We start from the raw sequence: 56,631 nt of genomic DNA, 5'->3' as shown, positions 1-56,631 counted from the left end.
AACTGGAACTGAACCAGACCGACAGCCATGTCACGCGCTTGCGGGCGCGCACTCTTTTGCGGCGCAAGGGTTGGTGCGGCCTGCGCTTTTCCGGGCAGATCACGGTTGCGGAAAGCGGTGCCCTATGGCTGGAATCGCGCCCTTCAAAGGCCTTGCGCGGCGCGGATCAGGCCGAAAGCAAACGCTATGCCGCCTTGCAGATACAACTTCTATCCGCCACGATCCGGCCATTGCGTTTGAAAGCAGGCTGATGGCGTTTCGCAAGCCAACCATCCAGACAGGCAGCATTCTGTGCGAAGACAGAATTGTGCCGCCGACAGGGGTGGAGCTTGTGGTGGCCGACCATTGCAACATCACCTGTCGTCAGTGCAACCACGGCTCACCCGTCATGGCCAAATGGAACGTCAGTGCGACCGATGTTGCAAGAGATCTGGGTCTTTTGGCGCGCCACTACCGGCCGGCCTTCGTGAAATATATCGGTGGCGAGCCTTTGCTTCATCCTGATCTGCCCTCCATCCTGCGCGCAGGTCATGCCGCCGGGATTACGGACCACCATCTGCTGGTTACCAACGGCACCCTTCTGGACCGGATGAGCGAGGACATCTGGTCGCTTCTCGATGAGATCGAGGTATCGGTTTATCCCGACAGCGGTGTCACGGACGACAACCTGGCCCGCCACCGTGAAACGGCGGAGCGGCATGGGGTGACCTTTACGATCAACCATTTCCCCCAGTTCCGGCGCACATTTACCCGCCAGCGGAACGAGGATGACGAACTGGTCAATCAGATCTTCCGGGCCTGCAAAACGGCAAATGTCTGGGGGTGCCACACGATTTACAAGGGGGCCCTTTATCGCTGCCCGCAGTCTGTCTATGCGCTGCGCCTGGCAGATGCGCCCGGCTTTGATGGTTTTGTGCTGGAAGACCGTGCAGATCTGACGATGCGCCTCTTGGCATTTCTGAACGGCCCGCAGCCCTTGGCTTCCTGTCGCTATTGTGTCGGAACAGCAGGTCGCAAAGAGCCGCATGCGATGCTGACCCGCACCGGCTGGCGCGATGATCTCGATGAACCGGTCGAGGCGATGCTGGACCGCGCCCTGTTGTCAGAGAATCTTCGCGACACCATCACCCTTGATGATTGCAAGACACCTGATCATCGCCGCGCAAGGGCCATGTTGAAACTGTGGCTGGCGCGATTGGGGTATCGCCCAAAGCGGATGCGCCGCGCCCGGTTTCGCAAAGATGCAGGCTGACGTTTCGGGGCTTGCTACCGGCGTGCGGGCCAAGCACTAGTGCGGCTGTCAAAATCCTGAAGGCCGGGTCCGAATGCGCCAGAAATCAGCCGTAACGTCAGGAGAGGCCCCTGGCTTTGCTCGCGTCACTGGCCATTTTGGAGAGCTGTTGCAAGGCCGTCTGGGGCCAAACGGGCCAGTCGCTTTGGTGACGCTGCCGTGTCCGGTGCTGTCTGCGACCGCACAACTGGTGCCGGGCGTGCCCGGACTGCATCAGCCGGATGGGCGCGTTCTGGCCTGGCCACAGGCCCGGCGCTTCCTTCGCATGTTGGGCGTTGATGGCGCGGCGCGGGCCGTTTTGCGTGTGAACATGCCGCCGGGAGGCGGGGCAGGGGCCTCGACCGCCGGTCTGGTGGCATTGGCAAGGGCCTTTGGTGCAGCCGAAGGGCAGATTGCAGCGGCTTGTCTGGCCGCCGAAGGGGCAAGCGATCCGTTGATGTTGCCCGACCCCGGCGGGGTTCTGTGGGCCTCTCGTCGGGGGCAAGTGGTGCAGCGATTTTTCGCCTTGCCGCGACTGGAGGTTTTGGGCGGGTTTTGTGGCACCCCGCAGCGAACCGATCCCTCTGACAGCAACTTTCCTGATATTGGCGCGCTTGTGCAGGATTGGCGGGCGGCCTCGGGCGATCTGCCGCGATTGGCGGCGCTGGCCAGCCAGTCGGCGCGCATGACGCTGGCGCTGCGTGGCCCGGTGAATGATGGCACCGAGGCGATGGCCAACAGGCTTGGCGCGCTGGGCTTTTCAATTGCGCATACCGGGTCGGCGCGCGCCTTGCTGTTTGCGCCGGGTACCGTGCCGCCGGGTGCCGAAAGTCTTTTGCGGGAGGCAGGATGGCGGCAGGTGATGCGGTTCAGAACAGGGGGACGCGATGCTTGATCACGGCGGCAATATGGATGCGGCGATGGCGCGCTTTGGGGGCGGGGCGCAAGACTGGATTGATCTGTCTACAGGCATCAACCGCGTGCCCTATCCCTTGCCAAACCTGCCCGCCCGCGCCTGGACAGACCTGCCGACCCGCGCTGACATGGCCCGCCTTGTCGCCGCCGCGCGCGATGCGTGGGGTGTCAGCGGGGCAATTCTGCCCCTGTCGGGCGCGCAGCAGGCGATTCAGCTGATCCCCCGGCTTGGGGTGCCCGGTCGTGCCCGCGTGCTTTCGCCGACCTATAACGAACATGCCGCCTCGTTGCGGGCGGCGGGATGGCAGGTGGAGGCGGTGGCCACACTGGCCGATCTGGCCGGGGCCGATCTGGCAGTGGTGGTTAACCCTAACAACCCCGACGGTCAGCATCACGCCTCCGCCCGCCTGTTGGAGCTGTTGCCTCAGGTGGGCCAGCTTGTCGTCGATGAAAGTTTTGTCGACCCCTATCCCCAGCAATCTTTGGCGGCGAAGACCGGCTTGCCCGGCCTGTGGGTGTTGCGGTCCTTTGGCAAGTTCTACGGGCTGGCCGGCTTGCGTCTGGGCTTTGCCCTGGGTCCTGAGGCCGATGTAGAGCGGCTGTCGACGCTGGCCGGACCCTGGCCGGTCAGCGGTGCGGCAATCGAGGTCGGGTGTCGGGCGCTGGGCGACCGCGTCTGGCAGGTGCAAACGGCAACGCGACTGGCCGAGGATGCCGCCCGGCTGGATATGCTTTGCCCTTTACTGGTTGCCGGCGGAACCATGTTGTTCCGGCTTTATGACAGCCCAGATGCCGCCCGCGTGCAAGACCACCTTGCCAGCCACCGAATCTGGAGCCGCATTTTCCCATGGTCGCCCCGCCTTGTGCGCCTTGGCCTGCCCGCGCCCCATGAATGGCCGCGCGTGGCGATGGCCTTGGACCAGATGCGCGCGGTAGGGCTTGCCTTGCAGCCGGGCTGAAGGCTCTATCAGGAAGAAACCGGGGGGCTGCGACATGAACATCAGAACACTGGGTGAGATTGCGGGCGCAAGTGTTGAAGAAATTACGCTGACCGGTCCCGGCGGCCTGTCGGCCCGTATCCTGACCTTTGGCGCCCGCCTCGCCACGCTGCATGTGCCGGACAGCACGGGCCAGTTGGCCGATATCATCGTCGGCCATGACCGGCTGGAGGATTGGGCGGCATGCACCACATTTGCCGGGGCCACCTGCGGGCGGTATTCCAACCGGATCGGGCAGGGCCGGTTTGTGCTGGATGGCCGGGTGATAGACCTGACCCGCAACGAAGGGGCCAACCAGCTACATGGCGGCCCACAAGGCTTTGATCGCAAGGTCTGGCGCATCAGCGCCGCGTCTGATCACGCGGTTACGCTGGCTCACACGTCGCCCGACGGCGATATGGGTTACCCCGGTCAGCTAGAGGTACGCGTGACCTATCGCTTTGACTCGGAAGGGGTGTTCTGCATCGTGATGGAGGCGGAAACCACCGCTCCGACCGTGGTGAACATGGTCAACCACGCCTATTTCAACATGGCTGGACACGGGTCGGTGATGGCGCAACACCTGCGGATCGCGGGCGCGCATTACACCGCTGTCGATGATGCGCTGATCCCGACCGGAGAGGTGATTTCGGTCGCAGGTGGCCCGTTTGATTTTCGCACCCTGCGCCCGATCGGGCAAAGCCTGCCGGGGCCGATGGGGTTTGACCACAACTTTTGTCTGTCGGAACCCTTGCAGTCGTTTGCCGGAGAAATGCTGCGCCCTGCCGCCGAAGCGGTCGATCCGGTCTCGGGCCGACGCATCGCAATCTGGACGTCAAACCCAGGCGTTCAGTTCTATTCTGGTGGCTACCTGGACGAGAGCCTGCCCGGCAAGGGGGGCCAGCCAATCGGGCAGTTTGGCGGCTTTGCGCTGGAGACGCAGTTCTTCCCCGACAGCCCGAACAAGCCGCAATTCCCCTCTGCCCGGCTTGATCCTGGGCAGAGGTATCGCCACGTCATGGCGCTGGATCTGGCGCCCGTTACGTCGTGATGAAATCGCGCACGAACTGGCTGGCTGGCCGGGCGCGGATGTCGGCGGGTTTGCCGATCTGCTCGATCCGGCCCATGGACATCACAACCACCAGATCGGCCAGCTCCATCGCCTCTTCCTGATCATGGGTCACGAAAACCGTGGTCAGGCCGGTTTCGTCATGGATGTCGCGCAGGCCCTGCCGCAGCTCTTTACGAACTTTGGCATCCAGCGCGCCAAAGGGTTCGTCAAGCAGCAGCATCCGGGGTTCGATGGCCAGCGCGCGTGCCAAGGCCACACGTTGCCGCTGCCCGCCGGAAAGCTGGCTGGGATAGCGCGCACCGATGTCTGGCAACTGGATCAAATCCAGCAGCTTTTGCACGCGGCGCGCAATTTCCGCCTTGGGCGGGCGGCTGGCGCGGGGCCGGGCGTTCAGGCCATAGGCGATGTTTTCAAACACCGTCATATGGCGGAACAGGGCATAGGATTGAAACACAAACCCGGCGCGCCGGTCTTGCACCGTCAGGCCCGTGGCGTCCTGCCCGTCAAACAGCACCCGGCCCGAGGATGGAAACTCCAGCCCCCCCAGAATGCGCAGCAGCGTGGTCTTGCCGGAACCAGATGGCCCCAGCAGCGCCACGAGTGCACCCGAGGGGATGGCCAGCGATACCGGCATAAGGGCGGCGGTGGTGCCGAACTGCTTGGAAATCTCGTCGATCTCGATCCGCATGGTCGGTCCTTTCAATGACGGTGATTGGCGGCCAACGCATCGGCGTGGGCAATTTCAAGCGCGGTTTTCAGCGCCAGAGTAACAAGCGCCAGCAGCGCCAGCACCCCGGCCAGCGAAAAGGCCGCGACCGAGAGGTATTCATTGTACATCATCTCGATGGTGATCGGCATGGTGGCGGTCACACCCCGGATCTTGCCCGAGACAACGGCTACAGCTCCGAATTCGCCCATCGCGCGGGCATTGGCCAAAAGCACACCGTACAGCAGCGCCCAGCGGACATTGGGCAGCGTCACGGTCAGGAACACCCGCCAACCGCTGGCCCCCAGGGTCAGCGCCGCCTCTTCCTCGGCGCGGCCCTGTTCGATCATCACAGGAATCAGTTCCCGCGCAACAAAGGGAAAGGTGACGAACAACGAGGCGAGGACGATTCCCGGCAAGGCGAAAACGATGGGGTAGCCCATGCCCACCAGCCAGCCGCCAAAGGCCGTGTTGGCGCCAAAGGTCAGCACGATGCACAGGCCCGCCACCACCGGGCTGACCGAAAACGGCAGGTCGATCAGCGTGATCAGAAACGCCTTGCCGCGGAAATCATACTTGGTGATGAACCAGGCGGCGGCGATACCAAAGACGGCGTTCAGCGGCACAGCCAGAGCGGCCACCAGCAGCGTCAGCTTGATCGCTGACAGCGCCTCGGGGTTGGCAAGCGAGGTTATGGCCGCAAACCAGCCCTTGCGCAGCGCCTCATAAAACACGGTGATCAGCGGCGCGAACAAAAGCACGGCCAGAATGCCCAGAACCACCGCGATCAGCGCGGTGCGAAACAGCGGGGCCTCGGTAGTGACGGGGCGCCAAGTGCGCAGCGGCATATCAGACATAGCCAATTCTCCGGCGGCTCCAGACTTGAACCACATTGATGACGAACAGCATGGCGAAAGAGATCACCAGCATGGCCAGACCAATGGCCGTGGCGCCGACATAGTTGAACTCTTCCAGCTTGATCACGATCAGCAGGGGCGCGATTTCGGTCTTCATCGGCAGGTTGCCCGCGATGAAGATGACGCTGCCGTATTCACCCACCGCGCGGGCCAGCGACAGGGCGAAGCCGGTCAGCGCGGCCGGGGCCAGCATGGGCAATATCACATGGCGGATCGTGTGGGCGCGGCTTGCGCCAAGCGTGGCCGAAGCCTCCTCGACCTCTCGGTCGATCTCTTCGATCACTGGCTGGACGGTGCGGGTGACGAAGGGCAGACCGACAAAGACCAGCGCGATAAAGATGCCAAGGGGGGTATAGGCGATCTTGAAACCCAGATCCTTGACCAAGGCACCAAAGGCCCCGTTCGGGGCATAAAGGGCGGTCAGCGCAATGCCCGCAACGGCCGTGGGCAGGGCAAAGGGCAGGTCAACCGCGGCGTCGATCAGCCGCCGCCCCCAAAACCGATAGCGCACCAGAATCCAGGCCAGAGCGACCCCGAACACCAGATTGAACAGCGCCGCATAGAACGACAGCCGGAACGACAGGAACAGCGCACCCCAGACGCGGCGGGTGTTCACCTCGTGCCAAAGGGCCGGAAAACCGGCCGTGGCGCCCTTCAACAGAAGGGCGCCGATGGGCAGAAGCACGACGAGGGTTAGCATCGTCAGGGTGATCCCCGCACTGACACCAAGGCCAGGGATGGGGGAGCGGTGGATCAGCGGTCTGCCCATCAGTCTGCTCACGGTGCGGTATAGATCTGGTCGAACACGCCGCCATCGGCAAAGTGCTTTTTCTGCGCGTCACCCCAGCCTCCAAAGTCGGCAATCGTCACCAGATCAAGCTTGGGGAACCGCGCGACATCCGCTGGATCGGCCTTCGACGTATCCCAGCCGCGATAGTAATCCTTGAAGATGATCGCCTGCGCTTCGGGGGTGTAAAGGAAGTTCAGATAGGCCTCGGCCAGCTTGCGCTGTTCATCCGAATGAATGTTGCCCTCCACCAAGGCAACCGGCGGTTCGGCCAGAATGGAAACCGAGGGCACAACGATGTCGAACTGGTCTTCGCCAAGTTCTTTCTGAGCAAGATAGGCCTCGTTTTCCCACGCCAGCAGCACATCGCCAATACCGCGCTGGGCGAAGGTGGTGGTTGCATCACGCGCGCCCTTGTCCAGAACCGGAACATGGGTGAACAGCGATTTCACAAACTCTTGCGGGTCTTTGCCGTTCTTTTCCGCCCAGGCCCAGGCCGCCAGATAGTTCCAGCGCGCACCGCCCGAAGTTTTCGGGTTGGGGGTGATCACCTCGACTCCGTCACCGATCAGATCGCCCCAGTCCTTGATTCCCTTGGGATTTCCCTCGCGCACCAAAAACACGATGGTCGAGGTATAGGGAGAGGAGTTGTGCGGCAGCTTTGACTGCCAATCCTTGGGCAGCTTGCCCTCTTTGGCAATCTTGTCGATGTCGGCCGCCAGCGCCAGCGTGACAACCTGTGCATCCAGCCCCTCAATCACGGCACGGGCCTGTGCGCCCGATCCGCCGTGGCTGGCCTCGATCGTGGCGGCAGGATTGCCCTGTGCCACCCACCAGTCGGAAAAGGCGGCATTCAGATCGCGGTACAGTTCCCGTGTCGGGTCATAGCTGACGTTCAGCAGTGTTTCGGCTTTTGCAGCAGGGGGCGTGGCCAGCGAACTGGCCACAAGGGCAAATGCCACCAGCGCGGTGCGGGTAAAAGTCAGGCGTTTTGGCGAAAGGATATTCAACATGGAAGTCTCCGATATCGGGGCCCTAGCGGGCGGGAAAAGGGGCGATGCGTTGGCGGGCTAGTTGCTCGATGGCCTCGGTGCGGGTTTCCCAGATGGCGGGGTCACGCCCGGACATCAGCTCTGCCGCCGCATCCAGAGGCTTTCGCGTCAGCATCAGCAGCGGGCGACCGTTCACGCGATGAAGGCTGCCAGTGCGCCGGTCGATCAGTTGGACCGCACAAAGCGCCTGATGCGAGGCGGCGGCATCGGCGGCATCCGTTGCAGCACGGGCGTTGGAACGCGGGGCGAAGGGCATGGCTTTTCTCCTGTCCGGGCTTGGCCGTTGTCTTGTCATTAATATCGACAGATAAGGTCGAGTATTGCAAAGGAGAATCTTTGGCATTTTTAAGGGCAGTTTTGGAATAATTTTCTCCGGGCTGGAGGCGGTAAAAGAAGAGATGGGAGGGCGCGCTGCGCCATCTGCCACGACACGGGCAGATCCTTTGGCCCATGGGTGTCGTGACTATACCATCAGCCACTTGGCCGGATCGGCGGCTTATTTTGGGTATGATGCAGGTTGGAAGATCAGGTTTTCTGGCGCTAGATGACGTGAACCTTGTCCGATCCAAGGTTCATCTGATCACTTGCAATGGTTTATGATTATCTGATTGCTTCCCGGATCGCCTCTGCTGCTTCTGCAATGTCAGCCCGCACAGATTTTTCCAGCGCATCGGCGTCACGTTTTCTCAAAGCATCAATGATCTCCGAGTGGCGAAGCTGACCGCTTTTCGACAGGCCGCCGGTGCGGACGATGTTCATCAGCGGGCCGTAGCGCATCCACAAGAGCTCGATGAGATCGACAAGATCCTCATTGTCGCAGGCGCGATACAGCGTGAAATGGAACTTCTGATTGAGGCGCAGGTAGGTTTTCGTATCCGCCAGCGGCACGAAACTCCGCATCTCTTCATCAATGAGGGTCAGTTCGTCTGCCATTCCAACATCGGCGCGCGTTGCTGCCAGCCGCGCGGCCTCGCCCTCCAGATGCAGGCGCAGGGGCAAGAGGGATTCGAGCCGTTCGACGGTGGCTTCTGGAACCCTAAGCGAACGGCGGGGAAGGGCCTCGATGGCCCGCGCGACCACCAGACGACTCGTCGCCTCACGAACGGGCATCTGGCTGGTTCCGAACGCCGCAGCAATCTCTGGCAACGTCAGGCGCTGACCCGGTTCGAACTCGCCGATCATGAAGCCTTGCTTCATCTCGCTATACACATGATCGGGGTCGGAAATGACGTTTCGAGGCTGAAAGGTAGGAAGGGTACCGGAACGCGCTTTCACTTCTATTTCTCCTTGCTTTCAATCGATTGGGGTGCTTTCACGGCGGCCTTCGTTGCCTGTTTCGGCTCGCCGCACGCCGCCAGATGCTGCTTCAGTACAGCAGTTTAGCCAAGCGGTACTGGTTGCCGACGCTCGACCACAAATCATTTCGATCACCCCTCTCTGAGATTCTTAGCATGCTTTTGGGCTGAGCAAACGGTCAAAATAAAATATCTGATCAGATATCATTTATTGTTGACGGCTGGCCGAAACTGCCCCTAGGCTGACTGAACACGAACCGTGACCGAACACGGCGCAGCCAAAATCAATAGGGATTTACAGCGATGACCAAACAGAATGGGCTTGCCCAAACGAGGCGGCATTTCTTGCGGATGGCTGGGGCGGCAGGGCTTGCCGCGCCGACGCTTATCGGATCACGCGGCTTTGCCGCCGAGCCGGAACGTATCAAGATGGGTATGGTGACGCCGCAAGAGGGTGAATGCGCCCAGTGGGGCATTCCGATCACCCGCGCCGGCCAGATCTGGGCCGATGAGCACAATGCCCTGGGGGGCATCCTGTGTGGCGATGGCGAGCGTCACATGATCGACTATTCCGCCTATACCAACGTCTGCTTTTACCCGAACGAAGAGCTGACCGCCTTTCGCAGCGCTGTGCTGCAAGATGGCTGCAAATACATGTTCCAGACGTATACGCCCGCCTCTCGCAAGGCGATTGCCCGCTTTGCCACGCAAAACGGGGTGCTGACCAACTCCTACGGCGGCGGTTTCATGAGCGCCGATTTCCCCTATCTGATGGGGGGGATCACCGGCTCTCCGACCGCGTTTCTGGGCCTTGTTTCGCATGTGCTGGAGCAGCACCCCGAGATCAAGCGCGTTGCCCTGATGTTCACCGATAACTCTTTCGGCTTGGCCGGGCGGGGCTATACGGCTGCGGGCTGTGCGCCCGCTGTCGCCAGCGGGAATATCGAGATCGTCTATAACGAGCTGTTCGACCCGAACATGACCGATTACTTCCCGCTGCTGGGCGCTGTGATGAAGACCAAGCCGGATGCGATTTTCTATTCCGACCTGCCGCCCGGCAAACAGGCGATCCTGCTGGAAACCGCGCAGTCGCTGGGGTTCAACGGGGTGTGGATGTCGCACTCCTGGGATCTGCCGCAGATTGCGCAGCGGGTTGACCTTACAGCTCTGGAAGGCCGGGTTTACGGTGGTTTTGGCGTCGATGCGATGGAGCCGACCTTCTCGGACAAGGCGCATCAGATGTACAAGACCTATGTGGACAAGTTTGGCGCGGCGGACTGGATCGGCTTTGCCGGCCTGACCTATTCGGCCATGGCAACGCTGGACGCCGCCTTTGCGCAAAGCCCCACGGTCGCGCCTGAGGACGTGATGAACACGCTGTATGGCATGACCGAGATCGACCACCCGATCTATGGAAAATCGGCCTGGTCCGGTGCCGATATCTTTGGCGTGAACCATCACCTGCTTACGCCCACGCCGAAATATGTGATCAAGGACAAAGGCTTGTCCCTGTCGGGTGTGGTCAACGACTATGACTGGTGGGCCGAGCACAAGGATGCCGCCCTTCCCGTGCTGAAGCAGCACGAAATGACGGAAATCTGACACCACAGGTCAAGTGACCAGTGATGAAACGTCCAAGGCGCGCCCAGACCGGGCGCGTCACCAACGAACTTTATCCAACTGACGGAGGCAACCTTGGCCAGAGACGACATTCTCATTCCGCCCTACAAGACCGAACTTTTTGCAGATCCGATCCGTCCGGACGAGATTGCCGGTCTGCCCGGTGCGCTGGATACCGGGCTGGATCAGGTTGATCCGGTGACCTTCTCGGTCGTCCATGCCCGGATTGAGGGCATCATGACCGAGATGACCGAAACCATTCTGGCGACGGCGCGCAACCCTATCCTGCATGGCGCCAAGGATTTCACCTGCTGCCTGCTGGACACCTATGGCGCCTCGATCCTGTCGATGGTGGACTGTATCCCCGTCCATGTCGGCACGATGAGCCCGCCCTTGCGTTTTGTCATCCGCGCCTTTGGCGATGACATCAAGGAAGGCGATGTTTTCCTGAACAACGCCTCCTATGCCGGCAACAGCCATGTCGGCGATTTCACCATGTTCGCGCCCATTTTCTATGAGGGCAAGATCGTCGCCTGGGCCTGTTCCAAGTGCCACCTTCTGGACATTGGCGCGCATCTGCCCACCAGCATGGACCCCTTTGCCAAGGACATCTACGAGGAAGGCTTCCACTTCCCCGGCGTGCGCCTGTGCCGTGACCACAAGCCGATCACCGATCTGGTGCGCTTCATCGCCTATAACTTCCGCTATCCCCAGCAGTGGCACGGCGACTTTCTCGCACAGCTTTCCTCGCTCTGGGTCGCGGAGTCGCGGGTGCAGGATCTGTGCAAGCGGTTCGGCTATGACACGTTCAAGGGTTGCCTGACGGAATCGCTGCGCTATGGCGAGCGCGCGATGCGCGAGGAAATCGCCAAGCTACCCAAGATCACCGTCACCGAGACGCTGAAGACCGAATGTTTCAAGGGATACATCGACGAACCGCTGGACTTCAAGATGACCCTGACCATCGACCCGGACGAAGGCTATATCGACTTTGACTATTCGGAAATGCCCGACCAGATCGATTTCAGCTATAACCTGTCCTACGCGACCTGCCGCTGTTCGGCCATTCAGGGCACCTTGCCCGTCCTGTCGCCGGACCTGCCCTATAACAGCGGCGCGCTGGACCGGATTCGCGTGAAACAGCGCGAAGGGGCGCTGGCCGGCATTCCGCGCTGGCCTGTCGGCACCGAGGTGGCGACCGTCGGTCTGAATGATGAGGTTACCAACCTTGTGTTCAAGACCTGGGCCAAGGTGCTGCCGCATCGCGCGCTTGCTGGCATGGGCGAACACCCGGCCGCCAACCACACCGGGGCAGGGGTGGACCCGCGCAAGGGTAACCAACCCTATGGCCACCTGCATTATCTGGCCGCCAGTGCCGCCGGTGCAACCGAAGGGTTTGACGGTCTGCCCCATATGTTCGGCCATTGCATCATGGGCAACATGGGTTACGAATCCCTTGAAATTCATGAACAATCCCTTCCCCGCATCATCTGGGAGGTGAAGGCTGAACAGGATTCGGGTGGCGCGGGCAAATGGCGCGGCGGCATCGCCATGTCACACCGCCTGCAACCCATCGACCATGATATGCAGCTGATCTACTGCGGTGTGGGTCACACCTGGCCCGCCTTTGGCCTTTATGGTGGCGAAGGTGGCACGGTTGCCGACCACTGGTTGTTGGATGCCGAGACGCAGAATGTGGAAGCCCGTCTGGAAAACATGGGCGAGACGATCTGCCACCGCGATCAGCACTGGTACGCCAAGACCGGCGGCGGTGGCGGCTTCGGCAACCCGCTGGAGCGTGATCCGGCGCAAGTGCGCGACGATGCCCGCGACGGCTTCATTTCCCTGAAAGCAGCAAGCGACCTTTACGGCGTCGTTCTGGATACCAAGTCCGAACTTTATGCGGTGGACGAAGCCGCGACGAAGGCCCTGCGCGCCCAACTCGCCGCCGCAGTCTGAGCAAACGGAAGGATACGACCATGAAATACCGCATCAGCGTCGATGTCGGCGGCACGTTCACCGACCTGACCATCGCAGAATCCGAAACCTTTACCCAGCTTGGCAGCCACAAGTCGCCCACCACACCAGAGGACCGTTCGGTTGGCATCCTCAACGCGATGACGCTGGCGGCCGAAGGGCTGAACCTGACCTTGCAGGAATTGCTGTCGCAAACGGCGGTGTTCTGCCATGGGTCAACCACGGCAACCAACACCATCATCGAGATGAGCGGCGCCAAGACCGGGCTGATCTGCACCCGTGGCACCAAATACATCCTGTGGCGCGGCGAAGGGCGCCGCCAGACGATGTTCGACTACAAGATGGAGCCGAACAAACCCCTGATCCGCCCCTATCTGTGCCGCGAGGTGACGGAACGGATCGACTCTCAAGGCAACATTCTGGTTCCCTTGAACGAAGACGAAGTGCGCGCCGAGGTGCGTCAGCTTAAGGAATGGGGCGTCGAGGCCATCGCCGTCTGCACCATGTGGTCCATCGTCAATGATACCCATGAACGCCGCATCGCCGAGATCATCGAAGAGGAATGGCCGGGCGTCGATTACTGCATCAGCTCGGACATCCAGCCGATCATCCGCGAATATTATCGCACCAGCTGCGTAGTGCTGAACGCGATGTTGCAGCCCAAGGTGTCACGCTATCTGCGCAACCTGCAAGGCAAGCTGGAAGATCGCGGCTTTCGGGGTGAAACCCTGATCGTCGTGTCGAATGGCGGCGTTGTTCCCATCTCTGAAGTGGCGAAAAAGCCGGTGTTCATGCTGTTCTCTGGCCCGTCGATGGCGCCCGAGGCGGGGTATTACTTCAGCGAGATCGAGGGCATCCCGAACTGTATTACCGTCGATATGGGCGGCACCAGTTTCGACGTTTCGACCGTGCTGGAAGGTCAGATCACCACCACCAAGGACGGCCGCATCTTGAACCACCCAACGGGTGTTGCCTCCATCGAGATTGCCACGCTTGGCGCGGGCGGCGGCTCGATCGCCACAATCGACAAGGGCCTGATCAAGGTCGGCCCCCGCAGCGCCGAGGCGGTTCCCGGCCCGGCCTGCTACATGCGCGGCGGGGTCGAGCCGACCGTGACCGACGCCTATGTGGTTCTGGGCTATATCAGCCCCGAGCATTTCCTGAACGGGCGGATGAAGATCGACCGTGAACTGGCTGTGAAAGCGGTCAAGGACTACATCGCCGATCCCTTGGGCATCAGCGTTGAGGATGCCGCGCTGGGCATCACCCAGGTGGTGAATGAAAACATGCTGGGCGGCATTCTGGACATGACCATCCGCCGGGGTGTCGATCCGCGCGAATTCGCGCTGGTCACCGGCGGCGGTGCCACGGCGGTTCCGGTAGCCTTCCTTGCCCGCGAGATGGGTATCAAGAAAATCGTCCTGCCGCGCGAAACCTCGGTCCTTTGCGCCTTTGGTGCGAACAACGCGGCCATCGCCATGAGCGAGGTGGTCTCGAAATACTCAGACACCGGGGCCTTTGACTTTGACGGCGTTAATACCGCCGTTTCCAGCATCACGGGCAAGGGGTCTGATTTCCTGACCCGCATGGGTATCAAGCCCGAAGACCAGAAGTTCGAACTGTTCGTATCGGCACGCTACCCGATGCAGACCACCGAACTTGAAATCCCGATCACGCTGGACAACGGCAAGATTACGCAGGCGATCCTTGACCAGATCACCCAGGCGTTCCACGCAGCCTATCTTGCACGCTACAAGACAAACGACCCCGCGTCGGATGTCGAATTCCTGATGTGGCGCAACATGGCGACGTTCCAGCGGCCAAAGATCGTGCTGGCCGAGCGTCCGAAATCGACCGAGGCCACCCCGATTTCGGCCATGCTGACCACCAGCAAGGCCTATTTCGGCGGCGGCGAGGTGGTCGATATGCCGATCTATGATGGCGACAAGCTGCAATATGGCATGACGGTTCCCGGCCCTGCGCTGGTTGTTCTGCCCGACACCACGATTGTCGTGCCGCCCTTTGCGACGCTGAGCATGCGCAAGCATGGCTACTTCGTGATGGATGTCGACGTGGATACGCAGCAAACCGCCGCCAAATCGCGCAAACGCGCGCTGGCTCCGGCACACTGATCCTTCGCTTCAGCCCCGCCCGTCCATTGCCGGGCGGGGCAACCCCCGAAGCCGCCAGCACCCCGAGGTGGATATGTTCGACATCAATCTCATGCAGATTTTGATAAATTTCCTGTCGCTCAGCGCGTTCTACGGGCTGTTCGCGGTGGGGCTTGCGCTGGTGTTCGGCGTGATGAAGGTCGTCAATTTTGCTCATGGCGAGTTCTTCATGGTCGGCGGCTACGTGCTGTGGATGCTGGTCGCCCTGTTGCCGGGTGTGCCGCTATGGCTGGTTTTCGCGGGCGCGCTGGTTCTGGGGCCGCTGGTGGGCGCCGTTATGGGTATTCTGGTGGAACGGGCGATCTTTGAGCCAACGTCAAAGGACGCCTTCGGCGGCTTCATCGCTTCGCTTGGCCTGTCCTATGTGCTTCAGGCGCTGGTTGTCCTGTGCTTTGGCGTGGTTTCAAAAAGCCTGCCGGTTATGATCCCTGGCCAGATAGAGATTTTCGGCGGCACCCTGACATGGCAGCGGCTGGTGGTGATCCTGTGTGGCCTCGTGATGATGGTGGCGCTTTGGTATTTCCTTGCCCGAACTTCCGGGGGCCGCGCCGTGCGCGCCGCCTCGCAAGACCGCAATGCGGCGCTGCTTCAGGGTATCAACCTGCGCCGAGTGCGCATGGTGACAATGGCCATTGGCGCGGCCATGGCCGCACTGTCCGGTGTTCTGATGGCCAGCGTGATCAACGTCAGCCCCTATATGGGACTGGAGGCGATCTGGAAGGCCTTCATCGTGGTTATCGTGGGTGGCCTGGGCAGCATTCCCGGTGCCATTCTGGCGGCCACGCTGTTCGGGCTGATCGACAGCATCGTCACGACCCTTGGCTTTGGCCAGTATGTGATCATCATCGATACCGTGATCATGCTGGGCGTGCTGACGTTCTTTCCGCGCGGCCTGCTGGGGCGCGAGGCACCGCCGCTGGATCAGGGACAAGTGCAGAGAGATCCGTCGGTGGGGAGCCGGATATCGGGGCGTGTCAGCCTGCTGCTGACGCTTGCCTTTCTTGCGGCTTTGGCGGCTTTCCCGTTCGCAGCATCGGCCTATTACACCGGCATCGGCGTTCTGTTCCTGATCAACCTGATCCTGGTGATGAGCTATCGTACCGTGACCAGCATGGGGGGATGGTCCTTTGCCCACATCACCATGCTGGCGATTGGCGGCTATACCATGGCGCTGCTGCAATCGCATCTGGGCCTGTCGTTCTGGGCGATCCTGCCCCTGTCGGGCATCGTGGCGGCGGGTCTGGCCCTGATCATCGCTGTCCCGGTGATGCGGACACGGCAGTTTTACTTCTTCCTCAGCACCTTCGCTGCCGGTGAGGCGATACGGCAATGCTTCATCCAGTTTCGCGGTACCTTCGGCGGGATCGAGGGCATCCCCTTTCTGGCCCCGCCCGAGGATCTGTTCGGGCTCAGTTTTTACGATCCGGTGAACTTCTACCTTCTGGTTCTGGCGATCTGCGTGATCAGTGGGGGGCTGCTCTATGTCTTTGACATCAGCAGGACCGGCCGCACGATCAAGGCGATGGCGTCGAATGAAAACCTGTCTGCGGCGGTTGGGATCAACGGCTTTGCGCTGAAGATGCTGGCCTTCTGTGTCGGGTCGTTCTTTGCCGGATGTGCCGGGTCGCTGTTTGCCGCCTACAACGGGTTCGTTGCCCCCACCGATTTCACCGCGCAGTTCATGTTCAAGATCATCGCGGCGGTGATCATCGGCGGTAACCGCACCTTCTGGGGGCCAGTCATCGGCCTGTTGGTTCTGACCGTGATCGAAGAGGCGCTGACGGGTGCGAACCAGCTGGTTCCGTTGTTCTGGGGACTGATCATCATCTTCACCGTGCTGTTCATCCCTTCGGGGCTGGAGGGGCTGGCGCGCCGCGTTCTGACGCGGCTCGTCAACGGCAAATCATTGGGTGCAACCTATCGGAGGGGTGACGATGCTTCGCGTGCATGATCTGACACGGCGTTTCGGGCGCCTGACTGCACTGGACCGCGTATCCTTCGAGGTGGCCGAGGCCACGATCCACGGGCTGATCGGTCCGAACGGGTCGGGCAAGACCACGTTCTTCAATCTGGCCACCGGCTTTTTACAGCCGAATGCGGGCAAGGTTTTCTGGGGTGACCGCGAAGTGACCGGCCTGGCTCCACACCATATCTCGCGGTTGGGGATTGCGCGGACCTTTCAGAACACCAGCAATTTCGCCAATCTGACGCTGCGCGACAATCTGGTGGTGGCCAGCCGCAACCGCGTTCAAACCAGCGTGCTGCACCGGATGCTGCATCTTGGGTCCGCGCGCAGCGAAGAGGCCGACCATGGCCGCACCGCCGATGCAATACTTGAACGGTTCGGTATCGGCCATCTGGCCCATACCATTGCCGCCGATCTGCCGGGTGGCACGCAAAAGATCCTTGGGGTCGCCATCGCCTTGGCAACCGGGCCAAGGCTTTTGATGCTGGATGAACCCTTGGCCGGGTTGAACCCCGCCGAGAAGGTGCAGCTGATGGATATTCTGCGCAGCATCCGGGCTGAAGGGCTGACGCTGCTGCTGATCGAACACGACATGAAGGCCATCATGCAGGCCTGCGACCGGATCACGGTGCTGAGTTACGGCACTCTTCTGGCCGAAGGCAGCCCCGCCGAGATCAGCCGCGACCCGGCCACGATCAAGGCCTATCTTGGAACGGAGGCGGCCTGATGCTGACAGTCTCGAACCTGACCCTCGACTACTCTGGCGTCATCGCGCTGGAAGATGTGTCTCTGACCGCGCGTGGCGATATCATCACCACCATCGTCGGGGCAAATGGGGCCGGTAAGTCCAGCCTTCTGAAAGCTGTTTCTGGGCTTGTGCGTCCTGCGTGTGGCGATATCCGCTTTGATGGCGTCAGCATCATTGGCAAGCCGCCCGAAGAGATCGTCGGCATGGGGCTTTGCCATGTGCCCGAAGGCCGGGGCCTTTTCCCCTACATGTCCGTGCTGGATAACCTGCTGACCGGCGCAAACCTGCGCCGCGACGCCGCCGGTATCCGGGACGATCTGGACAAGGTGTTCCATTACTTCCCGGTTCTGAAGGGCAACCGCCACCGCATCGCGCGGAACTTCAGTGGTGGTCAGCAACAGATGATCGCAATCGGGCGCGGGATCATGTCGCGGCCAAAGTTCTACCTGTTCGATGAGCCGTCGATCGGTCTGGCACCGCTGATCGTGCGTGAGGTCATAGATACCATCACGAAGATTTCCCAAGAAAACAAATGCGGTGTCCTGTTGGTCGAGCAGAACGCCAACCTGGCCCTGGATGCCGCCCTGGATGCCTATGTGATGGAACTTGGCCATATCACCATGTCTGGCGAAGCCAAGACTTTGAAAGCCGACGAAAGCATCCGGCGCGCCTACCTAGGACTGTAACGGGCGCCCATGGCGCATGAAGACCTCAATCCTGATCACTGCACCAAGTGCAAAATCTGATCAGATATCAATGGAGACTGCATTGGCACGAGATGACATCAGACACGGGGGCCAACTCCCCAATATTGCAATCATCGGAACGGGCCTTATCGGATGCAGCTGGGCCGCCATGATGGCCGCAACCGGACGCAAGGTTGCGATCTTTGATACTCGCCCGGAAGCCGGCGAAGCGTTTCAGGACTTCTGGACCAGCGTGAAGCCCGCGCTGGTCGAGCTTGGCCTTGCCGACCCGGACTGCCAGCCGGACTATCGCATCTGCACATCGCTATCCGACGCTTTGCGGGATGCCGATTTCGTCTTTGAATGCATCCCCGAACGTCTGGACATGAAGCGAGCCCTTTACGGAGAGATGGAGCCGCTTCTGAAGCCTACGGCCATCGTGGCGACAAGCTCGTCAGGGCTGAAACTGTCCGACCTTCAGGCTGGCTGGAGCAATCCGGGCCGGGTGATCATCGGACATCCGTTCAACCCGCCGCATCTGGTGCCGTTGGTAGAGCTATATGCGAATGACCAGACAGATGCGGATGTGTTGCCAACGGCCCGCCGACTCTATGAAAGCTGCGGCAAGGTGGTGATCATCCTCAAGCGCGAGGTGATGGGCCATGTGGCGAACCGTCTGCAAGCCGCCATCTGGCGCGAGGCGATCCATCTGGTCGAAAGCGACGTTGCCTCGGTCGAGGATGTAAATGCTGCCGTCTGGGCCGGGCCGGGCCTGCGCTGGGCGATCATGGGGCCGCATATGCTGTTGCATCTGGGGGGCGGTGCGGGTGGTCTGCGCGCCTACTGCGAACAGTTTACCCAAAGCTATACCGAATGGTGGGACGATCTGGGCAAGCCGCAGTTGACGCCCGAAACCATCGACCGGCTGGTCAGTGGCCTGTCCGAAGAAATCGACGGCCGAGACTATGCGACCCTGCGCCAACAGCGCGACAGCCAGTTGATTGCCGTGCTGAAGGCCCTGTCAGAAACACGGCGCAGCTTTGGCACCGTGCCGGAACTGGCCTGAAGATCATCTGCAAAACAGGAGACTACCCATGAAACGCAAGGTCGTTCTGACATGCGCCGTAACTGGCGACGGGCCAATCCACCCGCGCTATCCCGACTATCCCGTGACGCCCGAGCAGATCGCGAAGTCGAGCCTTGAGGCCGCTGCGGCGGGCGCCTCGGTTGTTCATATCCACGGGCGCAACCCCGCCACGGGCGAGAGCGACCGCTCGCCCGCCGTCTTTCGCGAGATTGTTGAGCGTATCCGTGCCGAGAACACGAATGTCGTCATCAACCTGACCACCGGCATGGGGGCCACCTTTGTTCCCGATCCGGCAGACGAAGCGGTGGCCCATCCAACCACCGACGTTGCCAGCGCCGAGGACCGGGTGCGCCATGTGGCCCAGATGCGGCCCGAAATCTGCACGCTGGACACAACAACGATGAACCTGGAGGGCGGCATCGCCGGTGCCCCGGACTGCATTTTCATGAACACACCCGGCAAGCTGCGCGACATGGCAGAGTTGATCCGCAAGGCTGGCACCAAGCCCGAGATCGAGGCGTTCAACCCCGGTGACATCCTGCTGGCCCGTCGCCTGATGGAAAACGGCCACATTGATGCACCGCCGCTGTTCCAGATCTGCCTTGGCGTGAAATGGTCAGCCCCTGCCGATGCGCAAAGCCTGCTTTACATGAAAAGCCTGCTGCCAGAGGGCGCGATCTGGAGTGCCTTTGGCATCTCGCGCTGGCAGATGGAAATTGTGGCACTCTCGACCATTCTTGGCGGGCATTGCCGCGTCGGGTTGGAGGACAACATCTATCTGGAACGCGGCGTCTTCGCCACCAATGCCCAGCTGGTCGAACGGGCCGCACGGATCATCCGCGATCTTGGATGCGACGTGGCAACACCCGATGAGGCGCGCCAGATCCTTGGCCTTCGTGGTGCGGTATGACGGAAACGCGCGTCGTCAGTTCCTTCGTCGCCCATACCTGGCTTTGCGATCATTTCGGCCATCTGAACGTCCGCCACTACGCCGGGGCCTTTGACGACGCGACCTTTATCTTCTGGGACGGCATCGGGTTTCGCCCCGGCGATGGCAGGCCCATGCCCGTCACGCTGGAGGTGAAAACGGCCTTCAAGCACGAGGCGTTGGCAGGAACAGTCGGGCGGATCACGGCCGTGGTGACAAAGGTTGGCCAGAAATCTGTCGGCTTGCGGTTCGACATGCACGATGCCGAAGGTACGCTTTTGGCAAGCTGTGATGTGATCGAGGTTTTCATGGATGCGACAAGCCGGCAAAGCTGCGCGATCCCTGATGCCCTGCGCAATAGGTTGGAAGCGTACATGACTCAGCCACTGGTTTGACCCGATGAGGCACGAACACTTTGGTGCAACTCGCACGGCTGGGTAAGCAAACGGCTCACTGCGCGAGGCGCTAGAAGCCTGTGTCTCAGGTTTGGTTCGGCCATCGCTACGCCCGCGTCATGTAGGGCAAACAAAACCTGAACTCCGCGCCTCATACACTCCCTGTGTCCGCGCGGCGACTGGTGTCCGGGACCCTCTCTCCCGGGCACATCTTTAATGTGTCCGGCGATGCAGTTTCGCTGATCAGAGCGAGGCCAGTTCTCAGACGCTGAACAAGGCCAAATGGCCGAACTGGTGGCAGGTGAAAGGCTGAGCGAGCGGGGAGGGTAGGGGGACCGGTGCAGATGCGCTGGCATGTGGCTGCGCAGTAGCATCGACAGGCTGCCTAGGTCTGAAGCCGGACGATCCGAGCTTCGCCGCCCCGATCTGCTCCAACACCCGCTGCGGCGGCGGGCCGACACGGCAATGGGTGGAAACCTAACCCAAATCGAGTCTATGGTGGCCTTCATAAAACAATAGTTGGCGGCGGAGCGGCACGCATGGATATTTTCGGCGCTATTGAGGCAGAGGCTGCCAAAATAGGCGAGATCGCCCCTTCCGGCTACTTTCTTGCGCTGAGGATACGCGGAACGTCACCGCTCCTCGCGCTCAAGACCTATCCGCAGGCTTGGCTCGATCGTTATATGGAAAACGGCTATCTGCTCCGCGATCCGATCACGACCTGGGCAATGACGATCGGTGGCGCCATCAGGTGGAGCTCACCCTTGTTGATTGATCCTTTCAGAGTGCTTCGCCAGGCGGCTGAATTTGGCCTGACCTATGGTGCCTCAGTCGCGCATGGCCCAATCAACGCATTGTCGATCTGCTCATTCGGACGGTCTGATAGGGAATTGACGAACGCAGAGATCGCACAGGTTCGGCGGATCGTGGTCAATTTGCACGAGAGGACCGCATTGCCAAAGAGCCTCGACGAAAATCAAAAAGAAGTTCTGTCCGCGATGTCGCAGGGACTCACAGCCGACGCGCTGGCAGCAAGGTTGGGAGTGTCCCGAGACGTGACTCGCGGTCGATTTGACGAGATTTATGAAATACTTCTCGCAAAGAGCCCTGATGAGGCGCTGCGGCGCGCTAAAGACTACAAACTGTTCTAGAAACGGGGAGTCATAAATCGGTTGGGACAGGTGTCCCCATATGTCCATGCGGCGCTTTTGCGCAAATGCTTTGAAGGATTCACTTTGCGAATCTGACCGAACCAGATCTGCGCGCTGGAATATTGGGATCTGGAGCAAGCCAAGCCGAAGGCGCAAGGCCCCCCCTGCCGCCGCTTGCGGGCAAGATTGCCGTTGACATGACCGACGAGGCCGCTGTTGCTGCGGCGCTGGCGCGGGTGGTTGGCGGCTATGGTGGGCTGGATATTCTGGTCTCGAACGTCGGTATCTTTCGCACCGGGGCCGCGATCGAGCATCTGATGGATGACGTCTGGGATGCCACACTGGCCGTCAGCCTGACCTCTCATCGCAAGCTGTTGAAGCAGGCGGTTCCGTTCCTGCGCCATGGCGTCGACCCGGCGGTTGTCTTTATCGGGTCGCGCAATGTGGCCGCACCGGGGGCGGGGGCCTATTCGGTATCAAAGGCGGGGCTGACGCAATTGATGCGCGTTGCGGCGCTGGAACTGGCGCCGATGGGCATCCCCGTCAATGCGGTGCATCCGGATGCAGTTTTTGACACCCGGCTTTGGACGGAAGAGGCGCTGAACACCTCGGCCATGCGGTATGGGTTGACGGTGGCGGAATACAAGACCCGCAACCTGATGCGGGCCGAAGTGCGGTCGGTCGATGTGGCGCGGGCTGTCGTTGCCCTGTGCGACGGCACATTCGCGCGCACCACGGGGGCGCAGATTCCGGTAGATGGCGGCAATGACCGGGTGATCTGACACGCCCGGCCCGCAGCATCAGGCCAGATGGGCAAGGTTGGCCCCTTCCAGCCGGGCCACCGCCTTGCGGATGGCGTCTTCGGTGGTCATCAGGCAGGCCGATGTGGAAAGGGCGTCAGCAAGGCCTGCGCTTGGTGCCGTCATCGTCACCAGCCGCCAATGCGCGGTTGCGGGCAGGCCGGTTTGCGGATGCAGGATGTGGCCCACCTTGCCCGCCGTATCGAATGTGGTGCCAAGGGCAGACGAACTGGCCAGACCTCCCTCGCGCAGGGCAAGCGTGCCGCCGCTGGTCAGATGCACCGGCCAACCGGCCCCATCGGGCATCGGGCCCAAGGCCTGCAACTCTCCGGTGTCGATCATCACATGGCTCAGGCCCTGCGCGCGCAGCAGGGCCGCGATCTTGTCGGCGATGAAGCCCTGCGCCACGCCATTCAAGGTCAGCGCCATACCGGGGCGCAGCCGCACGGCATCGGCATCAAACCTGACATCGGACCAGCCGGTGCGCGACAGCGCCGCCGTGATCTGCGCTGCCACGGGCGCGCGTCCGGCGCTATAGCTTTCGGCGTAAAGCGCCCAGAGCGGTTGAACCGTGGGGTCGAAGAGACCCCCGGTCGCGCCGTGGACGGCATCGCACAGGGCAAGGCATTCCAGCAGTTCGAACGGCGGGGCGTCCAATGTGCCCGTGGCGTTCAGGCGGGACAGCGCGCTGTCGGCGCGGTAAAGCGAAAAGATACCTTCCAGCCGGTCGATCTCTGCCGCGGCCTCTGCGGTGATCCGGGCGGCCTGCGGATGGTCGATCAGAATGCGGGCACGGGCCCCAAGGGCCATGCCGCGCCATTCGGTCAGGGCGTGTACCGGCGTGGCGGCAAGGGCGGCGGCGATGGTCAGAAAGCGGCGTCTGGTCAGGGTCATGTCAGTTGCTTTCCTTGGCGCGCGACAAGCGTGCGGCGAAATCGGCGTCGTCATCCGGCGCGGCGGCGTCTTGGGTTTTGGTGGGGGCGGTGGCGAGGATCTGATCCAGCGTCTGCACCATGCCGCCATGCTGCGCAGCAAAGGTGCTGGCCTTGGCAGGGTCGGCAAAGGGGATGAGTTCGGGCTGGTCCATACCGCCAAGACGGTCGGAACCGACGACATAGGTGGCCTTCGACGCCTCGACCCAAGGCGCGCGGTCCGGTGCGTTCCAGTCCGCCGCGCCCATGTCGGTGACATAGGTCGCCACAATCTGCCCATCGCGTTCGGGCATCCGCAGATAGGCCGCCGCATCGCTGATCTGGCTGAAGAACAACGGACGACCGGGGAAGGTATCCAGATGCACCTGCGCCTTGGGGCCGCCGTGATCAAGGATGTTCATTTGGCAGAAATAGCCTACCGACTCTGGCGTCAGCGCAACGGGGTCGGGGATGGCCGCCTCTTGCCGACAGGCGGCCAGCAGCAGAAGGGCGAGGAAAAGCCGTTTCATGGCACCACCTTGCGGAAGGTCAGAAGAGCCGCACCAAAGGCCAGCGCGGGCCAGATCAGGATGGAGGTCAGCGATTGCCAGACCGGCACCGACTGCGCCGCTGCGGCAACGCCCGCCGCCGCCGCCGTGGCTTGCGAGGCGGCAAGGTTATATAGGCGAAAGGCATCGGCCGGGTTACCTAGCAGCGTCAGCGGAAAGACCTGCGTGGTAAAGGTGCCGCCATTGTCGGCCACCACCACCGCCAGCAACGCCAGATCATACAGCACCACCGCCACCAGCCACAGGCCGACCGCCAGCCCCGCCGCCCCCGACGGCCTGCGTGACAGGGCCGACAGGGCATAACCAAGGCCAAGGAATGTCGCCCCCAGCGCGACCGAGGACAAGATCAGCCGCACCAGCGCGGGCAGGCCCTGCGCCGCCTGCGGATCGACCAAGATCGCCACCAGTCCCGCCGCGCCATAGCCCGCCGTCAGGGCCAGCGTCAGAATGACCAGATGGGCCAGCGCCTTGCCTGCCAGAATCTGCGCCCGCGCCACTGGATAGGTCAAGATCAGGGGCAGGGTACCGCGTTCAACCTCACCCGCAATGGCATCAAAGGACATCAGCAGCGCCATCAGCGGCACAAGGTAAACCGACAGGCTGGTCAGGCTGGCCACGGTGACCGACAGTCGGTCGGCGCCCAAGGTGCCGGTTGCGCCGGACCCAGCGGCGGACAAGACCAGCGAGAACAACACCATCAGCCCCACGGCGATGGCCAGCCAGCGGTTGCGCAGGCCAATGCGGAATTCGGCAAGAGACAGGGCAAGGATGCGGGTCATTGTCCGTCCCTCCGGCTGAAGTGGCTATAGATGTCTTCCAGCGACGGCGGGACCAGATCGACATCGGCGATGATTGTGCCAAGGGCGGTGATGCGGGCAAGCTCGGACAGCTTGTCATCGGGCGGCACAGTCAGCACCACTTTGTCCCCCGCAATGCGACTGCCCGGCAGGCCCGCCGCCACGGCCATAGCTTGCCCCGAAACCGGAGTGACCAGCAGCACGACCGGTAGCCCGGCCTGCCGCCGCAGCGTCTCCAGCGCGCCGGTGGCCACCAGATGCCCGCCCGACAGGATCACGATGCGGTCGGTCCGCGCCTCGACCTCGGTCAGCGCGTGCGACGATAGCAGGATCGCCGCGCCTTCCGCCGCAAGCCCATCCAGCAAAGCATAGAAATCGCGCCGCGATACGGGATCAAGGCCAGAGGTCGGTTCGTCCAGCACCAGCAGGCGCGGATGGCCGATCAGGGCCTGCGCCAGCCCGACGCGCTGCCGCATCCCCTTGGAATAGCTGCCGATCCGCCGACCTGCGGCTTCGTGCAGGCCAACCCGCTCCAGCAGGGCGCGGGCCTGACCGGGGTTTTCCCCGCGCAAGGACAGGAACAGGCGGATCTGTTCCTCGCCCGTCAGAGCGGGGTGAAAGGCCACGTTCTCGGGCAGATAGGCCACGCCCGTCCGCGCCACCGCTGAGCCGGGGGTCACCCCCAGAACTGACACCTCGCCCCCGTCGAACGGGATCAGGCCCAGCACGATCTTCATAAGCGTCGATTTGCCCGCGCCATTATGGCCAAGCAGCGCTACCCGTTCCCCGGCAGAAACCGAGAACGACACGCCGCTCAGCGCCGTGGCCGCGCCATAGCGCTTAGTCAGAGAGGTCAGCTTCAGCGTCACGTTCAGTCTCTTTCTGCCAGCGGTCGCCGACCTCGGCTTGCGCGGCCAGCCATTCGGCGGGAATGTCGATCTGGATCGGGGCCATCAGCGGATGGCTGTCAATGATCCCGCCGGGCAGCGTCGCAGGAAAACTTTGCTGGCTCCACCGGATCAGTTGCACCGCAGGAGAGCCGATCAGCAGCCCGGCTGCGGGTTGCGACCACAGGATGTGGTCCATCATGTCATTGGGGCGAAAGGCCTGATCGGCAAACCCGTCGCCGTTTAGGTCAAAGGCGGCAAGGTCGGACCAATGGTTGCCCCGCCCCTCAAGGCTCCATTCCAGATCACGGGTGCCGACGTATTTCACCTGATTGCGGTTGGCGATGAAGGCATTTCCCGTCACCGCATTGCGCGCCGAACCCGCAGTGTAATGAATGCCGATGTCGCAGCCCTCAAAGCGGTTGCCCGCGATCAGGTTCTTGTTGGCGTCGTAAAGGAAGGTGCATTTCGCCGCCCCCACCACCAGATTGCCGGTCACGTCAGATTCGTTGGTTGAATTCAGCATCACCCCATGGTCGCGGTCCGAAAGCGAGATATTGCCCCGCACCTCGACCCGCCGCGAATACATCATCGCAAATCCAAGGTGATTGCCGACCGATATGTTGTCGATAACCGAACTGTCATTCGTATACATGTAGTGGATGGCAAAACGCAGGTCGCGAAAGGTATTGCGGCGGAAGGTGTCCTTCCTTGACGCGTTCGAAAAGATGCCGTCGCGGCCATAGCGCACCGAGTTATCCTCGATCACCACGCCGGGCGCGTTCCAGACGTAAAAGCCATTGCCGCGCGCCACCATATGATGGTCTTGCCGCCCGGTGATCACATTGCGCCGCGCAATCGCATCCACGGCACCATGGAAATCCACGCCGTGCATGTTGTCAGTCAGGATGTTGTCTTCCACCACGGTGCGGGCCACGCCCTTGATCACCTTGATGCCGGAATCAATGTCTTCATCCCGCGCGCCAGACCCCTTAACGGTCAGGCGCCGCAGCGTCACGTCATCTGCAGTGACCAGCAGAACGGTGCCCTTATGGCCACCGTCCACCACCGCCTTGCCCTGCCCGTCGATGGTCAGCGGTTTGTCGATGACGGCGGGGCCATAAGACCCCGCCGTCAGCATCAGCACATCGCCAGGACGCGCCGCCGCAATGGCAACGCGCAAGGCATCCGCACCGGGCGGCACCTGAACGACCTCGGCCCGCAAAGGCAGGGCAAGAAGGCTGAAAAGGATGGCCCGGAACAGCATGGATCAGGCCTTTGGTTTCACGAACATGCGGCCGCGCATTTCCATGTGCAGCGCGTGGCAGAACCACTGGCAATAATACCAGTAAACCCCCGGATTGGCCGCAACGAAGGTCACGGAACTGGTGGCTTGCGGCCCGATCTCCATCGCCACGCCATGCCCGCCCATGGTGAAGCCGTGGGTCAGATCGTCGATGTCATCAAGGTTGGTGATGATCACCGTAACCTCGTCGCCCTCGTTCACCTCGAACTGCTCCAGCGCGAAAGACGGAGCCTGCGACGAGATATAGACGCGCACCTTGGTTGCATCGTCCTTGTCGCGGATCACCATGTCCTGCCAGTCGTCCAGGTTCACGCCGTCCGCTTCGGCCTGCTTGCGGGTTTCGGCCCACATGCGGTCCTTGCGGTCCCAGACCGACTTGATGTTGCCCATCTTGCTGGCATGAACCGCGATGGCGTCATGCGGTTCGGCAAAGTTCGGGCCATCATGGATGACCTTCATCTTGTCGCCCGAAATGTCGATCAGCTGGTCGTTCTCGGGTTTCAAGGGGCCGACGTTCAGGAAGCGGTCTTTCGAGAATTTGCACAGGCAAACCAGCCATTTGCCATCAGCCTCCAGCGTCTCGCCCATCGAGGTTTTCAGATGGCCGGGCTGATACTGCACGTCGCACTTGTCAAGGATAGGATCGACTTTCTCGCCCTTGTACAGCGCTTTGGCCTTTTCGATGTTCCACTTGACCACCTGGCTGTCGAGGAACAGCGAGGTATAGACGTTGCCTTGCCCGTCAAAGGCGTTGTGCAACGGGCCAAGGCCCAGTTCCGGCTCTGCCACGATGACCGAACGCGGATCGGCGTCGGAGTTGAACAGGGTGTCCAGCTTGGTCACGTCGATCACCGTCACCGTGGGTGACAGCTTGCCGCCGATGCACAGGTGAACCTTGTCGGGCGCCATGTTGCAGCCATGCGGGTTGTTGGCGACCGGGATATATCGGGTGAACTGGCTTTTCGCCTCTTTCCGCCCATCCACGACCTTTGCGCCATTCAGCTCCTGATACTGGCCCGCAGCGATGGCCTTTTCGATCTCGGCGATGTTGAAGACGACCACATGGTCCATGTCGGCCGAGGTCATCTCGGCGGTGTTCATGCCCATTTCGCTGTTATAGCTGGTCGAGAACGCCCATTTGCCTTCGTAATCGGCATCGGTGTTATCAAGGTTGCCCGACACGATCACCTGCCATGCCACATCCCACTTGTCGGCATCGACGGCGGTGAAAATATTCACATAGGTTGAAACGTCGGTCATGGTGGAACCATCGTTCACCAGCGGCGTTTCATCTTCGCCGTTGCAGAACACATAGTTCGAGCGCGGCCATTTCTGCGGACGCAGGCCGTGGATGGCATGGGCGTTCGGCACCTCTAGGATGGCATCGCATTTCATCACGTCACAACGTACGCGGGCCACGCGGGTGTTGGCCTTGTCGTTCATGAACAGGAACTGGCCGTCATACTTGCCTTCGGTAAAAGACATGTGGACGTGGTGCAGGTCGCCGTTGTCATGCACCTTCTGGCCATTCGCCGCGAGGAACTTCTTGGTGTGTTCGCTCATCGTGCGCTGATGGATGCGGATCGACTCGTTGGTGCGACCCCAGCCGGTGGCAGAGCAACGGTTGAACACCGGCACGCGCATCAGCTCGCGCATCGACGGAACGCCAAGGATACGCATCTCGCCAGTCTGGCCCGAGGACCAGAAGCCGTAGTATTCGTCAAGCTGGCCGGGTGCCACCTCAAAGCTGCCGGCTTCTGCTGCCGCCGATGCCGGGCTTGCGCCTAGCGCGGCAAGGCCCGCAGCACCGCCGCCGGTCAGGGCAATGCGCCCGCCCAGCGTTCCGGCGATGGCCGCCGTGCCTGCCGACGCGCCAAGCAACATGCGGCGGCTGATTCCGGGTTTAGGTTCCTGTGTCATTGTGGAACTCCTTTCACTGTTGGGAGGATTGGGGTTTGACGTTGGGGTGGTTGCGCAGATCGCGCGGAACCGCGCTTGCGCTGGGGGCCAGACTGGCGCGCCGCTTGTCCTTGCGGATGACGACGGGGCATTTGGCGTGGCTTTGGTACAGAACCTGGCAATGCAGGCAGTTGACGCATTCGTTCGGGTTGATCTCTCCCGTCGGATGGATCGCCTGCACCGGGCATTCATTGGCGCAGGTCTGGCAGGGGTTTCCGCATTCGTGATAGCGCTTCAGCCAGTCGAACATCCGCAGCCGCGCCGGAATGGCCAGCGCCGCACCCAGCGGGCACAGATAGCGGCAGTAGAAGCGTTCAACGAACAAGCCTGCGATCAGCAGCGCCGACGCATAGGCCACAAAGGGCCAGGCGCGCAGGAATTTCAGAATGATGGCGGTCTTGAAGGGTTCAACCTCGGCCAGATGCTCGGCCTGTTCGATCGACATCAGCGAGACGCCGAACAGGCCAAGGAAGATCATGTATTTGATCGGCCACAGCCGTTCGTGCAGGCCCCAGGGCAGCGTCCATTGCGGGATGTGCAGGGCGCGGGCGATGCGGTTCGTGATCTCTTGCAGCGCGCCAAAGGGGCAAAGCCAGCCGCAATAGGCCCCCCGGCCCCAGAACAAGAGCGCCGTGGCAACCGCAAACCACAGGATGAAGGTCAGGGGATCAAGCAGGAATGCCTGCCAGGAAAAATGCGTGGTCAAAGCCCCGAACAGAGCCAGCAGGTTCACCACCGATAGCTGGGCATTGGCGTAAAAGCCCAGAAACACCAGCGTCACGGTCAGAAACCCCATGCGGAACCACAGGAACCCCTTGGCATTGCGCGTGGCGAAGGTCTGGAAGAAGAACACCAGCGTCAGCACCGCCAGCATGACGGCAAGGCCCGCGATCTCGACCTTTTTGCTTTCCCAGATCTTTTTCCAAAGATCGCTTTGCGCGGCGGTTTCGTCCTCGACAGGGGCGACGGCAGGCTCTGCTGCTTTGGTGGCCACGACCGGCTTCAGATAGCGGGCGGGTAGCTGATAGGCCAGATCGAAGGTGGTAAAGACCTTTTCGGTCGCCGCCACCGGGCGCTGGACCAAGAGTTGCAGGCGGAACGGCTTGGCCGGGTCAAACCCCAGATCGGCGGGAATGCGGAACAGGTCGCTTTCGGTAAAACCCGGGGCGCCGGGGGCGGGGATCGAGACCAGGCGCTTGTGGTCGCGGTCATGGAAGCGCACGGTCACATCGTCTTGCACCAGAACAATGCGGTCAAAGATGCCGCCGCGCACATAGCCCGACCCTTTGAAGGAATAGATGCCGTTTGCGGCAATCGCCACTGCCTGATCGCCCGGTTTCAGCCAGCCCGCCAGATTGGCGGCCTCTGCCTCGCCCAGAACGGCCTTGGCGATGGCTGGAGGCGAGACCAGCGCCATTTCCATATCGATAAAGGTGGTGGTGGGCGGGTCGGTCATGGCACGCTGTGCCGCGCGCGGATCGGGCAGGGCCGCAAAGGCCGCGTTGACCTGCCCCACGTCCAGCGACAGCCGCCGCACCGTGCCATCCCCCTCCAGCGCCAGCCAGTCGGCGGGGGCCACGACGGCGGGGTCAATCTCGGCCTTGGGGCCTTTCGCCTCGGCAGGCATCAAGCCGCCCAGGCCAAGGGCGCGGGCCACCTTGATGCCCGACCGCACGATGGAATCGTCGATCACCATCACCGTGACGGTCGCGCCGGAAATGATGTCGAGCTTGTGGCCCGACCCATTGTCAGAGGCTTCGGCCACCAGATCCATGCCGATATAACTGGCCGCCAGCGCCTTGACCTTGGCTTCGGGAATGCCGATCAGGACGATGGGTTCGGAATGCTTGATCAGCTTGACGCCGATCACCTTGCCATCGGTCGCCAGCGCGACCATGACGTGGATGGGCTTGCCCGAATAACCTGTGGTGCCGACGAAATCAGAGGTGATGTAGGCCCAGCCCAGTTGCTCGGCCCCTTTCATCACAGGGGCAACCGCCACATCCGCGCTGATCGGGCCAAAACTGTCGGCACCCGCGACAAGATCGGCGGCCTGCGTCTGCGGCAGGTATTTCGACAGAACGCTTTCGGCCATGGCCGCCGGGGCAAGGCAGGCCAGAAACAGCGCAAAAACGAGGCGGATTGTCAGGATCATCGGAAATTCCATGCTCAGGACGTGCGCGGCGGGCCGCGGGCCAGAAACGAGGGGGATTTGGCGGAAAGGTGGAACGCTGGTGCGGGCGTGGCAGACAGCGCTGTTGCGTCGCGGGCGATGAAAGCGGGCACAACCTGCGGGTCGGCAAGGGTTGCGGCGGGCGTTCCAAGGCAATCTGGGCAGTGCCCCTTGGCCTTGGGCACCGGCTGACCCTGTGCATCCAGCCAGATCGTCTCGGCACCAGCATGACCGCAGATCACCAGCGCGGTTACCGGAACCCGCCCGCCACAGGCAAGCGCGCCCTGCACGCCGGCCACAGCCATCAGAAGGCTGAGGCACAGACACAGGATCATTCTGGGCAGGATATGGTTCATGGGACCGAACTAATCGGTCGAACGATGGCCTGCCTTGATTTGGGTCAAACAAAATATCCTTTTTATATGCCATGCGCCGGGCAGCAATGCCGCCGCCCCATTTGCTTGACGGCTGGTCAGAATCTCCGAATGCTGGCCACCCACCCCGGAGGTTTTCGTGCGCCTGACCAGTTTTACCGATTATGCCATTCGGCTGTTGATCTATGCCGCCGCCCATCCCCAAGGCCGCGTGACCATTTCAGAGGCCGCCGATTATTTCGCCATTTCGCACGGCCATCTGAAAAAGGTGGTGATGACCCTGGCGCATGGCGGCTTCATCGCCTCGATGAAGGGGCGGAACGGTGGTCTTGCGTTGGCTGTGCCCGCCGATCAGATCAACATGGCCGATGTCGTGCTGACGACAGAACCTGACTTTGGCCTGTTCGAATGCTTTCTGACCGGCAATGCCTGCCGCATCTCGCGGCCCTGCCAGTTGCCAAATTTCGCCAATGAGGCATTGGAGGCCTTTGTTGCGGTGCTGCGCAAATATACCCTGGCGGATGTGCTGGTTCGACCGGAGTATTTCACCAAACCTGTCGCTGCCAGTCAGCCCCTGCGCGGCCCCCGGTTGAAGGGTGTCCGGTTGGCCGGGCCCCAAGCTGGGCTGTGACGCAGGTATAGGGGCCTTCCGCGCTGCTACATCCCGGCAGCCAGTTCGATGGCCGTATCGCCGTCGATGATCAGCCCGCGCGCCACGCCGCTGGCCAGAAAGCCCTTTGACGCCTGTAACTTGGACCGACCGGCCACCAACGCCACGGTGCAGGTCTTGCGCAGATCCTCGAACCCCAGCGCGATGGTGCGCTGGTTCAGCGGGTGGTCCACGGCCAGACCTGCGGCATCAAAGAACAGCCCGTTGGTATCGCCCACCGCCCCAAGTTCGCGCAGTTCTTCCATCTCTCGGGCCGAGATCATGCCTTGCGACCGCAGCAACGACCCCTCGCGCAATTCACCGATCGAGATATAGGCCACGGTTGTCGAACGGGCCAGCACAAGGGCCTGTTGCACCGATTGCTGCGAAAGCAGGATCTGGCGCACCTCTGGCGTGTCGGCGATGAAGGGTACCGGCAGAAAGAACCCTTCGGCCCCGGTGGCGCGGGCAAAGGCGTGCACCACTTCGAACGGGTTATAGGCAAGGTTCGAGGTCAGAGACCCCATCAGGCTGATGAACCGCGCCTTGGGTGCCGAAACCCCGGCCAGTTGCAGCGTCATCTGTTCCAGTGTGCGGCCCCATCCGGTGCCGATGATGGCCAAGGGGGTTTCGGCCAGATGCCGCCGCAAATGGGTGGCCGCAGCGGTGCCGACCGCACGAAAGGCAAAGCGCGACAGAAGGGATTCGCTTTCGCTGCGGTCAGCGTCATGGCCAAGCGCGGGGGTGCAGATGCAGAAATCCAAGCCATAGCGCAGGCGAATCGCCTCCTCCACGGGCAGCAATCCGACATTGGCGGGATTGATTGAAATGCTGACCAACCCGCTGTCACGCGCATCTGACAGCAGCTTGTTCACCCGGGCGCGCGTCAGGCCCAGACGCTTTGCCGCCGCCTCCTGGTTCAGCCCGCCAACGTAATACAGCCAGGCCGCACGGGCCATAAGAACCTGATCTTCCTGATTTTCTCCGGCCATCTTTACCAACGCTCCTCGCCCTCGTCCCACCCATAATATTACAAATGTCATCACACTTGACAACTGTAACGGCTCACTGCACCCTTACCGCGTCGGCAGAGGACCGGCACGGGGTTATTGCCAGTTAACTGGCTCAGGGAGGAAATAGCAGATGAAAAACCGGTTTGCCGGAATGGTTGCGGCTTGCTCGTTGCTGGCTTTGTCGGCGGGGGCAGCCAATGCGCTGGAACTGGCCTGGGTTCATGCCAATGCAGCGGCACAATCTGAATCGCGGGTGAAGGCGGGCTTTGACGCTTGGCTTGCCGAAACCGGCAAGACCGACTGGAACGTCAGCCTGCTGGACAGCGGTGGTTCGGGCGAGGCGACCGCCTCGAATATTCAGGACGCCGCCAGCCGGGGCGTCGATGCCATCGTGATCACCATGGCCGACCTGCGCGCCAGCCGTGCCGCCCTTGATGCCGCCAAGGCCGCGAACATTCCGGTTTTCGCCGTGGATTCGGGTTACACCGAAGGCGTTCTGGTCGATATCACCACCAACAACTGGGCGATGTCGTCCGACGTGTCGGTTTATCTGCTGGACCAGCTGGGCGGCAAAGGGAACATCATCTTCCTGCGTATGGCCGAACACCACGGCACCCGCAAGCGCGGTGACGTGATGGAAACCGTGCTGAAGGAATACCCCGATGTGAAGGTTCTGGCAGAACACAATATCGACTATACCGCCTTCTTCGAAGACACCAACAAGACGATGGAAGATTACGTTGCCCGCTTCGGCACCGAAATCAACGCCGTCTGGGCACCCTGGGATGAACCGGCGCAGGCCGCCGTCAACGTGCTGAATGCCGCCGGTCTGAAAGATGTGAAGGTCATCGGCATCGACGGCCATCCGCAGGCGATTGCCGAGGTCTGCAAGCCCGATAGCCAGATGATCGCCACCGTCAGCCAGCCGTTCGAAAAGATGGGTGCGCAGGTGGGTGAGTGGATTCAGGAAATCGTCGTGGACAAGAAGAACCCCGATGACGTTCTGCCCGCCAAGACCGTTTATATGGATGCGCCGCTGGTCACCAAGAAGAACTGCAAAGACTTCATGTGATCAACCTGCCGGGGCGGCTTGGCTGCCCCGGCCCTGCTTTCGACAAGAAGGGGTGGCGCATGGAAATCGTGCTTTCCGACATCACGATGCAATTCCCCGGCACCCGCGCGCTGGACGGGGTGACGGCGGGCTTTCGCACCGATGAGGTGCATGGCCTGATCGGCGAGAACGGCGCGGGCAAATCCACGCTGGTCAACATTCTGGGCGGCAGCCTGCAACCCAGCGCGGGAATGGTGCAGATTGACGGGCGGGCGGTGCGCCTGACCTCGCCGCATGACGCCCTGGTGCAGGGCATCGCCCATGTCAGCCAAGAGGGCAGTCTGGTGCCCGGCCTGACCGGGGCCGAGAATATCCTGCTGGGGGCCGAACCGAAACGGGCGGGGGCGGTGATCCGCACCGGTGCCTTGCGGGCCGAGGCGGCGGCGCTGGTCGCTAAATGGTTCCCGCAGGTAAGAATTGACCTTGGCCGACCGGTTGGCGAATTGCCGATGGCCGACCGCAAGGTGATTGAAATTGTACGCGCCCTGCGTGGCGCGGCGCGGATCGTCATTCTGGATGAACCGACCGCCACTTTGCCCGCGCGCGAAAAGGAACAGCTTTGGGGCATCATACGCCGCCTGCCGCAACAGGGCGTCGGTGTGGTTCTGATCAGCCACTTCCTGTCTGAAATCAAGGCACTGTCCGACCGGATCACCGTGCTGCGGGACGGCCGCCACATCCGCACCGACAGCGCCGACACCATGACCGAGCATGATCTGGTGGATATGATGCTGCGCCGGTCTGGCGGGGCGAACCTGCGCGGGGCCGATGCCGGTCTCCGCAAGGATGAGGTGGTTCTGGATCTGGCCGATTGGCAGGTTGGCGGCGTGCATGTGCCGCAATTCAGCCTGCACGCGGGCGAGATCGTCGGCCTGATCGGGCTGACCGGGGCGGGGCATTTCGGCTTTGCCCGGTCGCTGCACAACCCGGCAGGCGCGCGCTGTGCGCGGATGAATGTTGCGGGCAAGACGGTGCAACCCGGCCCGGTTGGCCAGATGCAGGCGGCGGGCATCGCGCTGGTTCCCGATCACCGCATGGAATATGCGCTGATCGGCGAATGGACGGTGCGCGAGAACCTGGCGATGGTTCACCCCACCCATGGCGCGCTTGGCGCGGGCGTTTTGTCGATCCGCCGCGAAGAGGCCGAGGCGCAGCGCGTGATGAAGCTGTTGAACGTCAAGGCGCATGGGTCGGGGCAGCTGCTGAAGACCCTGTCGGGCGGCAACAAGCAAAAGATCTCGATCGGCAAATGGCTGTATGGGGCCGAGGGCCGATACCGGGTGATGATCTTCATCGAGCCCACCGAAGGCGTCGATATCGGTGCCAAGGCCGAGATTTACGCCGAGATGCGCCGACTGGCCGCTGAAGGCGTGGGCATCATCATCGCCTCTTCCGACCTGCTGGAAATCGAATCCGTGGCGCATCGCGTCATCCCCTTTGCCAATCAGCGACCCGGTCCCGAAATTGCCCAAAGCGGGTTTTCGGAAAGCACCTTCATCGCCGCCATTTCAGGAACCGCAGCATGAGCGATCTGACCAAGACTGGCCCGGCCAGCAACCCCGACATCCTGTTTGGCCCGATCCGCAAGGATCATGTGCAACGCTACAGCACGCTGGTGGTGCTGGTCGTGATGTTTCTGGTCTTTGCGCTGGTGGTGGACAAGTTCCTGACACCGCAGAACATTCTGAATATCGCGCAGCAGATTTCCATGCTGACCATAGTTGGCGCGGGCCTGACCTTTGGCTTTGCTGCGCGGGAGATGGACCTGTCGGTCGGCTTTGCCGTCGGGCTGGCAGGGGTGCTGGTGCCCTTGCTGCTGGTCAAGGGGGTGGCGCTGCCGCTCGCGTTGCTGGCGGGGTTGGGCGCGGGGCTGGTGGTGGGCGCGGTGAATGCCGGGCTGGTCACGCTGGTCGGCATCCCCTCGCTGATCGCCACGCTGGCCACCGGGTCGATCCTGTTCGGCGTCAACTTCCTGATGACCGGGGGCCGCGCGATCTATGGCGGCCTGCCAGATGGCTACTTGTGGCTGGGGCAGGGCAAGGTGGCCGGTATTCCGGTGTTGGCCTTCTTCATGCTGGCGGCAGTGGCCCTTGCCTGGTTCGTGATGGAGCGGACGATCTTTGGCCGCTATATCTATGCCGTCGGTGGCAACCAGAAGGCGGCAGAGCTGTCGGGCGTCAAGGTGCGCCGGTATCGCGCCGCCTCGCTGATCGTCTGTTCGCTGTTTGCCGTAGTGGCGGGCACGCTGCTGGCCGCGCGGCTGGGATCGGGCCAGCCCAATGCAGGCGAGCGCTATCTGCTGGATGGTCTGGCCACGGTGTTCATCGGCATGACCATGCTGCGGCCCGGCACGGCCACGGTTCTGGGCACCTTTTTCGGCGCTTTGTTCATCGGGGTCATCAACAATGGCCTGAACCTGATGGGTATGGACACGTACATCCAGTCCATCGTGAAGGGTGTGATCATCCTTGTCGCCGTCGCGGTCGTGTCGCGCAGCACCAAATTGAACCTTCTTTGAAAGATCGGAGACGATGATGAACCAGCCACAGGCTGTTCACCGGGCCGACGCAGCGTCCAACACCGACCTGCCGCAGCTTTACCGCATGATGCGCCGCATCCGCACCTTTGAGGAACGCGTGGGCGAGTTGTTCGTGCGCGGGCAATCCGCAGGCTCAATGTTGCACCTGTCGATTGGCGAGGAAAGTGCGGCGGCGGGCGTTTGCGCCGCGATGCGTGAGGGCGATACCTTCACCACCCATCACCGTGGCCATGGCATCTTTCTGGCGCGCGGGGCTGACCCAAACCGGATGATGGCCGAAATCGGCGGCAAAGAGGCGGGCTATTGCCACGGCAAGGGCGGCTCGATGCACATCGCCGATATGGGGCTGGGCCATCTGGGCGCCAATGCCATCGTGGGCGGCGGTATTCCGGCGGTTGTCGGGGCGGGCCTTGCGGCACGGCACAAGAAATCCGGCGCGATTTCGGCAGCGTTCTTCGGCGATGGCGCGACCGGGCAGGGTATCCTCTATGAAAGCATGAACATGGCGGCGCTTTGGCAACTGCCTTGCCTCTTCGTCTGCATCAACAACCAATACGGCATGGGGACGCGGATCGATCAGGCCACCGCCAACCCCCGCCTGCACGAACGCGCGCAGGCCTTCGGTCTGGCCGCTGAAACCGTAGATGGTCTGGATGTCGAGGCTGTGGCCGAGGCAGGCCGCCGTCTGGTCGATGGCGTGCGCGCGGGCAAGCCTGCGTTTCTGGTGGTGGATTGCTACCGCTTTTACGGCCATGCCCGCAAAGACAAATCGCCCTACCGCGATCCGGTCGAGGAAGAACAGGGCCGCAACAAGGACCCGGTGGCCTTCGCCCGCAACGCGCTGATCAGCCGCAAACTGGCCGAGGAAAGCGCGCTGGATGCTTTGGACGCCGAAGTGGCCGCCGAAATGGATGCAACCATCGACTTCACCGTGGCCCAGCACGAGCCGCCGCTGTCGTCGATGTTCCGCGATGTCTACGCGCCCACGGAACCTGAACCCGAGCCGGTGCGCAGCCGCATCGATCGGATTCTGGCGCGCGCATAAGGGGATAGGGATGGCACTTCAGGAACTGACTTACCGCGACGCTTTGCGCAAGGCGCTGGCCGATGCGATGACCGAAAACCCCGATGTGGTGATCATCGGCGAAGAGGTCGGTCGTTACGGCGGCGCCTATGCCGTGACCAAGGATTTGATCAAGGAATTTGGTGGCGAACGGGTGATCGACACGCCGATTTCCGAACCCGCCATCGTCGGGGCGGCAGTGGGGGCGGCCCTCGCAGGGCTGCGCCCGGTGGCCGAGCTGATGTATGTCGATTTCATCGGCATGACGATGGATCAGCTGGCCAATCAGGCCGCCAAGATCCGCTATATGTTCGGCGGCCAGATCGGCGTGCCGATGGTCCTGCGCACCCAGGGCGGCACCGGGCGTTCCGCTGGCGCGCAGCACAGCCAAAGCCTTGAGGCCTATGTGATGCACACCCCCGGCCTGCGGCTGGCGATGCCCGCGACGGTGGCCGACGCCTATCACCTGCTGCGCCAAGCTCTGACCAAGCCCGATCCGGTCGTGTTCATCGAGCATAAGGCTTTGTATACGCTGAAAGAAACCGTCGATCTGGACGCGCCCGTGCCGGATTGGGGCAAGGTGGCGATCCGCCGTCAAGGCCGCGATCTGGTGATCGTCACCTATTCCCGTCAGGTGCATTACGCGATGGAGGCCGCGAAAAAGCTGGCCGCCCAAGGCATCGAGGCGACGGTGATCGACCTGCGCACGCTGAATCCCTTGGACTTCGATACGATCCGCGCCGAAGTCGAAAAGACCGGCCGCGCGATGGTGGTCTCGGAAGGTGTCATGACGGCGGGCGTCGCAGCGGAGCTGTCGGCGCGGATTTCCGAGGAATGTTTCGACTTCCTCGAAGACCCGGTGATCCGTGTGGCGGGCGAGGATATTCCGATCTCGGTTTCCACGGTTCTGGAAACCGGCTCGGTTCCCGGCCCGCAACTGATTGTCGATACCGCGCTGAAACTTCTGACCGGGCGGGTGGCGGCATGACAGCGCAAACCCTCACCATGCCCCGGCTTGGCGAGACGATGGAGGAAGGCACTGTCGTCGGCTGGCTGGTGGAGCCGGGCAAGCCCTTCAAACGCGGCGATCCAATACTGGAGCTGGAAACCGACAAGACGGTGGTGGAATTTCCCGCCCTTGGCGACGGCGTTCTGGATGCTGTTCTGGTCGGCCCCGGCGATGTGGTTCCCGTGGGCGCGCCGATTGCCAGTGCCACCGTGACCAACGCCGCCGACTGGTCGGATGGCGAAGAGCCTGCGGCCCCGCCGGTTTCTGGCACCAACATCTTGTCGATGCCCCGTTTGGGGGAAACGATGGAAGAAGGTGTCATCGTGCAATGGCTGGTGGCGGAAGGTGCCGCCTATGGTCGGGGCGATGCCATTCTGGAGATTGAAACCGATAAGACCGTGGCCGAGGTTCCGGCGCTGTATGAGGGCCGTTTGATCCGCATTCTGGCCCAGCCGGGCGAACGGATCACCGTTGGCCACCCGATTGCCGAGGTGGAGGGGCAGGTGGAGGCGGTTGAGGCTCCGCCCGCCGCTGTCGCCACCGCGCCTGCGGTTGCTGCGGTGGTGCCTGCCGCGCATGTGCCCAAGACTGATGGCCGCCTGCGTGCCACCCCCCTGGCCCGCCGGATCGCGCGGCAAAAGGGTGTGGCGCTGGAAACGCTGCAAGGCACCGGGCGGCGCGGGCGGATTGAGCGCGCCGATGTGGAGCGCGCGGGCAGCCCGGCCCCCGGAGTGGAGGTTGAGGGCACCGGCGGGCGGCTGCATCTGCTGATCCACGGCTTTGCGGGCGACCGCACGGCTTGGGCGGTTACGGCGGCGGCGCTGCGCCGGGCCGGGCACCGCACGGCGGTGTTTGACCTGCCGGGGCATGGCGGCAATGATGCCCCTGCGCCCGATCTGGCCGCGCTGACCGAGGCGGCGATGGCCGTGGCAACCGGCCTGCCCGGCCCGCTGGTGCTGGTCGGCCATTCGATGGGCGCTGCGGTGGCCGTGGCGCTGGCGGCGCGGCTGGGGGCCAAGGTGTCCGGCCTTGTGCTGCTGACCCCTGCCGGTTGTGGCCCGCAGATCGGCGCGGAATTCGTGTATGGCATGGCGGGTGCTACCACGGCGGGCGAAGTCGGGCATCTGCTGCGCCTTTTGGGGCCAAAGGGCGGGGCTTTGTCCGACACCGTGCTTGCCCAGATGGCGGCGCAGATGGCGCGGGGGCGGCTGAAACCGCTGGCCGGTGCGCTGGCCTCGCCCGAGGGGCGGCAACGGGTGGATCTGATCCGCAGTCTGGAAACCCTGCCCGAAGCCCTGCCGATCCGGGCGCTGTTCGGCACCGGCGACCGGGTTGTCAGCCCGACCGACGCGCTGAACCTGCCGCCGCGCGTGGCGGTGCATTTCCTGCCCACCGGCCATATGCCGCAATGGGATGCCCCGCGTGAGGTGGTCGAGCTGATCCTGAAAGGACCCCGTGATGAGTGACGCGAAATCCGGCCTTTCGGCTGCGAAAACCCGGTTGGGGGCCTTTGCCAAATCCGCGCCCGGTCTGATGCAATCCTTTGCCGGGATCTGCAAAACCGCCACCACGGCGGGGCAGTTTTCGGCGGCGCAAAAAGAACTGATGGCGGTTGCCATCGCGGTTGCCAAGGGCTGCGAGGATTGCATCCTTTACCACCTTGACGGCGCGCGCAAACACGGGGCCGATGAGGTCGCGCTGATCGAGGCGCTGGAGGTGGCCGTGGAAATGGGCGGTGGCCCGGCGGTGATGTATGGGGCCAAGGCGCTGGACGCCTGGCGCAACCTTGGCTGACAGCCGGGGCGAGGGAGGGGAAGTATGGCCTATTATCTGACCGCCGATGGCGGCACCGAAAGTCTGCGGGCGCGCATCTACGACCTGTCGGGCACCTGCCTTGGGCAAAAGGCCGTGGCCTATGAGACGAAATTCGCCCCCGGCGCGCGGGCCGAACAGAACCCCGAGGATTGGTGGAACGCCCTTGTCGCCGCAACCGCGGGGGCCGTGGCCGAGGCGGGGGTGGATGCGGGCCAGATCGAGGCGATGTGCTTTGCCACCACCTGTTGCACCGTGGTCGCGCTGGATGAACATGGCCGCGCGCTGCGGCCCGCCCTTCTTTGGATGGACGTGCGCGCCAATGCCGAGGCCGACGCCGTTCTGGCAACCGGCGATGCCGCCCTTGCCATCAATGGCGCGGGGCAGGGGCCGGTTTCGGCGGAATGGATGATCCCCAAGGCGCTGTGGCTGAAACGGAATGAGCCCGCCACCTTCGACGCCGCCCATACGATCTGTGAGTATCAGGATTTCCTGACGCTGCGGCTGACCGGGGAACGCTGCGCGAGCTTGGATAACGCCGGTTTGCGGTGGCATTACAGCAGCCGCAACGGCGGTTGGGCGCGCGGCATTCTGCAAAAGCTGGCGCTGGAGGCGCTGGAGGCGAAATGGCCCGCCCGTGTCGTGCCGCCGGGTGAGGTGGTGGGCACGCTGACGCCGCATGCCGCCCATGCGCTGGGGCTAAGGCAAAGCGTCAAGGTGGTGCAGGGCGGGGCCGATGCGCTGATCGGCATGATCGGCCTTGGCGTGGCGCAGCCGGGGCAACTGGCGCTGATCACCGGGTCATCGCATCTGCAATTCGGCGTGACCGAGGCGCCTTTGCACGCCCCCGGCGTCTGGGGCGCTTACCCCGATATCGTCTATCCCGGCCGTTGGATCGTCGAAGGCGGCCAGACCTCTACCGGCTCAATCATCAACTGGCTGCGGCGGTTGACGGGCGGCACGCTGGATCTGGCCGAGATGAACCGGCTGGCCGAGGCGCTGGAGCCGGGCTGCGACGGGTTGATCGTGCAGGATCATTTTCAAGGGAACCGCACGCCCTATACCGACCCGCTCAGCCGGGGCGCGATTGTGGGCCTGACCTTGGCGCATGAGCCGCAGCACATTTTCCGCGCCATCATGGAAGGCATCGGGTTCGGCACCCGCGCCATTCTGGATGCGTTCCGGGCTGGCGGGTATAATTCGACCGAGATCACGGTGGGCGGCGGGGCCACGGCGTCACGCCTGTGGATGCAGATCCATGCCGACACGGCGGGCCTGCCGGTGCGCATCCCCGCCAGTGCGGATGCGCCTTCCACCGGCTCTGCCGTGCTGGCGGCGCATGGCGCGGGGCGGTTTGCCACGATTGACGATGGCATAGCAGCCATGGTCCGCCCCGGCACCAGCATTGACCCGCGCCCGCGCGAGGTGGCGCTGTATGAGGATATTTATCAACGCTACAAGGCGCTTTACCCGGCGCTGAAAGGGGCGCTGGCATGATTGCGGAATTTGATCTGACCGGGCGGCTGGCGGTTGTCACCGGCGGGGCCGCAGGCATTGGCCGCGCGATTGCCGAGGTGCTGGCCGAAGCGGGCGCGCGGGTTGTGGTGGCCGACCGTGACTTTGCGGCGGCAAAAGCAACGGCCAGCGCGCTGAAAGGTCATGCGCTGGCGCTGGATGTGACCGATGCCGAAGGCTGCGAGACGGCGGCGACCAAACTGGCCGCCGGCCACGGCCCGGCGGCGATTCTGGTGAACAACGCGGGCATCGTACAGAATGCGCCGTCGCTGGATGTGGCGCTGGCCGATTGGCGGCGGGTGATCGATGTGAACCTGCATGGCGTGTTTCATACCGCGCGGGCCTTTGGCCGCCACATGGTCGCGGCGGGCACGGGCAGCGTGGTGAACATAAGTTCGATCTGTGGCGAGGTGACGGTGCATCCGCAACCGCAGGCCGCCTATAACGCGGCCAAGGCGGGGGTGAACCTGCTGACCAAATCGCTGGCGGTGGAATGGGCGGGCCGCGTGCGGGTGAACGCCATTGCGCCGGGTTATACCGCGACCGAACTGACGCTGCTGGGCCGGTCAAAGCCGGAATGGTTCAACACATGGCTGGCGGGCATTCCGATGGGGCGGCTGGCCAACCCGCGCGAAATCGCGCTGGCGGTGGCGTTTCTGGCGTCGGACGCGGCCAGCTACATCACCGGCACGGTGCTGACGGTCGATGGCGGATATACGGCAATCTGACGGAGGACAGGATGAGCGGAAACGAACGTGTCGCGCTGGTGACGGGTGCAAGCCGGGGCATCGGCAAGGCGATTGCGCTGGGGTTGGCAGAGCGCGGCTTTGATCTGGTGCTGAATGACATTGCAGTGCAAGGCGCCACGCTGGAGGACACGGCGGTCGAGGCGCGGGCCTATGGCGGACGGGTCATCGCGCTCTATGCCGATGTGTCGAACAAGGCGCAGGTGCAGGCCATGGTGGCCGAGGCCGTGGCGCAGATGGGCACCCTTCATGCGGTGGTGAACAACGCGGGCATCCTGCGCGCGTCGGATGTGGAACATTGCCCCGAAGACTATTGGGACAGCGTGATGGACATCAACGCCAAGGGCACCTTCCTTGTCGTGCAGGCGGTGCTGCCGGTGATGAAGGCGCAAGGGTATGGCCGCATCTGCAACATCTCATCCATTGGCGGCAAGCATGGCGCGCCGGAACAGGCGCATTATTCGGCGTCGAAAGCTGCCGTCATGGGCTTTACCCGCGTGCTGGCGCAAGAGGTTGGCCCCTTTGGCATTACCGCCAATTGCATCTGTCCCGGTATCATCCTGACCGATATGGGCCGGGTCAATCTGGATGATCCCACAATCAGCAATGCGTGGAAGGCGAAAACCGCCATGGCACGCATCGGCGACCCCGCGGATGTGGCGGGGCCGGTGGCGTTTTTCTGTTCCGACGACAGCGCCTTTGTCACCGGCCAGACGCTGAACGTCGATGGCGGGATTGTGCTAAGCTGACGCCAGCCCGATCCCAGCCAGACCCGCCGCCCATCAGCGGCGGGCAGAAACCTTGGTCTGATACCCTTCCAGCGTGGTCAGCAACGGCTGGCCCACCGGCACATCGGCGCGGGCGCAGAACTCGTTCCAGACGGCGGCAAAGGGCAGGTCTTTCAGCTCTTCTGTCGCCACCAGTCGCGCCGTGAAATCCAGCCGCGCCTCGGCGTCCTTCAACCGCGCTTGCGGCAGCAGCAGGGCGCGCAACAGCGCCTTTTGCATGTTGCGCACACCCATCACCCAGGCGGCAGTGCGGCTGATCGTGGCATCAAAGAAATCCAGCCCGATGGAGGTTTTGGCCAAGAGGTCGGCAAAGACCAGCTCTTGCGCCATCGCCAGAAGATCGTCGTTCAACAACACAACATGATCGCTGTCCCACCGCATCGGGCGGCTGACGTGCAGCAAAAGGTGATCCACCGACAGCGCCACCGCGCTCAGTTTATCGGCCACGCTTTCGGTGGGGTGGAAATGCCCCATGTCCAGACACAGCGCCGTGCCCTTGCGGATGGCATAGCCCAGATAGAATTCGTGGCTGCCAACGGTCATCGCCTCGACCCCGATGCCGAACAGCTTGGATTCCACAGCATCGATCAACTGGGTCTTGGGCAGGGGTGTGGCGAACATCGCATCCAGCGACCCCTCCAACCGCCGCCGGGCCGCCATACGGTCTACCGGAATATCCTTGGACCCGTCGGGCACCCAGATGTTGTTGACGGCGGGGCTGCCCAGTTCGGCCCCCATCCGGGCGGCAATTTCACGGCAGCGGCGACCGTGTTCGATCCAGAAGTCGCGGATGCCCTGATCGGGGTGCGACAGGGTCAGGTTGTCGTCGGCCTTGGCATGGGCAAAGAAGGTCGGGTTGAAATCCAGCCCCAGTCCGCTTTCCTTGGCCCAATCGACCCAAGGTGCGAAATGGCGGTATTCAATCGCGTCGCGGTCGGGGGCTTCGTCGGTGTCCAGATAGAAGGCATGCAGGTTTAGCCGGTGCTTGCCCGGTATCTGCGAAAAGGCAAAGTCCAGATCGGCGCGCAATTCGTCCGGGGTGCGGGCACGGCCGGGGTGGTTGCCAGTAGCCTGAATGCCGCCGCCAGAAGTGCCGGATTTCTTTTCGAACCCGCCGACATCATCGCCTTGCCAGCAATGAACCGAGATCGGAATGCTTGCCAAAGCCGCCAAAGCGGTTTCGGTCTCCACCCCCCAATCGGCAAAGGCGGCGCGGGCCAGATCGTAAGACTGTGACATGCCCGCCCCCTTAGCGCGTAAAGGCCTGAACATTGCCGGCATCGACGTTGAGGATATTCCCCGTCGATTTCGCCGAAAGATCAGAGGCGAAGAAATACGCCCCCTCGGCAATGTCTTCGGGCAGGACCGCGCGTTTCAGCATGGACCGCTGGCGATACATTTCCTCCAGCCCCTCTTTATCCTTGCCATAGGTGGCGGCCCGTTGGTCCAGCCATTCGCCCGACCAGATTTTCGACCCGCGCAGCACGGCATCGGGGTTGACCACGTTCACGCGGATGCCCGCCTCTGCCCCTTCCAGCGCAAGGCAGCGCGCAAGGTGAATTTCGGCGGCCTTGGCGGTGCAATAGGCGCTGGCGTTGGGGCTGGCGGCCAGCCCGTTTTTCGAGGCGATGAAGATCACCGAGGCACCGATACCTTGGGCGCGGAAACACTTGAACGCCTCGCGGCTGACCAGGAAATAGCCGGTGGACAGGATGTCCATGTTCTTGTTCCACAAGGCCAGGCTGGTTTCCTCGACCGGCGCAGAGCTGGCGATGCCGGCGTTCGACACCAGAATGTCGATGCCGCCGAATTCCACCGCGGTTTCGCCATAGGCGCCGATCACCTGGCCTTCGTCCGTGACGTTCATCTGCACGGCGCGAACCGCGTCCTTGCCGAACACCTTGGCCATTCCGGCCGCGACATCGGTCACAGCCTTGGCGTCGATATCGGCCAGCACGACGCAGGCGCCCTCTTTCAACAGCCGTTCCGCCGTGGCCGACCCGATGCCGCCCGCGCCGCCGGTAACCAGTGCGATCCGGCCCGCCAGCGCCTTGGGCTTGGGCATGCGCTGCAGCTTGGCCTCCTCCAGCAACCAGTATTCGATGTCGAAGGCCTCTTGTTCCGGCAGGCCCTGATAGGTGGAAACCGCCGAGGCACCGCGCATCACGTTGATCGCATTCACATAGAACTCGCCCGAAATGCGGGCGGTGGCCTTGTCCAGCGCAAAGGTGATCATGCCGACGCCGGGCACCAGCCAGACAACCGCATTCGGGTCGCGCAGGGCGGGCGAGTCGGGGTGTTTGCAGCGGTCGTAATAGGCGGCGTAGTCGGCGCGATAATCTTCTGCCGCCTTGGCTAGCCCGGCGATGGTTGCGTCCAGATCCGGGTTCGCCGGGTTGAAATCAACGACCAGCGGGCGGATCTTGGTGCGCAGGAAATGGTCTGGGCAAGAGGTGCCCATCGGCGCCAGCGTGTCCAGCATGGCCGAACCGACGAATTCCAGCACCGCCGGTTGATCGTCGAAATGGCCAACCTTGTGGCGGTCTTTCGAGATCAGGCCGCGAATCACCGGCATCAGCCGGGCCGCGATGGCACGGCGATCGTTGGCCGGCAGGGTGGGGCGCTTTTCGCCGCCAAACGCGGGCTTGCCCGCCGTTTTGGCCTCCAACCAGCCGGCGGCCTTGTTGATGATCTCCAGCGTGGTCAGATAGCAGCCCTTGGCATCATCGGCCCAGGTGAACAGCCCGTGGCTTTCCAGCACGCAGCCGCGCGCCTGCGGGTTTTCGGTGGCGAATTTCTCCAGCCACAGGCCCAGCTCATACCCCGGTTTCTTCCACGGCAGCCAGCCGATCTCATCGCCGAAAATCTCGGCGGTCAGCTCTTTGGAGTTGACCGAAGCGGCGATGGCGATGATCGAATCTGAATGGACGTGATCGACATGGGTGCGCGGCACATAGGCGTGCAGCGGCGTGTCGATGCTGGCGGCGCGGGGGTTCAGGTTGAAGGTGCAATGCGGCAGGTAACCGACCATCTCATCTTCATGGGCAAGGCCGCGATACATGCCCTTCAGGGCGCGCAGCTTGTCCATGTAGAGCGTGGAAAACCCGTCCATCTTCATCGAGCCGATGTCACCGCCCGACCCCTTTACCCACAGAACTTCGGCCATCTGGCCGGTCAGCGGATCTTTTTCCATGACCTTGGCGCTGGTATTGCCGCCGCCATAATTGGTCACCCGCATGTCCGACCCCAGCAGGTTCGAACGGTAAAGCAGCTTTTCCGGCTCACTCATCGACGCGGCTTTGGCGTCATCCCACAGGTTTTCAAGCCGGTTGGCCGCGGCGGTTTGGGTCATCCTGTCCTCCATCTGCGCAGGGCGAGTGCTGCGCCTCCTTGCGCAGAACATGCCAGCCTGCGACCGAATGTCAATCAATTTCGATCATATGCAATCATAATACAGGTGCAGAATGACTTTCTGCGATTGAAAATGATTGACAATGATCGAATCTCTGCCCAGTCTTCGCATCAGGGAGGAACCGATGCACGAAAGTGAACGCCACAGGATCATTCTGTCCGCCGTGCAGGAACGGCCCGTCGTGACGGTGCCCGATCTTTGCCAGCTGACCGGCGCGTCCGAGGCGACGATCCGCCGCGACATCGCCCAGCTTCACATGCAAAAGAAACTGCGCCGGGTGCGCGGCGGGGCAGAGGCCATCGCGCCGCCCAGCTTTGTCGGCATCAACGCGCGGCCCTTTGCGCTGCAGGAAGGCATTCACGCCGCGGAAAAGCGGGCCATCGCCAAGGCGGCGGTGGATCTGTGCGATGACGGCGATGCCATCATCGTCAACGGCGGCACCACCACGTTCCAGATGGTCCATCCGCTGACCGCCAAACGGCTGCAGGTGTTCACCAACAGCTTTCCCATCGCCGAACATCTGCTGAAGCATTCGCGCAATACGGTGCTGTTGCCCGCAGGCGCGATCTATCGAGAGCAGAACATCATCCTGTCGCCCTTTGACGCCGATGGCAGCAGCCATTTCTATGCGCGCCGCATGTTCATGGGGTGCCGGGGCATCGGCCCGCTGGGCCTGATGGAGGGCGATCCGCTGCTGGTGCAGGCCGAGCAGAAGCTGATCGGGCAGGCCGATGAGCTGGTGGTTCTGGCCGACAGTTCCAAATTCGGCCAGCGGTCCAGCCTGCTGCTGTGCCCGCTGGCGCGCATTCACACCGTCATCACCGATGACCGCATCGACGACCGCGCCGCCGCCATGCTGGAGGCCGCCGACGTGCAACTGATCGTGGCCGAGGTTCCGGCCGCCGACCGCAAGACCCGCGCGCAGGAGGACTGACGCGGACCGAAAACCCCGGCGAGGACGGGGACACGCTCAGGGAGGAAAACATGAGCATTCTGAAGAAGGCACTGACCACGGCGGCGCTGTCTGTCGCCATGATGGCCGGAACGGCCCAGGCCGAACCGATGCGCATCGCGCTGGTGGTAAAGGCGCTGGGGATCGGGTTCTTCGAGGCCGCCAACAAGGGCGCCGAAGAAGCCGCCAAAGAGCTGGGCGATGTGGAAATCATCTACACCGGCCCGACCGACACCACCGCCGAAGGCCAGATCGAGGTGATCAACAGCCTGATCGCGCAAAAGGTCGACGCCATCGCGGTTTCGGCCAATGACACCGACGCGCTGGTGCCCACGCTGAAAAAGGCGATGGAGCGCGGCATCACGGTGATCTCATGGGATTCGGGCGTGGCCAAGGATGGCCGCCTGATGCACCTGAACCCCTCGTCCAGCGCCCTGATCGGCAACACAATCGTCAAGCTGGCCGCCGATCACCTGCCCGAAGGCGGCGATGTGGCGATCCTGTCGGCCACCACCACCTCGACCAACCAGAACACCTGGATCGAAGAGGCCAAGAAGGTGCTGCCGAACTATCCGGGCATCAATATCGTGGCGACCGTTTACGGCGACGACCTTGCCGACAAATCCTATCGCGAAACCCAAGGCTTGCTGCAAACCTATCCGAACCTGAAGGCGATCATCGCGCCGACCTCGGTGGGTATCGTGGCCGCCGCCCAAGCGGTGGAAGATGCAGGTAAGGTCGGTTCGGTCAATGTGACCGGCCTTGGGCTGCCGTCGGAAATGGCGGGCCATGTGAAATCGGGCGCGTCGCAATCCTTCGCGATCTGGAACCCGATCGATCTGGGATATTCGGCCACCATGATCGCCTATCATCTGGCCAAGGGCGACGCCAAGGCAGAGCCGGGTGCCGAAATCTCGATGGGCCGCATGGGCAACGTCAAGCTGGACGACAACAACGAAGGCGCGATGGCTGACCCCTTCACCTATGACGCGTCGAACATCGATCAGTTCTCGTCGATCTTCTGATCGAACGGGCATGATTGCGGCCCGGCCAGTGCATGGCCGGGCCACCTTTCTCCTCTCAACTCAGGTCCGATCCCATGCAGGCGCAATCCGCTTCTGGCACCGCTCCGGTGCTGTCGCTTCGCGGCATCACGAAAACCTTTCCGGGTGTGCGGGCGCTGAACGCTGTGCAGCTTGATCTTTACCCCGGTCAGGTCACCGCGCTGATCGGCGAAAACGGCGCTGGCAAATCGACCATCGTCAAGATTCTGACCGGCATCTATCAGCCCGACGAAGGCACCATTGCCGTAGATGGGCAGGAAATCCGCTTTCCCACCGCGCAAGCCGCCGGGGCTGCCGGGGTGACGGCGATCCATCAGGAAACCGTGCTGTTCGATGAGCTGACGGTGGCCGAGAACATCTTTATCGGCCATGCCCCGCGCGGGCGTTTCGGCCTGATCGACACCGCCCGCATGGTCGAGGAGGCGCGCCACCTGCTGGCCAGTATCGGCGCGGACCTTGACGCCAATATCCGCCTGCGCGATCTGGGGATCGCGGCCAAGCATCTGGTGGCCATCGCCCGCGCCCTTTCCATCGATGCGCGCGTGGTCATCATGGATGAACCCACCGCCGCTCTGTCGCACAAGGAAATCCACGAGCTTTACGATCTGGTTGAAAAGCTGAAGGCGCAGGGCAAGGCGATCCTGTTCATCAGCCACAAGTTCGATGAGATTTTCCGTATCGCCGACCGCTTTACCGTCTTTCGTGACGGCCAGTTCGTCGCCGAAGGACCGATGGGCGGCGTGCAAGAGGCCGATCTGGTGCAGATGATGGTTGGCCGCGCGGTCGATCAGATCTACCCCAAGCGGCCCGCCGAAATCGGGGCGCCCGTGCTGACGGTCGCGGGTTATTGCCACCCGACCGAGTTTGACGACATCGGCTTTACCCTGCACCGGGGCGAGATTCTGGGCTTTTACGGCCTGATCGGCGCGGGCCGGTCCGAGGTGATGCAGGCGCTGTTCGGCATCACCCGCCCCTCCAAAGGGGCCTGCAAGGTCGAGGGCGAGGTGCGGGTGATCCGGTCCACCGCCGAAGCGGTCGAGGCCGGTATCGTCTATGTGCCCGAAGACCGGGGCAGGCAAGGCGCGGTCAAGGGGCTGCCGATCTTTCAGAATGTCACCCTGCCGTCGCTGGGCCGCACCTCTCGGCACGGGTTCCTGCGGCTGGCCGAGGAATTCGCGCTGACGCGGGAATATACCCGGCGACTGGACCTGCGCGCGGCCAGTCTTGATCAGGATGTTGGCCTCTTGTCGGGCGGCAACCAGCAAAAGGTTGTCATCGCCAAATGGCTGGCGACCCGGCCGCGCGTGATCATTCTGGATGAGCCGACCAAGGGCATCGACATCGGGTCCAAGGCCGCCGTGCATGATTTTATGTCGGAACTGGCGGCGCAGGGGCTGGCTGTCATCATGGTCAGCAGCGAAATCCCCGAAGTGCTGGGCATGGCCGACCGTGTGATCGTCATGCGCGAAGGCCGCATCGCCGCCGAATTTGTGGGCGAAACCATGACGCCTGAAAACCTTGTGCGTGCCGCTGTCGGCATCGAGGAGGCCGCCTGACATGCTGTCATCCCTGCTGAAATCCCGCGAGGCGGTACTGGCCTTTGCCATTCTGGTGCTTGTGGCGCTGATCGCGCTGCGCTTTCCGGCCTTTGTGGCGCCGTCCAATCTGGCGGCGGTGTTCACCGACACCTCTCCGCTGATCATTCTGGCGCTGGGGCAAATGGCCGTCATCCTGACCAAGTGTATCGATCTGAGCGTTGCGGCCAATCTGGCACTGTGCGGCATGGTTGCGGCGATGCTGAACGGCATGGGCGTGCCGCTGCCCGCCATCCTGCTGGCGGTGATCGTGCTCGGGGCGGCCTTGGGCGCGGTGAACGGGCTGCTGGTCTGGACGCTGAATATCCCGTCTATCGTGGTCACCTTGGGCACGATGACGATCTTTCGCGGCATCATCTTTCTGCTGACCGATGGCAAATGGATCAACGCCCATCAGATGAGCGCGGGGTTCAAGGCCTTCCCGCGTGCGGCCTTTCTGGGCCTGCCTGTCATGGCGTGGATCGCACTGGCGGTGGTGGGCTGCTTTGCGCTGTTTATCGCACGCACGCCCCTTGGCCGGGCATTGTTCGCGGTGGGCGGCAACCCCCATGCGGCGGTTTACACCGGCATTCACATTGGCAAGACGCAATTCGCGGCCTTCGTCATCTCTGGCGCGCTGGCCGGGTTGACGGGGTATCTGTGGGTGGCGCGCTATGCCGTGGCCTATGTCGATATCGCGGGCGGGTTCGAGCTGGATGTGGTGGCGGCTTGCGTCATCGGCGGCATCGCGATTGCGGGGGGCGCCGGATCGGTCGCGGGGGCTGTCATGGGGGCGCTGTTTCTGGGTATCATCAAGAACGCGCTGCCCGTCGTCGGCATCTCGCCTTTCTGGCAACTGGCCATCTCCGGCTCGACCATCCTGATCGCGATTGCGGTCAATGCGCGCAGTCAGGGCAAAAAGGGCCGCATCATCCTTAAACAAGCGGAGCATCGGGCATGACCGCCGCATCCCAACCCACCCCCCGCCATATCCCTGACCGGCTGAAGTCCCGCCTCAGCCGCACGCTGAAAAGCTGGGAGGCGCTGTTGCTGGTTGTCGCGGCGGCGATTTTTGTCGCGAATGCACTGGCCTCGCCCTATTTCCTGGATCCTTGGAACCTGTCGGACGCCAGTTTCAACTTTACCGAAAAGGCGTTGATCGCCTTTGCCATGGCCATGCTGATCATCGCCGGAGAGATTGACCTGTCGGTGGCCGCGATCATCGCGCTGGCCTCGACCGTGATGGGGTCGGCGATGGTGGCGGGGGCGCCGGTCTGGGCGCTGGTGGGTTTGGGTATCGGAACCGGGCTGGCTTGCGGGGCGTTCAACGGCCTGTTGGTGGCGGGGTTCGGGCTGCCGTCGATCGTGGTCACCATCGGCACGATGAGCCTGTTTCGCGGCATCAGCTATATCGTCCTGGGCGACGGGGCCTTTACCGGCTATCCGCCCGAATTCGGCTGGTTCGGTCAGGGCTATGTCTGGTGGGTGTTCAGCTTTGAACTGGCGCTGTTTGCGGTGATGGCAGTGGTGTTCGGGGTGCTGCTGCACCGCACCAACTTTGGCCGTCTGGTCTATGTCATCGGCAACAACGCCACTGCCGCCCGCTTTTCGGGTGTGCGGGTGGACCGGGTGCGGTTCATCCTGTTCCTGCTGACCGGCGTGATGAGCGGGGTGGCCTCTGTCTGCCTGACCTCACGCCTTGGCTCCACCCGCCCCTCTATCGCCACGGGCTTTGAGCTGGAGGCAGTGACAATGGTGGTTCTGGGCGGGGTCAGCATTCTGGGCGGATCGGGGTCTATTCCGGGCGTTGTGATTGCGGCATTGGTGATGGGGCTGGTGACCTTTGGCCTTGGCCTGTTGAACGTGCCCGGCATCGTCATGTCGATCATCGTCGGCGGGCTGCTGATTGGTGTCATCGCCTTGCCGCGCCTTTGGGCCATGATGAGGAAATGATGCAGAAATACGCCTTTCGTATGCAGCTGAACCCCGGCATGGCGGATGAATACCGCCGTCGCCATGACGCGATATGGCCAGAGCTGGTTGATCTGCTGCAAGAGGCGGGGATCAGCGATTACTCGATCCATCTTGATCCCGAAACCAACGCCCTGTTCGGCGTGCTGTGGCGGCGCGACGATCACGGCATGGATGATCTGCCCGCCCATCCGGTGATGCGGCGCTGGTGGGCGCATATGGCCGATGTGATGGCCACCAACGCCGACGGCTCTCCGCTTGCGGTGCCGCTGGTGCCGATGTTCCATCTGCCATGAGGCACATCGCTGTCATCGACATTGGCAAGACCAACGCCAAGCTGGCGCTGGTCGCGGCCGATGGCTTGCGCGAAGTGGCGGTGGTCACCCGCCCCAACGCAGTCCTGCAAGGCCCCCCCTATCCCCATTTCGATCTGGAGGGGCACTGGCAGTTCTTTTTGCAGCATCTGGCCCGGTTTCATGCCCTGCATGGGGTGGATGCGATTTCGGTCACCACCCATGGCGCCTCGGCGGTGCTGCTGGACGGGGCGGGCGATCTGGCGGTGCCGATGCTGGATTATGAACACGCTGGCCCCGATACGCTGACCGCAGAATATGACGCGATCCGGCCCGAGTTTACCGCAACCGGCTCTGCCCGGCTGCCCATGGGGCTGAACTTGGGGGCGCAGCTTTACTGGCTGCTGCAAACCCAACCCGGCCTTGCCGACCGCGTGGCCCATGTGCTGACCTATCCGGGGTATTGGGGCTGGCGGCTGACCGGGCAGATGGCGTGTGACGTGTGTTCGCTGGGCTGCCATACCGATCTGTGGGAACCGCAAGAGGCGCGGTTTTCGTCGCTGGTGGACAGGCTGGGCCTGACGGGCAAGGTGGCCCCGCCCCGCCGCCCGGCAGAGGTGTTGGGCCGCTTGCGGCCAGAGGTGGCGGCGGCAACCGGCCTGCCCCCCGAAACGCCGGTGACGGTGGGCATCCATGACAGCAACGCCTCGCTTTATCCTTACGTTCTGGGCCGCGCGGCGCCCTTTTCGGTGGTGTCCACCGGAACATGGGTGGTCGCAATGGCCATGGGCGCACAGCCCCCGGCGCTTGACCCTGCGCGCGATGTGCTGGTGAACGTGAATGCCCTTGGCGCGCCCGTACCCTCGGCCCGGTTCATGGGCGGGCGAGAGTTCGACCTGATCCGCGCAGGCAGCACCGCCACCCCTACCGAGGCGGACCGCGCGGCGGTGATCAACGGCCAGATCCTGCTTTTGCCCGCCGTCGAACCCGGCTCTGGCCCGTTTCAGGGCCGCGCCGCCCGCTGGACCGCCACTCCCCCGACCGAAGGGGCGCGGCTGGTTGCCCTGTCGCACTATCTGGCCCTGATGACCAACGCCTGCCTTGACCTGATCGGCGCGCTTGGGCCAGTGATTGTCGAAGGCCCCTTTGCCCGCAACCCGGATTATCTGGCGATGCTGGCCCATCTGCGGCCAGATGGGGTAGAGGTGGCGGGCTCTGCCACCGGCACCTCTGCCGGGGCGGCGCTGCTGGCCATCGGGGCCGGTGCTGCGCCGGTTACGACGGCGGTAAGCCTGCCGGATACTGGGCCCGGCCTGTCGGCGCTGGCTGTGCGCTGGCATGATTTGCTGTAGGGAGCCTGCCATGCGCCTGAAAGATTGCCACAATTTCCACGATTTCCGCCGTCTTGCACAGCGCCGCCTGCCTTCGCCCATCTTCAACTATATCGACGGTGGCGCGGATGATGAGGTGACTTTGCGGCGCAACACCACCTCGTTTGAAACCGTGGATCTGGTGCCCAACGTCCTGCGCGGGGTGACCGATGTCGATATGTCGGTCACGGTGATGGGGCAAAAGCTGGCGCTGCCGGTCTATCTGTCGCCCACCGCGCTGCAACGCCTGTTTCACCATCAGGGCGAACGCGCCACGGCGGCAGCGGCAGCGAAATTCGGCACGATGTTCGGCGTGTCGTCGCTTGGCACGGTGTCGATGGCTGAACTGGCCGCCCGCCACAGCACGCCGCAATGCTATCAATTCTATTTCCACAAGGATCGCGGGCTGAACCGCGCCATGATGCAATCGGCCAAAGAGGCGGGCATCAAGGTGATGATGCTGACCGTTGACAGCATCACCGGCGGCAACCGCGAGCGTGACTTGCGCACCGGCTTTTCCATTCCCTTTCGTCTTACGCTGGGCGGCATGGCGCAATTCGCGCTGAAACCGATGTGGGGCATCAACTATGTCACCCATGAAAAGTTCAGCCTGCCGCAACTGGACGCCCATATCGACATGAAGGGCGACAGCCTGACCATCGGGCGCTATTTCACCGAAATGCTCGACCCGTCGATGACTTGGGACGACGTGGCGCAGATGGTGGCGGATTGGGGTGACGAGTTTTGCCTGAAAGGGGTGATAAGCCCCGAAGATGCCCGCCGCGCGGCGGAGATTGGCTGCACCGGCATCGTTCTGTCCAACCATGGCGGGCGGCAACTGGACGGCTCGCGCAGCGGTTTCGATGCGCTGGACGAGGTGGTGCAAGCGGTGGGCGACCGGCTGGATGTGATGATCGACGGCGGTATCCAGCGCGGCACCCATGTGCTCAAGGCGCTGTCGCTGGGGGCCAAGGCGGTCGGGCTGGGGCGGTTCTACCTCTATGCTCTGGCCGCCGCGGGTCAGGCCGGGATCGAACGCGCGCTGACCCAGTTGCAGGCCGAAATCCTGCGCGACATGCGCCTGATGGGCACGCGGTCGGTGGCCGATCTGGGGCGGGCAAATCTGCGGTTCAGATAGGGGCGCGGGCTAGGGCAGAAATGCCGCAAGCTCGGGCAGCTTTTCCACACTTGCCGCGATCGGGTCGCGCCATTTCGGGCCGCGGGACAGGGCATCCTGATGCGCGTCGCGCAGGTCGTCGGGGCGGTCCTGGGCCAGCGCCTCGATCAGCAGGGCGGCTTGCGCAAGGTCTTTGAGGGCCTTGATCCGGTCGCGGCCGCTGCGGCGCTCTGCCACGATCAGCTTGTGGATGGCAAAGCGTTCGGGGCGCGGGATCTGCACTAGAACGCCCGACCGATACAGCACCGCCGCCGGGATCGGGTCTGCGATCAGATAGTTCAGGTGGCGCAGCGCCTGCGCCGTCACCCCAAGGGCGGCCAAGGGGCGCAGGCCTTCTATGCCGGTCGCGCCACGCCGATCATGCCGCCGGCCCAGCTCGGCCTCATAGAGCCGAAAGGCATGGGTGCCCACGATGGTGCCGCCAAGGCGGAACACCCCCGCTGCTGCCATGGCCGCCAGAAGGCTGCCGGTGGTGGCATCAAGGCCCATGAACCGTTCGGCCCGCAGGATGCGCACAAGGCGGGCGCGGTCGCTGGCCCGCGCCTCGGATTGCGTGCGCAACTCGGCATGGCGGGCAATGCGGGCGCGCAGGTCGGGGGCTGTCTTCGCCGATACAGGTTTTGCGCACCTCTGACCCGACGCGGTAGCTGTCATACCAATAGACCCGCCCGGCACGGTCCACCCGCGTGGGCGTGCCGCGCAGATCGGCGGCGCGATCATCGATCAGCGCGCGCAACAGGTCGTGATGGGCGGCATGGGCGGTGGCCGAGTGGCGGTCCATGTTTAACAAAACGCAAGAGTGTTGAACATGGATTGCACCATGCAAAAGCCTGCGCTGGGTGGCAGAATGCCCCCGCAATGCCAAACCAATACTTTTCAATGCAACCCATTTCTTCCTAATCAGCGCGCCGGGCTGGGGATATCAACTTCCCTACATCGTTATCTCTTGGGGGCTGCGCGCATGAAGGTCTTGGTGCCTGTGAAGCGAGTGATTGACTACAACGTTAAGGTTCGCGTGAAGGCGGACGGGAGCGGGGTTGATCTTGCGAACGTGAAGATGTCGATGAACCCGTTTGA

At 62.8% G+C, this 56,631-nt stretch carries 54 protein-coding genes and 1 pseudogene (1 of these 55 only partly in view); 36 read left to right on the top strand and 19 right to left on the bottom strand.

The annotated features are described in order from the left end of the window. The 5 genes from JI744_RS12905 to JI744_RS12885 all read left to right on the top strand — a co-directional run. Nucleotides 1-251: the 3' portion of a nucleotidyltransferase family protein gene (locus JI744_RS12905; protein WP_202661549.1), read on the top strand. Its footprint begins 1,138 nt before the window's first position; 251 of the gene's 1,389 nt are visible here — the last part of the coding sequence; the start codon falls outside the window, past its left edge; the stop codon is at nt 249-251. Continuing rightward, nucleotides 251-1,252 (top strand): radical SAM protein, encoded by a 1,002-nt coding sequence (locus tag JI744_RS12900; RefSeq protein ID WP_202661548.1) that lies wholly within the window; start codon nt 251-253, stop codon nt 1,250-1,252. The genes JI744_RS12905 and JI744_RS12900 overlap by 1 nt, the downstream gene beginning before the upstream one ends. A 73-nt stretch (nt 1,253-1,325) precedes the next feature. Beyond that, nucleotides 1,326-2,165, top strand: coding sequence for a propanediol utilization protein (locus JI744_RS12895; protein ID WP_202661547.1), 840 nt, complete (start codon nt 1,326-1,328; stop codon nt 2,163-2,165). Further along, nucleotides 2,158-3,144 carry a threonine-phosphate decarboxylase CobD gene (gene cobD, locus JI744_RS12890; protein ID WP_202661546.1) on the top strand — a complete coding sequence of 329 codons (987 nt, stop codon included), beginning with the start codon at nt 2,158-2,160 and terminating at the stop codon, nt 3,142-3,144. Before JI744_RS12895 ends, cobD begins: the two co-directional genes overlap by 8 nt. Before the next feature lie 34 nt (nt 3,145-3,178). Further along, nucleotides 3,179-4,213 carry an aldose epimerase family protein gene (locus JI744_RS12885; protein WP_202661545.1) on the top strand — a complete coding sequence of 345 codons (1,035 nt, stop codon included), beginning with the start codon at nt 3,179-3,181 and terminating at the stop codon, nt 4,211-4,213. Here the strand turns inward: JI744_RS12885 and JI744_RS12880 are convergent. From JI744_RS12880 to JI744_RS19340, 6 genes are all read right to left on the bottom strand, one after another. After that, nucleotides 4,203-4,922 carry a sulfate/molybdate ABC transporter ATP-binding protein gene (locus JI744_RS12880; protein ID WP_202661544.1) on the bottom strand — a complete coding sequence of 240 codons (720 nt, stop codon included), beginning with the start codon at nt 4,920-4,922 and terminating at the stop codon, nt 4,203-4,205. The genes JI744_RS12885 and JI744_RS12880 overlap by 11 nt on opposite strands. Before the next feature lie 11 nt (nt 4,923-4,933). After that, nucleotides 4,934-5,797: a sulfate ABC transporter permease subunit CysW gene (gene cysW / locus JI744_RS12875; protein ID WP_202661543.1), complete on the bottom strand. Its 864-nt coding sequence runs from the start codon at nt 5,795-5,797 to the stop codon at nt 4,934-4,936. Then, complete coding sequence (gene cysT, locus JI744_RS12870; protein ID WP_202661542.1) at nt 5,790-6,626, bottom strand: sulfate ABC transporter permease subunit CysT; 837 nt, start codon at nt 6,624-6,626, stop codon at nt 5,790-5,792. Before cysT ends, cysW begins: the two co-directional genes overlap by 8 nt. An 8-nt stretch (nt 6,627-6,634) precedes the next feature. Continuing rightward, nucleotides 6,635-7,657 (bottom strand): sulfate ABC transporter substrate-binding protein, encoded by a 1,023-nt coding sequence (locus JI744_RS12865; RefSeq protein WP_202661541.1) that lies wholly within the window; start codon nt 7,655-7,657, stop codon nt 6,635-6,637. 22 nt (nt 7,658-7,679) lie between these two features. Beyond that, nucleotides 7,680-7,952: a hypothetical protein gene (locus JI744_RS12860; protein ID WP_236019437.1), complete on the bottom strand. Its 273-nt coding sequence runs from the start codon at nt 7,950-7,952 to the stop codon at nt 7,680-7,682. A 344-nt stretch (nt 7,953-8,296) separates the two neighbouring features. Further along, a complete protein-coding gene (locus JI744_RS19340) occupies nt 8,297-8,971 on the bottom strand; it encodes a GntR family transcriptional regulator (protein WP_202661540.1) in 675 nt (224 codons plus the stop codon). A gap of 371 nt (nt 8,972-9,342) precedes the next feature. On the opposite strand from JI744_RS19340, the gene JI744_RS12850 reads away from it, so the two are divergent. The 11 genes from JI744_RS12850 to JI744_RS12800 all read left to right on the top strand — a co-directional run bounded on the left by JI744_RS12850 (nt 9,343) and on the right by JI744_RS12800 (nt 22,502). Continuing rightward, entirely contained in the window at nt 9,343-10,593 is a 1,251-nt protein-coding gene (locus JI744_RS12850) for an ABC transporter substrate-binding protein (protein WP_202661539.1), read from the top strand. 93 nt (nt 10,594-10,686) lie between these two features. Next, a complete protein-coding gene (locus tag JI744_RS12845; protein WP_202661538.1) occupies nt 10,687-12,570 on the top strand; it encodes a hydantoinase B/oxoprolinase family protein in 1,884 nt (627 codons plus the stop codon). Between the two features lie 20 nt (nt 12,571-12,590). Further along, nucleotides 12,591-14,720 carry a hydantoinase/oxoprolinase family protein gene (locus JI744_RS12840; protein WP_202661537.1) on the top strand — a complete coding sequence of 710 codons (2,130 nt, stop codon included), beginning with the start codon at nt 12,591-12,593 and terminating at the stop codon, nt 14,718-14,720. Nucleotides 14,721-14,811: 91 nt separating this feature from the next. Then, on the top strand, nt 14,812-16,710 hold the full coding sequence (locus JI744_RS12835; RefSeq protein WP_202661536.1) for an ABC transporter permease: 1,899 nt from the start codon (nt 14,812-14,814) through the stop codon (nt 16,708-16,710). Next, nucleotides 16,694-17,452, top strand: coding sequence for an ABC transporter ATP-binding protein (locus tag JI744_RS12830; protein WP_202661535.1), 759 nt, complete (start codon nt 16,694-16,696; stop codon nt 17,450-17,452). The genes JI744_RS12835 and JI744_RS12830 overlap by 17 nt, the downstream gene beginning before the upstream one ends. Beyond that, a complete protein-coding gene (locus JI744_RS12825; RefSeq protein WP_202661534.1) occupies nt 17,452-18,159 on the top strand; it encodes an ABC transporter ATP-binding protein in 708 nt (235 codons plus the stop codon). The genes JI744_RS12830 and JI744_RS12825 overlap by 1 nt, the downstream gene beginning before the upstream one ends. A 70-nt stretch (nt 18,160-18,229) precedes the next feature. Next, nucleotides 18,230-19,225 (top strand): 3-hydroxyacyl-CoA dehydrogenase NAD-binding domain-containing protein, encoded by a 996-nt coding sequence (locus JI744_RS12820; RefSeq protein WP_202661533.1) that lies wholly within the window; start codon nt 18,230-18,232, stop codon nt 19,223-19,225. 28 nt (nt 19,226-19,253) lie between these two features. Further along, entirely contained in the window at nt 19,254-20,156 is a 903-nt protein-coding gene (locus JI744_RS12815; RefSeq protein ID WP_202661532.1) for a BKACE family enzyme, read from the top strand. Then, nucleotides 20,153-20,569 (top strand): acyl-CoA thioesterase, encoded by a 417-nt coding sequence (locus tag JI744_RS12810; protein WP_202661531.1) that lies wholly within the window; start codon nt 20,153-20,155, stop codon nt 20,567-20,569. Before JI744_RS12815 ends, JI744_RS12810 begins: the two co-directional genes overlap by 4 nt. 539 nt (nt 20,570-21,108) lie before the next feature. Next, complete coding sequence (locus tag JI744_RS12805) at nt 21,109-21,720, top strand: autoinducer binding domain-containing protein (protein WP_202661530.1); 612 nt, start codon at nt 21,109-21,111, stop codon at nt 21,718-21,720. A 197-nt stretch (nt 21,721-21,917) separates the two neighbouring features. Further along, complete coding sequence (locus JI744_RS12800; RefSeq protein ID WP_202661529.1) at nt 21,918-22,502, top strand: SDR family oxidoreductase; 585 nt, start codon at nt 21,918-21,920, stop codon at nt 22,500-22,502. 18 nt (nt 22,503-22,520) lie between these two features. Here JI744_RS12800 and JI744_RS12795 read toward each other — a convergent pair whose 3' ends face one another. The 8 genes from JI744_RS12795 to JI744_RS12760 are packed head-to-tail and all read right to left on the bottom strand — an operon-like array spanning nt 22,521 to nt 31,478. After that, nucleotides 22,521-23,414, bottom strand: a complete 894-nt coding sequence (locus JI744_RS12795; protein ID WP_202661528.1) for an FAD:protein FMN transferase — start codon at nt 23,412-23,414, stop codon at nt 22,521-22,523. 1 nt (nt 23,415) lies between these two features. Continuing rightward, nucleotides 23,416-23,961: a nitrous oxide reductase accessory protein NosL gene (locus JI744_RS12790; RefSeq protein ID WP_202661527.1), complete on the bottom strand. Its 546-nt coding sequence runs from the start codon at nt 23,959-23,961 to the stop codon at nt 23,416-23,418. Beyond that, nucleotides 23,958-24,779, bottom strand: coding sequence for an ABC transporter permease (locus tag JI744_RS12785; protein WP_202661526.1), 822 nt, complete (start codon nt 24,777-24,779; stop codon nt 23,958-23,960). Before JI744_RS12785 ends, JI744_RS12790 begins: the two co-directional genes overlap by 4 nt. Next, entirely contained in the window at nt 24,776-25,672 is an 897-nt protein-coding gene (locus JI744_RS12780; RefSeq protein WP_202661732.1) for an ABC transporter ATP-binding protein, read from the bottom strand. Before JI744_RS12780 ends, JI744_RS12785 begins: the two co-directional genes overlap by 4 nt. Beyond that, nucleotides 25,638-26,951: a nitrous oxide reductase family maturation protein NosD gene (locus JI744_RS12775; protein WP_202661525.1), complete on the bottom strand. Its 1,314-nt coding sequence runs from the start codon at nt 26,949-26,951 to the stop codon at nt 25,638-25,640. The genes JI744_RS12780 and JI744_RS12775 overlap by 35 nt, the downstream gene beginning before the upstream one ends. A 3-nt stretch (nt 26,952-26,954) precedes the next feature. Further along, nucleotides 26,955-28,910 carry a TAT-dependent nitrous-oxide reductase gene (gene nosZ, locus JI744_RS12770; RefSeq protein ID WP_202661524.1) on the bottom strand — a complete coding sequence of 652 codons (1,956 nt, stop codon included), beginning with the start codon at nt 28,908-28,910 and terminating at the stop codon, nt 26,955-26,957. 13 nt (nt 28,911-28,923) lie between these two features. After that, nucleotides 28,924-31,116 carry a 4Fe-4S binding protein gene (locus JI744_RS12765; RefSeq protein ID WP_407927593.1) on the bottom strand — a complete coding sequence of 731 codons (2,193 nt, stop codon included), beginning with the start codon at nt 31,114-31,116 and terminating at the stop codon, nt 28,924-28,926. A gap of 2 nt (nt 31,117-31,118) precedes the next feature. Continuing rightward, the gene (locus JI744_RS12760; protein ID WP_202661523.1) at nt 31,119-31,478 is read right to left on the bottom strand and encodes a hypothetical protein; all 360 of its coding nucleotides are present in this window, start codon (nt 31,476-31,478) and stop codon (nt 31,119-31,121) included. A 157-nt stretch (nt 31,479-31,635) separates the two neighbouring features. Between JI744_RS12760 and JI744_RS12755 the strand changes: the two genes are divergently transcribed. Next, entirely contained in the window at nt 31,636-32,127 is a 492-nt protein-coding gene (locus JI744_RS12755) for an RrF2 family transcriptional regulator (protein ID WP_202661522.1), read from the top strand. A 26-nt stretch (nt 32,128-32,153) separates the two neighbouring features. Here JI744_RS12755 and JI744_RS12750 read toward each other — a convergent pair whose 3' ends face one another. After that, on the bottom strand, nt 32,154-33,137 hold the full coding sequence (locus JI744_RS12750) for a sugar-binding transcriptional regulator (protein ID WP_202661521.1): 984 nt from the start codon (nt 33,135-33,137) through the stop codon (nt 32,154-32,156). A 151-nt stretch (nt 33,138-33,288) separates the two neighbouring features. Between JI744_RS12750 and JI744_RS12745 the strand changes: the two genes are divergently transcribed. Genes JI744_RS12745 through JI744_RS12700 form a run of 10 tightly spaced genes read left to right on the top strand, consistent with a single transcriptional unit; the run spans nt 33,289 to nt 43,702 of the window. Beyond that, nucleotides 33,289-34,230, top strand: coding sequence for a sugar ABC transporter substrate-binding protein (locus JI744_RS12745; RefSeq protein WP_202661520.1), 942 nt, complete (start codon nt 33,289-33,291; stop codon nt 34,228-34,230). 59 nt (nt 34,231-34,289) lie between these two features. Beyond that, the gene (locus tag JI744_RS12740) at nt 34,290-35,795 is read left to right on the top strand and encodes a sugar ABC transporter ATP-binding protein (protein ID WP_202661519.1); all 1,506 of its coding nucleotides are present in this window, start codon (nt 34,290-34,292) and stop codon (nt 35,793-35,795) included. Then, the gene (locus JI744_RS12735) at nt 35,792-36,787 is read left to right on the top strand and encodes an ABC transporter permease (RefSeq protein ID WP_202661518.1); all 996 of its coding nucleotides are present in this window, start codon (nt 35,792-35,794) and stop codon (nt 36,785-36,787) included. Before JI744_RS12740 ends, JI744_RS12735 begins: the two co-directional genes overlap by 4 nt. 16 nt (nt 36,788-36,803) lie before the next feature. Next, a complete protein-coding gene (locus JI744_RS12730) occupies nt 36,804-37,853 on the top strand; it encodes a thiamine pyrophosphate-dependent dehydrogenase E1 component subunit alpha (RefSeq protein WP_202661517.1) in 1,050 nt (349 codons plus the stop codon). Nucleotides 37,854-37,863: 10 nt separating this feature from the next. Next, nucleotides 37,864-38,859: an alpha-ketoacid dehydrogenase subunit beta gene (locus JI744_RS12725; protein WP_202661516.1), complete on the top strand. Its 996-nt coding sequence runs from the start codon at nt 37,864-37,866 to the stop codon at nt 38,857-38,859. Continuing rightward, a complete protein-coding gene (locus tag JI744_RS19335) occupies nt 38,856-40,346 on the top strand; it encodes an alpha/beta fold hydrolase (RefSeq protein ID WP_202661515.1) in 1,491 nt (496 codons plus the stop codon). The genes JI744_RS12725 and JI744_RS19335 overlap by 4 nt, the downstream gene beginning before the upstream one ends. After that, nucleotides 40,339-40,674: a carboxymuconolactone decarboxylase family protein gene (locus JI744_RS12715; protein WP_202661514.1), complete on the top strand. Its 336-nt coding sequence runs from the start codon at nt 40,339-40,341 to the stop codon at nt 40,672-40,674. The genes JI744_RS19335 and JI744_RS12715 overlap by 8 nt, the downstream gene beginning before the upstream one ends. Before the next feature lie 24 nt (nt 40,675-40,698). After that, a complete protein-coding gene (locus JI744_RS12710) occupies nt 40,699-42,189 on the top strand; it encodes an FGGY-family carbohydrate kinase (protein WP_202661513.1) in 1,491 nt (496 codons plus the stop codon). Beyond that, nucleotides 42,186-42,935 (top strand): SDR family NAD(P)-dependent oxidoreductase, encoded by a 750-nt coding sequence (locus JI744_RS12705; protein WP_202661512.1) that lies wholly within the window; start codon nt 42,186-42,188, stop codon nt 42,933-42,935. Before JI744_RS12710 ends, JI744_RS12705 begins: the two co-directional genes overlap by 4 nt. Before the next feature lie 11 nt (nt 42,936-42,946). Continuing rightward, nucleotides 42,947-43,702: an SDR family NAD(P)-dependent oxidoreductase gene (locus tag JI744_RS12700; protein ID WP_202661511.1), complete on the top strand. Its 756-nt coding sequence runs from the start codon at nt 42,947-42,949 to the stop codon at nt 43,700-43,702. A gap of 33 nt (nt 43,703-43,735) precedes the next feature. On the opposite strand, the gene JI744_RS12695 is transcribed toward JI744_RS12700, so the two are convergent. Beyond that, nucleotides 43,736-44,980, bottom strand: a complete 1,245-nt coding sequence (locus JI744_RS12695) for an L-rhamnose isomerase (protein ID WP_202661510.1) — start codon at nt 44,978-44,980, stop codon at nt 43,736-43,738. A gap of 10 nt (nt 44,981-44,990) precedes the next feature. Continuing rightward, on the bottom strand, nt 44,991-47,093 hold the full coding sequence (locus JI744_RS12690; protein WP_202661509.1) for a bifunctional rhamnulose-1-phosphate aldolase/short-chain dehydrogenase: 2,103 nt from the start codon (nt 47,091-47,093) through the stop codon (nt 44,991-44,993). A gap of 184 nt (nt 47,094-47,277) precedes the next feature. Here JI744_RS12690 and JI744_RS12685 point away from each other — a divergent pair, with 184 nt between their 5' ends. The 8 genes from JI744_RS12685 to JI744_RS12650 all read left to right on the top strand — a co-directional run bounded on the left by JI744_RS12685 (nt 47,278) and on the right by JI744_RS12650 (nt 55,515). After that, on the top strand, nt 47,278-48,087 hold the full coding sequence (locus JI744_RS12685) for a DeoR/GlpR family DNA-binding transcription regulator (protein WP_202661508.1): 810 nt from the start codon (nt 47,278-47,280) through the stop codon (nt 48,085-48,087). 50 nt (nt 48,088-48,137) lie between these two features. Continuing rightward, nucleotides 48,138-49,130 carry a rhamnose ABC transporter substrate-binding protein gene (rhaS, locus tag JI744_RS12680; protein WP_202661507.1) on the top strand — a complete coding sequence of 331 codons (993 nt, stop codon included), beginning with the start codon at nt 48,138-48,140 and terminating at the stop codon, nt 49,128-49,130. Between the two features lie 74 nt (nt 49,131-49,204). After that, a complete protein-coding gene (locus JI744_RS12675; RefSeq protein ID WP_202661506.1) occupies nt 49,205-50,725 on the top strand; it encodes a sugar ABC transporter ATP-binding protein in 1,521 nt (506 codons plus the stop codon). Nucleotide 50,726: 1 nt separating this feature from the next. After that, the gene (locus JI744_RS12670) at nt 50,727-51,704 is read left to right on the top strand and encodes an ABC transporter permease (protein WP_202661505.1); all 978 of its coding nucleotides are present in this window, start codon (nt 50,727-50,729) and stop codon (nt 51,702-51,704) included. Then, on the top strand, nt 51,701-52,696 hold the full coding sequence (locus tag JI744_RS12665) for an ABC transporter permease (RefSeq protein ID WP_202661504.1): 996 nt from the start codon (nt 51,701-51,703) through the stop codon (nt 52,694-52,696). Before JI744_RS12670 ends, JI744_RS12665 begins: the two co-directional genes overlap by 4 nt. After that, nucleotides 52,696-53,010 carry an L-rhamnose mutarotase gene (locus JI744_RS12660; RefSeq protein WP_202661503.1) on the top strand — a complete coding sequence of 105 codons (315 nt, stop codon included), beginning with the start codon at nt 52,696-52,698 and terminating at the stop codon, nt 53,008-53,010. The genes JI744_RS12665 and JI744_RS12660 overlap by 1 nt, the downstream gene beginning before the upstream one ends. After that, on the top strand, nt 53,007-54,359 hold the full coding sequence (locus JI744_RS12655) for an FGGY-family carbohydrate kinase (RefSeq protein WP_202661502.1): 1,353 nt from the start codon (nt 53,007-53,009) through the stop codon (nt 54,357-54,359). The genes JI744_RS12660 and JI744_RS12655 overlap by 4 nt, the downstream gene beginning before the upstream one ends. 10 nt (nt 54,360-54,369) lie before the next feature. After that, complete coding sequence (locus tag JI744_RS12650; RefSeq protein WP_202661501.1) at nt 54,370-55,515, top strand: alpha-hydroxy acid oxidase; 1,146 nt, start codon at nt 54,370-54,372, stop codon at nt 55,513-55,515. A gap of 9 nt (nt 55,516-55,524) precedes the next feature. On the opposite strand, the gene JI744_RS12645 is transcribed toward JI744_RS12650, so the two are convergent. After that, nucleotides 55,525-56,115: a GSU2403 family nucleotidyltransferase fold protein gene (locus JI744_RS12645; protein ID WP_328757294.1), complete on the bottom strand. Its 591-nt coding sequence runs from the start codon at nt 56,113-56,115 to the stop codon at nt 55,525-55,527. Beyond that, nucleotides 56,033-56,335 (bottom strand): hypothetical protein, encoded by a 303-nt coding sequence (locus JI744_RS19330; protein ID WP_328757293.1) that lies wholly within the window; start codon nt 56,333-56,335, stop codon nt 56,033-56,035. Before JI744_RS19330 ends, JI744_RS12645 begins: the two co-directional genes overlap by 83 nt. Nucleotides 56,336-56,362: 27 nt before the next feature. Here JI744_RS19330 and JI744_RS19125 point away from each other — a divergent pair. Beyond that, nucleotides 56,363-56,631, top strand: a pseudogene (locus tag JI744_RS19125) (hypothetical protein); the annotation flags it as partial.

The sequence above is a fragment of the Fuscibacter oryzae genome (genome assembly GCF_016765795.1).
GTDB lineage: Bacteria > Pseudomonadota > Alphaproteobacteria > Rhodobacterales > Rhodobacteraceae > Fuscibacter > Fuscibacter oryzae.
The sequence above is the reverse complement of the archived record's forward strand: the minus strand, read 5'-3'. Positions and strand labels throughout refer to the sequence as shown.

Excerpts from the sequence above, each read along its gene's own strand:
- JI744_RS12745 (WP_202661520.1), top strand. The coding sequence starts at position 33,289 with ATGAAAAACCGGTTTGCCGGAATGGTTGCGGCTTGCTCGTTGCTGGCT.
- JI744_RS12675 (WP_202661506.1), top strand. The coding sequence starts at position 49,205 with ATGCAGGCGCAATCCGCTTCTGGCACCGCTCCGGTGCTGTCGCTTCGC.
- JI744_RS12900 (WP_202661548.1), top strand. The coding sequence starts at position 251 with ATGGCGTTTCGCAAGCCAACCATCCAGACAGGCAGCATTCTGTGCGAA.
- rhaS (WP_202661507.1), top strand. The coding sequence starts at position 48,138 with ATGAGCATTCTGAAGAAGGCACTGACCACGGCGGCGCTGTCTGTCGCC.
- JI744_RS12825 (WP_202661534.1), top strand. The coding sequence starts at position 17,452 with ATGCTGACAGTCTCGAACCTGACCCTCGACTACTCTGGCGTCATCGCG.
- nosZ (WP_202661524.1), bottom strand. The coding sequence starts at position 28,910 with ATGACACAGGAACCTAAACCCGGAATCAGCCGCCGCATGTTGCTTGGC.
- JI744_RS12725 (WP_202661516.1), top strand. The coding sequence starts at position 37,864 with ATGGCACTTCAGGAACTGACTTACCGCGACGCTTTGCGCAAGGCGCTG.
- JI744_RS12735 (WP_202661518.1), top strand. The coding sequence starts at position 35,792 with ATGAGCGATCTGACCAAGACTGGCCCGGCCAGCAACCCCGACATCCTG.
- JI744_RS12710 (WP_202661513.1), top strand. The coding sequence starts at position 40,699 with ATGGCCTATTATCTGACCGCCGATGGCGGCACCGAAAGTCTGCGGGCG.
- JI744_RS12695 (WP_202661510.1), bottom strand. The coding sequence starts at position 44,980 with ATGTCACAGTCTTACGATCTGGCCCGCGCCGCCTTTGCCGATTGGGGG.
- JI744_RS12730 (WP_202661517.1), top strand. The coding sequence starts at position 36,804 with ATGAACCAGCCACAGGCTGTTCACCGGGCCGACGCAGCGTCCAACACC.
- JI744_RS12820 (WP_202661533.1), top strand. The coding sequence starts at position 18,230 with ATGGAGACTGCATTGGCACGAGATGACATCAGACACGGGGGCCAACTC.
- JI744_RS12715 (WP_202661514.1), top strand. The coding sequence starts at position 40,339 with ATGAGTGACGCGAAATCCGGCCTTTCGGCTGCGAAAACCCGGTTGGGG.
- JI744_RS12685 (WP_202661508.1), top strand. The coding sequence starts at position 47,278 with ATGCACGAAAGTGAACGCCACAGGATCATTCTGTCCGCCGTGCAGGAA.
- JI744_RS12655 (WP_202661502.1), top strand. The coding sequence starts at position 53,007 with ATGAGGCACATCGCTGTCATCGACATTGGCAAGACCAACGCCAAGCTG.
- JI744_RS12850 (WP_202661539.1), top strand. The coding sequence starts at position 9,343 with ATGGCTGGGGCGGCAGGGCTTGCCGCGCCGACGCTTATCGGATCACGC.
- JI744_RS12800 (WP_202661529.1), top strand. The coding sequence starts at position 21,918 with ATGACCGACGAGGCCGCTGTTGCTGCGGCGCTGGCGCGGGTGGTTGGC.
- JI744_RS12650 (WP_202661501.1), top strand. The coding sequence starts at position 54,370 with ATGCGCCTGAAAGATTGCCACAATTTCCACGATTTCCGCCGTCTTGCA.
- JI744_RS12810 (WP_202661531.1), top strand. The coding sequence starts at position 20,153 with ATGACGGAAACGCGCGTCGTCAGTTCCTTCGTCGCCCATACCTGGCTT.
- JI744_RS12835 (WP_202661536.1), top strand. The coding sequence starts at position 14,812 with ATGCAGATTTTGATAAATTTCCTGTCGCTCAGCGCGTTCTACGGGCTG.
- JI744_RS12750 (WP_202661521.1), bottom strand. The coding sequence starts at position 33,137 with ATGGCCGGAGAAAATCAGGAAGATCAGGTTCTTATGGCCCGTGCGGCC.
- JI744_RS12895 (WP_202661547.1), top strand. The coding sequence starts at position 1,326 with ATGCGCCAGAAATCAGCCGTAACGTCAGGAGAGGCCCCTGGCTTTGCT.
- cobD (WP_202661546.1), top strand. The coding sequence starts at position 2,158 with ATGCTTGATCACGGCGGCAATATGGATGCGGCGATGGCGCGCTTTGGG.
- JI744_RS12760 (WP_202661523.1), bottom strand. The coding sequence starts at position 31,478 with ATGAACCATATCCTGCCCAGAATGATCCTGTGTCTGTGCCTCAGCCTT.
- JI744_RS12830 (WP_202661535.1), top strand. The coding sequence starts at position 16,694 with ATGCTTCGCGTGCATGATCTGACACGGCGTTTCGGGCGCCTGACTGCA.
- JI744_RS12660 (WP_202661503.1), top strand. The coding sequence starts at position 52,696 with ATGCAGAAATACGCCTTTCGTATGCAGCTGAACCCCGGCATGGCGGAT.
- cysW (WP_202661543.1), bottom strand. The coding sequence starts at position 5,797 with ATGTCTGATATGCCGCTGCGCACTTGGCGCCCCGTCACTACCGAGGCC.
- JI744_RS12880 (WP_202661544.1), bottom strand. The coding sequence starts at position 4,922 with ATGCGGATCGAGATCGACGAGATTTCCAAGCAGTTCGGCACCACCGCC.
- JI744_RS12885 (WP_202661545.1), top strand. The coding sequence starts at position 3,179 with ATGAACATCAGAACACTGGGTGAGATTGCGGGCGCAAGTGTTGAAGAA.
- JI744_RS12670 (WP_202661505.1), top strand. The coding sequence starts at position 50,727 with ATGCTGTCATCCCTGCTGAAATCCCGCGAGGCGGTACTGGCCTTTGCC.
- JI744_RS12700 (WP_202661511.1), top strand. The coding sequence starts at position 42,947 with ATGAGCGGAAACGAACGTGTCGCGCTGGTGACGGGTGCAAGCCGGGGC.
- JI744_RS12805 (WP_202661530.1), top strand. The coding sequence starts at position 21,109 with ATGGATATTTTCGGCGCTATTGAGGCAGAGGCTGCCAAAATAGGCGAG.
- cysT (WP_202661542.1), bottom strand. The coding sequence starts at position 6,626 with ATGGGCAGACCGCTGATCCACCGCTCCCCCATCCCTGGCCTTGGTGTC.
- JI744_RS19330 (WP_328757293.1), bottom strand. The coding sequence starts at position 56,335 with ATGGACCGCCACTCGGCCACCGCCCATGCCGCCCATCACGACCTGTTG.
- JI744_RS12665 (WP_202661504.1), top strand. The coding sequence starts at position 51,701 with ATGACCGCCGCATCCCAACCCACCCCCCGCCATATCCCTGACCGGCTG.
- JI744_RS12690 (WP_202661509.1), bottom strand. The coding sequence starts at position 47,093 with ATGACCCAAACCGCCGCGGCCAACCGGCTTGAAAACCTGTGGGATGAC.
- JI744_RS12840 (WP_202661537.1), top strand. The coding sequence starts at position 12,591 with ATGAAATACCGCATCAGCGTCGATGTCGGCGGCACGTTCACCGACCTG.
- JI744_RS19335 (WP_202661515.1), top strand. The coding sequence starts at position 38,856 with ATGACAGCGCAAACCCTCACCATGCCCCGGCTTGGCGAGACGATGGAG.
- JI744_RS12795 (WP_202661528.1), bottom strand. The coding sequence starts at position 23,414 with ATGACCCTGACCAGACGCCGCTTTCTGACCATCGCCGCCGCCCTTGCC.
- JI744_RS12815 (WP_202661532.1), top strand. The coding sequence starts at position 19,254 with ATGAAACGCAAGGTCGTTCTGACATGCGCCGTAACTGGCGACGGGCCA.
- JI744_RS12785 (WP_202661526.1), bottom strand. The coding sequence starts at position 24,779 with ATGACCCGCATCCTTGCCCTGTCTCTTGCCGAATTCCGCATTGGCCTG.
- JI744_RS12705 (WP_202661512.1), top strand. The coding sequence starts at position 42,186 with ATGATTGCGGAATTTGATCTGACCGGGCGGCTGGCGGTTGTCACCGGC.
- JI744_RS12865 (WP_202661541.1), bottom strand. The coding sequence starts at position 7,657 with ATGTTGAATATCCTTTCGCCAAAACGCCTGACTTTTACCCGCACCGCG.
- JI744_RS12740 (WP_202661519.1), top strand. The coding sequence starts at position 34,290 with ATGGAAATCGTGCTTTCCGACATCACGATGCAATTCCCCGGCACCCGC.
- JI744_RS12765 (WP_407927593.1), bottom strand. The coding sequence starts at position 31,116 with ATGGAATTTCCGATGATCCTGACAATCCGCCTCGTTTTTGCGCTGTTT.
- JI744_RS12790 (WP_202661527.1), bottom strand. The coding sequence starts at position 23,961 with ATGAAACGGCTTTTCCTCGCCCTTCTGCTGCTGGCCGCCTGTCGGCAA.
- JI744_RS12775 (WP_202661525.1), bottom strand. The coding sequence starts at position 26,951 with ATGCTGTTCCGGGCCATCCTTTTCAGCCTTCTTGCCCTGCCTTTGCGG.
- JI744_RS12860 (WP_236019437.1), bottom strand. The coding sequence starts at position 7,952 with ATGCCCTTCGCCCCGCGTTCCAACGCCCGTGCTGCAACGGATGCCGCC.